Annotated in this window: 69 protein-coding genes and 1 pseudogene; 3 read left to right on the plus strand and 67 right to left on the minus strand. The window is 43.1% G+C overall.

Features of this window, described 5'->3' with window-relative positions; translation table 11 throughout:
• Positions 1 to 278 precede the first annotated feature (278 nt).
• Together ACFQ0N_RS32775 and ACFQ0N_RS32780 are read right to left on the minus strand one after the other, a co-directional pair.
• Complete coding sequence (locus ACFQ0N_RS32775) at positions 279 to 500, minus strand: hypothetical protein (RefSeq protein ID WP_379334331.1); 222 nt, start codon at positions 498 to 500, stop codon at positions 279 to 281.
• A 173-nt stretch (positions 501 to 673) separates the two neighbouring features.
• Positions 674 to 1297 carry a stage II sporulation protein M gene (locus tag ACFQ0N_RS32780; protein WP_379334430.1) on the minus strand — a complete coding sequence of 208 codons (624 nt, stop codon included), beginning with the start codon at positions 1295 to 1297 and terminating at the stop codon, positions 674 to 676.
• Positions 1298 to 1403: 106 nt separating this feature from the next.
• Between ACFQ0N_RS32780 and pdaB the strand changes: the two genes are divergently transcribed.
• On the plus strand, positions 1404 to 2213 hold the full coding sequence (pdaB, locus tag ACFQ0N_RS32785) for a polysaccharide deacetylase family sporulation protein PdaB (RefSeq protein WP_379334332.1): 810 nt from the start codon (positions 1404 to 1406) through the stop codon (positions 2211 to 2213).
• Between the two features lie 5 nt (positions 2214 to 2218).
• Here pdaB and ACFQ0N_RS32790 read toward each other — a convergent pair whose 3' ends face one another.
• Positions 2219 to 2851 (minus strand): KinB-signaling pathway activation protein, encoded by a 633-nt coding sequence (locus ACFQ0N_RS32790; protein ID WP_379334333.1) that lies wholly within the window; start codon positions 2849 to 2851, stop codon positions 2219 to 2221.
• A 152-nt stretch (positions 2852 to 3003) separates the two neighbouring features.
• Between ACFQ0N_RS32790 and gerD the strand changes: the two genes are divergently transcribed.
• Positions 3004 to 3684: a spore germination lipoprotein GerD gene (gene gerD, locus ACFQ0N_RS32795; RefSeq protein WP_379334334.1), complete on the plus strand. Its 681-nt coding sequence runs from the start codon at positions 3004 to 3006 to the stop codon at positions 3682 to 3684.
• Positions 3685 to 3771: 87 nt separating this feature from the next.
• Here gerD and ACFQ0N_RS32800 read toward each other — a convergent pair whose 3' ends face one another.
• From ACFQ0N_RS32800 to ACFQ0N_RS33115, 64 genes and pseudogenes are all read right to left on the minus strand, one after another.
• Positions 3772 to 4884, minus strand: coding sequence for an Mrp/NBP35 family ATP-binding protein (locus tag ACFQ0N_RS32800; protein ID WP_379334431.1), 1113 nt, complete (start codon positions 4882 to 4884; stop codon positions 3772 to 3774).
• A gap of 105 nt (positions 4885 to 4989) precedes the next feature.
• On the minus strand, positions 4990 to 5769 hold the full coding sequence (gene cwlD / locus ACFQ0N_RS32805) for an N-acetylmuramoyl-L-alanine amidase CwlD (protein WP_379334335.1): 780 nt from the start codon (positions 5767 to 5769) through the stop codon (positions 4990 to 4992).
• A 117-nt stretch (positions 5770 to 5886) separates the two neighbouring features.
• The gene (gene sat / locus ACFQ0N_RS32810; RefSeq protein ID WP_379334336.1) at positions 5887 to 7059 is read right to left on the minus strand and encodes a sulfate adenylyltransferase; all 1173 of its coding nucleotides are present in this window, start codon (positions 7057 to 7059) and stop codon (positions 5887 to 5889) included.
• An 11-nt stretch (positions 7060 to 7070) separates the two neighbouring features.
• Entirely contained in the window at positions 7071 to 7763 is a 693-nt protein-coding gene (locus ACFQ0N_RS32815) for a phosphoadenylyl-sulfate reductase (protein WP_379334337.1), read from the minus strand.
• A 145-nt stretch (positions 7764 to 7908) separates the two neighbouring features.
• A complete protein-coding gene (gene rpsI, locus ACFQ0N_RS32820; RefSeq protein ID WP_379334338.1) occupies positions 7909 to 8301 on the minus strand; it encodes a 30S ribosomal protein S9 in 393 nt (130 codons plus the stop codon).
• Between the two features lie 20 nt (positions 8302 to 8321).
• Positions 8322 to 8759: a 50S ribosomal protein L13 gene (rplM, locus tag ACFQ0N_RS32825; RefSeq protein WP_379334339.1), complete on the minus strand. Its 438-nt coding sequence runs from the start codon at positions 8757 to 8759 to the stop codon at positions 8322 to 8324.
• A gap of 246 nt (positions 8760 to 9005) precedes the next feature.
• Positions 9006 to 9752 (minus strand): tRNA pseudouridine(38-40) synthase TruA, encoded by a 747-nt coding sequence (truA, locus tag ACFQ0N_RS32830; RefSeq protein ID WP_379334340.1) that lies wholly within the window; start codon positions 9750 to 9752, stop codon positions 9006 to 9008.
• Positions 9753 to 9827: 75 nt separating this feature from the next.
• Positions 9828 to 10202, minus strand: coding sequence for a 50S ribosomal protein L17 (gene rplQ, locus ACFQ0N_RS32835; RefSeq protein WP_379334341.1), 375 nt, complete (start codon positions 10200 to 10202; stop codon positions 9828 to 9830).
• A gap of 41 nt (positions 10203 to 10243) precedes the next feature.
• On the minus strand, positions 10244 to 11188 hold the full coding sequence (locus ACFQ0N_RS32840) for a DNA-directed RNA polymerase subunit alpha (protein ID WP_379334342.1): 945 nt from the start codon (positions 11186 to 11188) through the stop codon (positions 10244 to 10246).
• A gap of 126 nt (positions 11189 to 11314) precedes the next feature.
• A complete protein-coding gene (gene rpsK / locus ACFQ0N_RS32845) occupies positions 11315 to 11710 on the minus strand; it encodes a 30S ribosomal protein S11 (RefSeq protein ID WP_148933645.1) in 396 nt (131 codons plus the stop codon).
• 18 nt (positions 11711 to 11728) lie between these two features.
• Positions 11729 to 12097 carry a 30S ribosomal protein S13 gene (rpsM, locus tag ACFQ0N_RS32850; RefSeq protein ID WP_379334343.1) on the minus strand — a complete coding sequence of 123 codons (369 nt, stop codon included), beginning with the start codon at positions 12095 to 12097 and terminating at the stop codon, positions 11729 to 11731.
• A 16-nt stretch (positions 12098 to 12113) separates the two neighbouring features.
• Complete coding sequence (gene rpmJ, locus ACFQ0N_RS32855; protein ID WP_003333770.1) at positions 12114 to 12227, minus strand: 50S ribosomal protein L36; 114 nt, start codon at positions 12225 to 12227, stop codon at positions 12114 to 12116.
• Positions 12228 to 12276: 49 nt separating this feature from the next.
• Positions 12277 to 12492, minus strand: a complete 216-nt coding sequence (infA, locus tag ACFQ0N_RS32860; protein WP_379334344.1) for a translation initiation factor IF-1 — start codon at positions 12490 to 12492, stop codon at positions 12277 to 12279.
• Positions 12493 to 12494: 2 nt separating this feature from the next.
• Positions 12495 to 12767 carry a hypothetical protein gene (locus ACFQ0N_RS32865; protein WP_379334432.1) on the minus strand — a complete coding sequence of 91 codons (273 nt, stop codon included), beginning with the start codon at positions 12765 to 12767 and terminating at the stop codon, positions 12495 to 12497.
• Between the two features lie 23 nt (positions 12768 to 12790).
• Positions 12791 to 13543: a type I methionyl aminopeptidase gene (gene map / locus ACFQ0N_RS32870; RefSeq protein WP_379334345.1), complete on the minus strand. Its 753-nt coding sequence runs from the start codon at positions 13541 to 13543 to the stop codon at positions 12791 to 12793.
• Entirely contained in the window at positions 13540 to 14193 is a 654-nt protein-coding gene (locus ACFQ0N_RS32875) for an adenylate kinase (RefSeq protein ID WP_379334346.1), read from the minus strand. The genes map and ACFQ0N_RS32875 overlap by 4 nt, the downstream gene beginning before the upstream one ends.
• 87 nt (positions 14194 to 14280) lie before the next feature.
• Positions 14281 to 15576 carry a preprotein translocase subunit SecY gene (gene secY / locus ACFQ0N_RS32880; RefSeq protein ID WP_379334347.1) on the minus strand — a complete coding sequence of 432 codons (1296 nt, stop codon included), beginning with the start codon at positions 15574 to 15576 and terminating at the stop codon, positions 14281 to 14283.
• The gene (gene rplO / locus ACFQ0N_RS32885; protein WP_379334348.1) at positions 15577 to 16017 is read right to left on the minus strand and encodes a 50S ribosomal protein L15; all 441 of its coding nucleotides are present in this window, start codon (positions 16015 to 16017) and stop codon (positions 15577 to 15579) included.
• A gap of 193 nt (positions 16018 to 16210) precedes the next feature.
• Positions 16211 to 16396, minus strand: coding sequence for a 50S ribosomal protein L30 (gene rpmD / locus ACFQ0N_RS32890; protein ID WP_379334349.1), 186 nt, complete (start codon positions 16394 to 16396; stop codon positions 16211 to 16213).
• Positions 16397 to 16409: 13 nt separating this feature from the next.
• Positions 16410 to 16907 carry a 30S ribosomal protein S5 gene (gene rpsE, locus ACFQ0N_RS32895; RefSeq protein WP_379334350.1) on the minus strand — a complete coding sequence of 166 codons (498 nt, stop codon included), beginning with the start codon at positions 16905 to 16907 and terminating at the stop codon, positions 16410 to 16412.
• Between the two features lie 31 nt (positions 16908 to 16938).
• On the minus strand, positions 16939 to 17304 hold the full coding sequence (gene rplR / locus ACFQ0N_RS32900) for a 50S ribosomal protein L18 (RefSeq protein ID WP_379334351.1): 366 nt from the start codon (positions 17302 to 17304) through the stop codon (positions 16939 to 16941).
• A 66-nt stretch (positions 17305 to 17370) separates the two neighbouring features.
• Complete coding sequence (gene rplF / locus ACFQ0N_RS32905) at positions 17371 to 17913, minus strand: 50S ribosomal protein L6 (protein ID WP_379334352.1); 543 nt, start codon at positions 17911 to 17913, stop codon at positions 17371 to 17373.
• 30 nt (positions 17914 to 17943) lie between these two features.
• A complete protein-coding gene (gene rpsH / locus ACFQ0N_RS32910) occupies positions 17944 to 18342 on the minus strand; it encodes a 30S ribosomal protein S8 (protein ID WP_379334353.1) in 399 nt (132 codons plus the stop codon).
• Positions 18343 to 18372: 30 nt separating this feature from the next.
• Positions 18373 to 18558, minus strand: a complete 186-nt coding sequence (locus ACFQ0N_RS32915) for a type Z 30S ribosomal protein S14 (protein ID WP_036580069.1) — start codon at positions 18556 to 18558, stop codon at positions 18373 to 18375.
• 23 nt (positions 18559 to 18581) lie between these two features.
• Positions 18582 to 19124 (minus strand): 50S ribosomal protein L5, encoded by a 543-nt coding sequence (gene rplE / locus ACFQ0N_RS32920; RefSeq protein ID WP_379334354.1) that lies wholly within the window; start codon positions 19122 to 19124, stop codon positions 18582 to 18584.
• A 32-nt stretch (positions 19125 to 19156) separates the two neighbouring features.
• Positions 19157 to 19510, minus strand: coding sequence for a 50S ribosomal protein L24 (rplX, locus tag ACFQ0N_RS32925; protein ID WP_379334355.1), 354 nt, complete (start codon positions 19508 to 19510; stop codon positions 19157 to 19159).
• Between the two features lie 38 nt (positions 19511 to 19548).
• Positions 19549 to 19917, minus strand: a complete 369-nt coding sequence (gene rplN / locus ACFQ0N_RS32930; RefSeq protein ID WP_379334356.1) for a 50S ribosomal protein L14 — start codon at positions 19915 to 19917, stop codon at positions 19549 to 19551.
• Positions 19918 to 19957: 40 nt separating this feature from the next.
• Positions 19958 to 20221 (minus strand): 30S ribosomal protein S17, encoded by a 264-nt coding sequence (gene rpsQ, locus ACFQ0N_RS32935; protein ID WP_379334357.1) that lies wholly within the window; start codon positions 20219 to 20221, stop codon positions 19958 to 19960.
• A gap of 54 nt (positions 20222 to 20275) precedes the next feature.
• Positions 20276 to 20482 carry a 50S ribosomal protein L29 gene (gene rpmC, locus ACFQ0N_RS32940; protein ID WP_379334358.1) on the minus strand — a complete coding sequence of 69 codons (207 nt, stop codon included), beginning with the start codon at positions 20480 to 20482 and terminating at the stop codon, positions 20276 to 20278.
• Positions 20472 to 20906 (minus strand): 50S ribosomal protein L16, encoded by a 435-nt coding sequence (gene rplP, locus ACFQ0N_RS32945; protein WP_379334359.1) that lies wholly within the window; start codon positions 20904 to 20906, stop codon positions 20472 to 20474. The genes rpmC and rplP overlap by 11 nt, the downstream gene beginning before the upstream one ends.
• 2 nt (positions 20907 to 20908) lie before the next feature.
• Positions 20909 to 21577 (minus strand): 30S ribosomal protein S3, encoded by a 669-nt coding sequence (rpsC, locus tag ACFQ0N_RS32950; RefSeq protein ID WP_379334360.1) that lies wholly within the window; start codon positions 21575 to 21577, stop codon positions 20909 to 20911.
• A 13-nt stretch (positions 21578 to 21590) separates the two neighbouring features.
• Positions 21591 to 21926 (minus strand): 50S ribosomal protein L22, encoded by a 336-nt coding sequence (gene rplV / locus ACFQ0N_RS32955; protein ID WP_379334361.1) that lies wholly within the window; start codon positions 21924 to 21926, stop codon positions 21591 to 21593.
• Positions 21927 to 21972: 46 nt separating this feature from the next.
• Positions 21973 to 22254 (minus strand): 30S ribosomal protein S19, encoded by a 282-nt coding sequence (rpsS, locus tag ACFQ0N_RS32960; RefSeq protein WP_379334362.1) that lies wholly within the window; start codon positions 22252 to 22254, stop codon positions 21973 to 21975.
• A 63-nt stretch (positions 22255 to 22317) separates the two neighbouring features.
• Positions 22318 to 23148, minus strand: coding sequence for a 50S ribosomal protein L2 (rplB, locus tag ACFQ0N_RS32965; RefSeq protein WP_379334363.1), 831 nt, complete (start codon positions 23146 to 23148; stop codon positions 22318 to 22320).
• Between the two features lie 73 nt (positions 23149 to 23221).
• Complete coding sequence (gene rplW / locus ACFQ0N_RS32970; RefSeq protein WP_379334364.1) at positions 23222 to 23512, minus strand: 50S ribosomal protein L23; 291 nt, start codon at positions 23510 to 23512, stop codon at positions 23222 to 23224.
• Complete coding sequence (gene rplD, locus ACFQ0N_RS32975) at positions 23512 to 24135, minus strand: 50S ribosomal protein L4 (protein WP_379334365.1); 624 nt, start codon at positions 24133 to 24135, stop codon at positions 23512 to 23514. The genes rplW and rplD overlap by 1 nt, the downstream gene beginning before the upstream one ends.
• Positions 24136 to 24162: 27 nt before the next feature.
• Entirely contained in the window at positions 24163 to 24786 is a 624-nt protein-coding gene (gene rplC / locus ACFQ0N_RS32980) for a 50S ribosomal protein L3 (RefSeq protein WP_379334366.1), read from the minus strand.
• Between the two features lie 41 nt (positions 24787 to 24827).
• Positions 24828 to 25136, minus strand: coding sequence for a 30S ribosomal protein S10 (rpsJ, locus tag ACFQ0N_RS32985; RefSeq protein WP_005544556.1), 309 nt, complete (start codon positions 25134 to 25136; stop codon positions 24828 to 24830).
• Positions 25137 to 25403: 267 nt separating this feature from the next.
• On the minus strand, positions 25404 to 26360 hold the full coding sequence (locus tag ACFQ0N_RS32990) for a glycosyltransferase family 2 protein (protein ID WP_379334367.1): 957 nt from the start codon (positions 26358 to 26360) through the stop codon (positions 25404 to 25406).
• Positions 26361 to 26379: 19 nt separating this feature from the next.
• Entirely contained in the window at positions 26380 to 27789 is a 1410-nt protein-coding gene (locus tag ACFQ0N_RS32995) for an undecaprenyl-phosphate glucose phosphotransferase (protein WP_379334368.1), read from the minus strand.
• Between the two features lie 99 nt (positions 27790 to 27888).
• A complete protein-coding gene (locus ACFQ0N_RS33000) occupies positions 27889 to 28845 on the minus strand; it encodes a glycosyltransferase family 2 protein (RefSeq protein ID WP_379334369.1) in 957 nt (318 codons plus the stop codon).
• A 10-nt stretch (positions 28846 to 28855) separates the two neighbouring features.
• Positions 28856 to 29710, minus strand: a complete 855-nt coding sequence (gene rfbD / locus ACFQ0N_RS33005) for a dTDP-4-dehydrorhamnose reductase (protein ID WP_379334370.1) — start codon at positions 29708 to 29710, stop codon at positions 28856 to 28858.
• Entirely contained in the window at positions 29707 to 30729 is a 1023-nt protein-coding gene (gene rfbB, locus ACFQ0N_RS33010; protein ID WP_379334371.1) for a dTDP-glucose 4,6-dehydratase, read from the minus strand. The genes rfbD (ACFQ0N_RS33005) and rfbB (ACFQ0N_RS33010) overlap by 4 nt, the downstream gene beginning before the upstream one ends.
• Before the next feature lie 9 nt (positions 30730 to 30738).
• Positions 30739 to 31296, minus strand: coding sequence for a dTDP-4-dehydrorhamnose 3,5-epimerase (gene rfbC, locus ACFQ0N_RS33015; protein WP_379334372.1), 558 nt, complete (start codon positions 31294 to 31296; stop codon positions 30739 to 30741).
• An 18-nt stretch (positions 31297 to 31314) separates the two neighbouring features.
• Positions 31315 to 31503, minus strand: a pseudogene (locus ACFQ0N_RS33020) (sugar phosphate nucleotidyltransferase); the annotation flags it as partial.
• A 20-nt stretch (positions 31504 to 31523) separates the two neighbouring features.
• Entirely contained in the window at positions 31524 to 32381 is an 858-nt protein-coding gene (rfbD, locus tag ACFQ0N_RS33025; protein WP_379334373.1) for a dTDP-4-dehydrorhamnose reductase, read from the minus strand.
• The gene (gene rfbB / locus ACFQ0N_RS33030) at positions 32378 to 33400 is read right to left on the minus strand and encodes a dTDP-glucose 4,6-dehydratase (RefSeq protein WP_379334374.1); all 1023 of its coding nucleotides are present in this window, start codon (positions 33398 to 33400) and stop codon (positions 32378 to 32380) included. Before rfbB (ACFQ0N_RS33030) ends, rfbD (ACFQ0N_RS33025) begins: the two co-directional genes overlap by 4 nt.
• Before the next feature lie 9 nt (positions 33401 to 33409).
• A complete protein-coding gene (rfbC, locus tag ACFQ0N_RS33035; RefSeq protein ID WP_379334375.1) occupies positions 33410 to 33967 on the minus strand; it encodes a dTDP-4-dehydrorhamnose 3,5-epimerase in 558 nt (185 codons plus the stop codon).
• 14 nt (positions 33968 to 33981) lie between these two features.
• Entirely contained in the window at positions 33982 to 34725 is a 744-nt protein-coding gene (locus tag ACFQ0N_RS33040; protein WP_379334376.1) for a sugar phosphate nucleotidyltransferase, read from the minus strand.
• 22 nt (positions 34726 to 34747) lie between these two features.
• A complete protein-coding gene (locus ACFQ0N_RS33045; protein ID WP_379334377.1) occupies positions 34748 to 35713 on the minus strand; it encodes a glycosyltransferase family 2 protein in 966 nt (321 codons plus the stop codon).
• A complete protein-coding gene (locus ACFQ0N_RS33050) occupies positions 35697 to 36095 on the minus strand; it encodes a GtrA family protein (protein ID WP_379334378.1) in 399 nt (132 codons plus the stop codon). Before ACFQ0N_RS33050 ends, ACFQ0N_RS33045 begins: the two co-directional genes overlap by 17 nt.
• Before the next feature lie 55 nt (positions 36096 to 36150).
• Entirely contained in the window at positions 36151 to 37665 is a 1515-nt protein-coding gene (rfbH, locus tag ACFQ0N_RS33055) for a lipopolysaccharide biosynthesis protein RfbH (protein ID WP_379334379.1), read from the minus strand.
• A complete protein-coding gene (locus ACFQ0N_RS33060; protein WP_379334380.1) occupies positions 37662 to 38753 on the minus strand; it encodes an AroB-related putative sugar phosphate phospholyase (cyclizing) in 1092 nt (363 codons plus the stop codon). Before ACFQ0N_RS33060 ends, rfbH begins: the two co-directional genes overlap by 4 nt.
• Positions 38744 to 39409: an SDR family NAD(P)-dependent oxidoreductase gene (locus tag ACFQ0N_RS33065; protein ID WP_379334381.1), complete on the minus strand. Its 666-nt coding sequence runs from the start codon at positions 39407 to 39409 to the stop codon at positions 38744 to 38746. The genes ACFQ0N_RS33060 and ACFQ0N_RS33065 overlap by 10 nt, the downstream gene beginning before the upstream one ends.
• Positions 39402 to 40217 (minus strand): aldolase/citrate lyase family protein, encoded by an 816-nt coding sequence (locus ACFQ0N_RS33070; protein ID WP_379334382.1) that lies wholly within the window; start codon positions 40215 to 40217, stop codon positions 39402 to 39404. Before ACFQ0N_RS33070 ends, ACFQ0N_RS33065 begins: the two co-directional genes overlap by 8 nt.
• A gap of 50 nt (positions 40218 to 40267) precedes the next feature.
• Positions 40268 to 42076, minus strand: coding sequence for a thiamine pyrophosphate-binding protein (locus ACFQ0N_RS33075; RefSeq protein ID WP_379334383.1), 1809 nt, complete (start codon positions 42074 to 42076; stop codon positions 40268 to 40270).
• A 17-nt stretch (positions 42077 to 42093) separates the two neighbouring features.
• Positions 42094 to 42978, minus strand: coding sequence for an NAD-dependent epimerase/dehydratase family protein (locus ACFQ0N_RS33080; protein ID WP_379334384.1), 885 nt, complete (start codon positions 42976 to 42978; stop codon positions 42094 to 42096).
• Positions 42978 to 44075, minus strand: coding sequence for a CDP-glucose 4,6-dehydratase (rfbG, locus tag ACFQ0N_RS33085; RefSeq protein ID WP_379334433.1), 1098 nt, complete (start codon positions 44073 to 44075; stop codon positions 42978 to 42980). The genes ACFQ0N_RS33080 and rfbG overlap by 1 nt, the downstream gene beginning before the upstream one ends.
• A gap of 22 nt (positions 44076 to 44097) precedes the next feature.
• Positions 44098 to 44877 carry a glucose-1-phosphate cytidylyltransferase gene (gene rfbF, locus ACFQ0N_RS33090; protein WP_379334385.1) on the minus strand — a complete coding sequence of 260 codons (780 nt, stop codon included), beginning with the start codon at positions 44875 to 44877 and terminating at the stop codon, positions 44098 to 44100.
• Between the two features lie 13 nt (positions 44878 to 44890).
• The gene (locus ACFQ0N_RS33095) at positions 44891 to 46648 is read right to left on the minus strand and encodes a hypothetical protein (RefSeq protein ID WP_379334386.1); all 1758 of its coding nucleotides are present in this window, start codon (positions 46646 to 46648) and stop codon (positions 44891 to 44893) included.
• Positions 46649 to 46895: 247 nt separating this feature from the next.
• Positions 46896 to 50729, minus strand: coding sequence for a glycosyltransferase family 2 protein (locus tag ACFQ0N_RS33100; protein WP_379334387.1), 3834 nt, complete (start codon positions 50727 to 50729; stop codon positions 46896 to 46898).
• A 9-nt stretch (positions 50730 to 50738) separates the two neighbouring features.
• A complete protein-coding gene (locus ACFQ0N_RS33105) occupies positions 50739 to 51770 on the minus strand; it encodes a class I SAM-dependent methyltransferase (protein ID WP_379334388.1) in 1032 nt (343 codons plus the stop codon).
• 28 nt (positions 51771 to 51798) lie between these two features.
• A complete protein-coding gene (locus ACFQ0N_RS33110; RefSeq protein ID WP_379334389.1) occupies positions 51799 to 53073 on the minus strand; it encodes an ABC transporter ATP-binding protein in 1275 nt (424 codons plus the stop codon).
• Positions 53074 to 53093: 20 nt separating this feature from the next.
• Positions 53094 to 53894 (minus strand): ABC transporter permease, encoded by an 801-nt coding sequence (locus ACFQ0N_RS33115; RefSeq protein ID WP_379334390.1) that lies wholly within the window; start codon positions 53892 to 53894, stop codon positions 53094 to 53096.
• 448 nt (positions 53895 to 54342) lie between these two features.
• Between ACFQ0N_RS33115 and ACFQ0N_RS33120 the strand changes: the two genes are divergently transcribed.
• On the plus strand, positions 54343 to 56811 hold the full coding sequence (locus tag ACFQ0N_RS33120) for an O-antigen ligase family protein (RefSeq protein ID WP_379334391.1): 2469 nt from the start codon (positions 54343 to 54345) through the stop codon (positions 56809 to 56811).
• The last annotated feature ends 73 nt before the right edge of the window (positions 56812 to 56884 follow it).

Genomic DNA, 56884 nt, shown 5'->3' on the forward strand with positions numbered 1-56884 from the left:
ATTAGGCACGCCGCCAGCGTTCGTCCTGAGCCAGGATCAAACTCTCCATAAAAGTTGAAGTCCGAAAACTTCTATTCATGAATAAGCTTGTTAGCTCATTACTTGTTTTCTTGCGAATTGACAGTTTTGCTCATTGTTCAGTTTTCAAGGAACAAATCTTCTTTTCTTTCGTGTTGCCGTTGTTCTCAGCGGCGACTTTTATAAGATACCACAGGACATAGGCAGAATGCAATACCTTTTTTAAAAAAACTTTTTCAAAGATTGTGTTTCCCTTGATTTTAGCGGTATTTCCGCCGGTTTAAAGCATAGCGGGACAGATCTTTTGGCGAGGCAAGCCTGGCATACATCCGAAAAATAACGCGATAACGGCTAACAATCGCATTTTTTATTTCTCCATCCAAGCGGCTGTCATTCAAATCAAGCTGCATCTCATCCAATTCTTTACGAAGTATATAGTCAAGCTCCCTGCATTCTTTATCGTTAAATAAGATCCCTAGCATCGTCTGAGAATGCCTCCTTAAATTTCATCGCTTTTGTTCCCCATTAGCTGTATTGGATGCAAAAAAGCGACGCATGCGTTATTCACATTGAACGTCGCTTTAATGTTATGTTCAAATAATGGAAAATTTATTACTGAGAAATTTAATTTTAAATAAGGCTATTCAACAGCCGCTTATGACATCAGCCATGCCGTAAATGTACTCTCAATAACCGCTGCAAGGAGCAATACAACGACGAGCACTACCATCACTGGTATGGTCCGCATAACAAACTGCTCCAATCGTTTGCCCCAGCCTGCTTGACGACCGGCCAAAGCGCCTACCCCTTGAAACATCAGCTTCCCGAAATAAAGTCCATAAGCACAGGCGACCAAGATTGCCGGAATTTCCAATATGCCATGGGGAAGCAGGCCTTTAAAGATGGCAGTAAAGAGGTATTCCCCTCCCTGCTCCGCCGCGGCGCGAATTACAAATCCGACAAGCATGCCGTTAATCGCCAAAAACAAGATGGGAATGACGCCAAATAACGCGCCCAAATACATAACCAGAATAGCTTTGATCGCATTATTGAAAAAAATAAACAGCATTAACGTAATCGTTGGGTTGCTGCTCGAATCAATTGTTTCCGCCATTTGCTTCAAACCTTCGATTTGTCCCATTAAAAATGATCGAAAAGCAGGGCTTCCGCCGCCAATTATAATTCCGGCCAAAAACAATATCGTGCTAAAGATCAGGTAAGACTTCATCGATTTCAAATGACCGTATATTTCTCGCCAAGAAAACAAAGCCAACATCATTTTCACCCCGCCAAATCCTTTTATTTCATAGTTTGATGAATAAGTCGATTGTACGAGCATAGATTGTACTAATACAAGCCCTTATGAGAGAGGAGAGCTAGGCCCAATGAACAACATGTTCTATGTCATCAATGGCCGCAAGGTGAAGCGCTATTTCCTTCTATGCGTCGGCATTCTATTTGCTGCTGGGGTAATCTATGCTGAGAAAGACAATATTACCGTATTTGCCCCTCAACAGCCTGCAGCGATTTACAGCATCCCAACAGACAAAAAAGTCATCGCCTTAACCTTTGACATTAGTTGGGGAGAAAAACGAGCTATTCCTATTATGGAAGTGCTCAAAGAGAAAAATGTAAACAAATCAACCTTTTTCTTATCGGCCGTTTGGAGCCAAGCCCATCCTGAAATCGCCAAAAAAATAGTCGAAAACGGCTTTGAAATCGGCAGCCACGGCTATAAACACGATAACTACAGTACGCTCAGCGATGAGGAAATTCGCAAGCAGATTAAGACCGCTCATTCTATTTTATCGCAAACAACCGGGAAATCGCCAAACTTGATCCGGCTCCCCAATGGCGATTTTGACAAGCGCGTGCTGCGAATCGCCGAAGAGCTCAATTACAAAGTCATTCAATGGGATACGGATTCGCTTGACTGGATGAATGGCGGAACCGAGAAAATTGTTAACCGCGTTGTCGAAAAGGCGCATCCGGGCGATATTGTTCTTATGCATGCCAGCGATACACCCAAGCACACGATCGAAGCTCTTCCCGCCATTATTGATCAGCTTCGCGCCAAAGGTTATGAATTTGTTTCTGTATCGGAGCTCATTGCCCAAACGGAAGTACAAGGAAAGACTGTACAAGACAAAACCGCCTCGTTCCAACAATTAGAAGCAGCGGCGGCTGGATTTTAATATCATTATTCAACGGCCGGTTTCGCGTCAACTGCGGAATCGGTCGTTTCTTTGCGCACCAAGCGGTGGAGCCACATAATTTGATAAGCATTGCAAATAAAAATGGGAATCATCATAAATACAATCGCAGTCGGATTATTTTCACCGTTCAGGCTCGGCCAGCATTCCAGCATCGTGACCACGTACATTAAAAACAAAGTGGGAATAAACGCCGTATTATTCGTCTGCTTCACTTTCACGTAAGCGACGAGCCAAGAAGCGAGCGTCAGCACAAGCGGCAGCACCCAAAACAGCCAATTGTTCCCAAGCGCTTCGCGGTTTTGATACAGCATATATCCTAAAGCGCCGATTGCAAATACAGTGGAGTACGCCTGGAGCGCATTCCATAAATATTTTTTACGGAACACACTTAGCGCAATATAATTTAAAACCAGGTAGGCGAAAAATCCCATCTGGCTAAATACTCCGAACATTAACCCGACGATCGCCATCATAAGCGCATTAAAGCCGGCAGCCTCCAGCCCCATAAAACCAAAAGACGGATCGCTCCACTGCATGACGGAACCTACAATTACGGTTACAACAGCCCCTACGGCCATTGTACTCCAAAATAAGAAAACTATTTTGCGTATATTCACCAAGGTCACTCCCAAATTTTTTTGCCTCAGGCATAATCCCCTTTATTTTACCACGTTCCCTACAAAAATCTACTTGCCGTCCATGATAATCCGATGAACATTGAAGCATAATACAGATACTTTATTTGCCGCGAAAGGAGAAGCAACTGCTCATGCTCAAACGTCTGATATTCCCTTTGACTCTTGCCATGCTTATGCTGCTGCTTTCGAGCTGCGGATCAGAATCTTCTGGAAGCTCAACTGCTACACTTAGCTATAAAGACATGAAATCGATGGTTATCGACATTTTAAAAACGGAAGACGCCCAAAAAGCATTACAGGAATCTCAACAGTCAGGCGGCGGCGGCTTAAGTTCACGCATGATGTCTGTTCAAGACAAGGAACAGGTTCGTATGGCCGTAAAAGAAACATTGATCTCGCCCGACTACCACAAAGTCATTGAGAAGCTCATGACCGATCCCCGCTTCGCCGGAGAATTTGCCAAGGCTGTGACTAAAGAAAACAAACAGCTTCATAAGGATCTAATGAAGGACCCTACTTATCAGCAAGATCTCATTAAAGTCATGAAAAATCCGGAAATGGACAAAATGATTCTCGATGTTTTAGGCAGTACGCAGTATCGTAAACAAATCTCCACCGTCATGCAGGAAGCTATGCAAAGCCCGATATACCGGCTTGAAATTTTGGACCTGCTCAAAAAAGCGGTAAAAGAGGAGCTGCAGCCTAAGCCGGACGAAAAAGTAAGTAAAAAGAAAGAAGGCGGCGGTGAGGGAGGACAGCAAGGCGAAAAAAAATCAGGTGAGGGTGAAGGTGAAGGTGAGAGCAGTTCTTAGACTGCCTTGTTCATAAATTATAAAACAACCCGCTATTTAGCCTTATTCCCGCAACGGGGCAGCGCTAATAAGCGGGTTTATTTTTCATTATGAGTTTACCTTCGCATTTTCACATTTGGACAAAATTTGCTCTGCTACATCCAAATAGATTTGGCCGATTTCCGTGTCCGCTTTATAAACAGATGGCGAAAAATCCGGCTCTGCCGGGTGGTTGTCCGGCGCTCCCAGCGGAATCTGGGCTAATAACGGGGCGTTAAGCGTTTCCGCCAGGCGTGCGCCGCCGCCACGTCCAAAGATATATTCCGGCTCACCGCATTTTCCGCATTGATAATACGCCATATTTTCAATGACACCGAGAATTTCATGCTCGGTTTTGATCGCCATCGCACCTGCTCGCGCCGCCACAAACGCAGCCGTCGCATGAGGTGTTGTTACGATGATCTCTTTACTTTGCGGTATTAATTGATGGACATCGAGAGCGACATCGCCTGTACCCGGAGGCAAATCCAACAAGACATAGTCGAGCTCGCCCCATTCAATTTCGGCGAAAAAATTGCGCAGCATTTTGCCGAGCATCGGGCCGCGCCATACGATTGGCGCATTGTCCTCAACAAAAAAGCCCATCGACATTACTTTAACGCCAAACCGCTCAATCGGAATGACGCGCTGGTTTTCTACATTCGGCCGTTCTTCAATACCCATCATATCCGGCACACTAAAGCCGTAAATGTCGGCATCGATAATTGCTACCCGTTTGCCCTTGCGCGCCAATGCAACGGCCAAATTGACGGTAACGGTCGATTTGCCTACTCCGCCTTTGCCGCTGGCAACTGCAATATACTGTACACCGCTGTCGGCTTGCAGCATCGGATTATTCTCCATACCGGCTCCATGACCGCGGATCGCCCCCGCGGCAGCAGAAGCGCCTTGCTTCTTCTGGCCCTTGTCGGCCTGTCCACTGGCCGCTGCCGGCTCAGCCGGACGAAAGCGGCAATGGACATCTTCTACGCCATGCTGAGCCAAGGAAGAACGCAGAGCGCTCTCCAGCACGGCCTGCTCGCTTTCCTGCACGCCTGTTACTGTCATGGAAACTTGACGATCTCGAACTACAACATCACGGAATGCAATAGCAGCATCCGGTTTTCTATACTTGGCCACTACGGCTTCTATAGCTGCAATAGCCTCCTCGCGGGTTAACATCGGCGTTCGTCTCCCTTTATAAACATAATAGCTGAGTACGGTCAGCTTTCGTTTGTTCACCCTCTAGTATACCAATAGTTGTCCCCGTATCCAAGAAAACAGCGATTATTTCACACTTTGTTTCGCTCCTGATCCAAGCTTTTCTCCCGAGCAGTACCGCAAAATGCCCTGATAAATCGAGGCGGCTACTTTTTTCTGATAATCGGCATCGATTAACCGTCTTGCTTCTTCGGGGTGCGATAAAAAGCCGACTTCAACCAAAGTGGTCGGTATATCTTCAATCGCTTTCAATACATAAACGCCTTCTTTTTTCGCCGCAACCCGCTCGGTATTTTGCAAGTTCCGTCTAATTTCATCCTGAATCAATGAGGCTAGCAAAGGATTGTCCGGGTGATTCGGATAGTAAAAGGTCTGGGCGCCATACCAGCGCGGTGACGGAATGCTGTTCATATGGATACTGATAAACAGATTTGCCTGCCGCTCCTTCACGAATTTAACGCGCTGCAGCAGATCCTCCGTTTTCCGCTTTCCTATCTTTTTCGTCCCCTCCTGCGCCAGATCATAGTCTCCCTCGCGCGTCATGACAACTACCGCTCCCGCTTGCTGCAAATAATCCCGGAGCTGCAAAGCGATGGCCAAATTCAGATCTTTCTCTACCGCCCCCTTCTTACTTACCGCCCCGCCGTCTGCGCCGCCGTGACCGGCGTCGATGGCAATCGTTTTGCCTGACAATGGCAGCGTCCAGTATGTCCAGGTTTTCGTCGATGGGACTTCCAGTGTCAACAATACAACCGCTAACAAGATTCCTGTTGCAATTAGTCCTATGCGCAGTACCCCGCGGTAGGTTAACCATAAAACGATCCGTTTTCTCCGTCCTTGCCTCATCCAAAAAACCACCCCAATCCTATAGCATGATAGCTGCAAACAGGATCAGCAGTCCTGCGCTTATTATCATCATATGGGACGAGGTGGTCAGTTATGCAAAAGCGTTACAGCCAAAAGCTAATTTACTGGCTGCTCCTGTTTGGTCATGCCTTCAATCAATATTTGGGCAACCTCAGGCCGGGAAAACTCCGGCGGCGGACATATGCCATCGCGCAGCAAGGCACGCACTTTCGTTCCGGAAAGCGTTAGATGCGCCTCTTTATCATGCGGACATGTCTTGCTTGAAGCCATGTTTCCGCATTTTGTGCAGTAGAAGCTATGTTCGAAATAGAGCGGCGTAATGCCCAGATCTGCCGGCGGTATCGATTTGAGCAGATCCTGCGCTTCGTAAGTTCCGTAATAATCGCCTACGCCTGCATGGTCGCGCCCAACGATAAAATGGGTACAACCGTAGTTTTTGCGCACGATCGCATGAAAAATCGCTTCACGCGGGCCCGCATAGCGCATTGCCGCCGGGAAAACCCCTAAAAACACGCGATCCTGCGGGTAATAATTTTCGAGCAAGGCAATATAACTTTTCATCCGGACACTAGCAGGGACATCATCTGATTTTGTCTCCCCGACTAATGGATTCAAAAATAACGCATCTACAATTTCCATTGCGCATTTCTGTATATATTCATGAGCGCGGTGAACCGGATTGCGCGTCTGGAAGCCGACTATAGTCCTCCAGCCCTTCTCAGCGAACAGCCTGCGCGTCTCGGCCGGGTCATAATAAAACTCGTTAAACTTCTCAGGCACGGGGCGATTCAGCACCGTTACAGGGCCGCCAACATAAGTAGAAGGACGGTCCAGCAGCTTGGCAACACCCGGATGCTCACGATCGTTCGTTTTAAACACCTGCACAGCCTCATACTCTTGATCAACTTCATAAATGCTTGCTACATCAATAATGCCGTAAATAACGCCATCCTCGCCGCGCAATGACGCGCGCTCTCCGATGGACAAACCGGTAGCCGTAACAGGTTCTACTGCCAGCGTAATGGGAATGCTCCACACGGTGCCGTCGGCCAGGCGCATGCGGTCGACTACCGAAACATAATCAGCCTCCGTCATGAAGCCTTCCAGCGGTGAAAATGCCCCGACAGCAATCAAATCCAGATCGGATATCGTCCATGTATTTATTGTAATAGCAGGCAATGCAGCTGCCTCTTCAAGCAGCGCGGCACGCACGTCGCCCCCTGCCAATCTGTTTACTAAACTGCCGCCATGTGGCTCTATTGCGCTCATTATAGCTCCTCCTATTTATGCAGCCCGCATTCTGTCTTCTCTTGGCCCGACCAGCGTCCGGCTCTTGGATCTTCCCCTGGCATAACCTGACGCGTACAATATTCACAGCCGATACTTGGATAATTGCGGTCATGCAAGGGATTATAAATGACATCATTAGTACGAATATAAGCCCACACGTCTTCATTTGTCCAGCTCGCAAGCGGATTAAACTTCATTAAGCCGAACTTCGCATCATACTCCACTTTTTTCGCATTTGCTCTTGTCGGTGCTTGGTCGCGACGAATACCAGTAATCCAAGCATCATACTTGGTTAAAATCGTAGTAAGAGGTCCTACTTTACGGATATTGCAGCATTCATTGGCATTGCTCTTCCACAGTTCCGGGCCGAACTTCTCTGCCTGCTCTTCTGGTGTAAGCTCGGGCGCCGCCCGAACAAATTTCAAGCCGTAACGGTCAGCTAAGCGATCACGCGTCTCATACGTTTCTTTGAAATGGAAATCAGTATCAAGATAAAAGATATCCGTTTTCGGGCTAATTTTTTGCAGCATATCGACCAAGACGACATCTTCTGCTCCGAAACTGCAAGCTAACGTTATTTTAGGAAACGTCTCTACTGCATATTGCAGCACTTCCTCAGCTGAGGCTTGCTCCAACTGTTCTGCCTTTAATTTAGCCAAGGCTTCCTTCTCAAATAAATTCATCGTTACCCTCCATCTTTTTAATTCCAAGTAAGTCGATCTACTTTGAATTATACGTCTTCTCGGGCTTTTGTTCAATCATCTAATTTAGAATATGCAAAAAAGACCTTCTCTGACAAACAGAGAAGGTCTTGTATCCAAAAAGATATTAACGTTTCGAGAACTGAGGAGCACGACGAGCTGCTTTCAAGCCGTACTTTTTACGTTCTTTCATACGCGGGTCACGAGTCAAGAAGCCTGCACGCTTCAGAGCTGGACGGAACTCAGGGTCAGCTTTCAACAGTGCACGAGAGATACCGTGACGGATTGCTCCTGCTTGACCGGACATGCCGCCGCCATGAGCAAGAACGAGAACGTCATATTTGCTTCCCGTTTCAGTCAAAGCAAGCGGTTGTTTTACGATCAGCTTCAAAGTTTCGAGACCAAAATAGTCATTAAGGTCACGTTTATTAATAATGATTCGTCCTTCACCCGGCACAAGGCGTACACGTGCTACGGAGTGTTTACGACGACCGGTTCCATAGTATTGAACTTGAGCCATGAAACTGTCCTCCCTTTTAATTATCCGCGAAGTTCGTAAACTTCAGGGTTTTGAGCTTGATGTGGGTGTTCCGAACCAGCGTAAACTTTCAGCTTCAGCTTCATTTTTTCGCCAAGGCGATTCTTCGGCAGCATGCCGTGAATAGCGGATTCCAGAACTCTTTCCGGTTTGTTCTTAATCATGTCGGCAGCGGATGTCGCTTTCAGGCCGCCGGAATACAGCGAGTGACGGTAATACATTTTGTTTTGCAGTTTTTTGCCGGTCAGAACGATTTTCTCTGCATTGATGACGATAACGAAATCGCCAGTGTCAACATGCGGTGTAAATTCTGGCTTATGCTTGCCGCGAATCAAGCTAGCAGCTTCACTTGCCAGACGACCAAGCGTCTTACCTTCCGCATCGATGACGTACCATTTGCGTTCTACTTCATTTGGCTTAGCCATATAGGTGGTGCGCATGGATGATCCTCCTTATTCATGTAACAACCGTTCACATGTCTCATGTCATAAACGTTCTCATGTATAAAGAAACGTTACCCGTTTCATCGGTTTCATTCAATGTCAATAATTATACTTCTATTGGCAAACTAAGTCGGGGCTGTGGGAGAGCCACTTAGAAAGCACAAGTTATATTCTACTATATCGGGCGCCCATGTGCAAGTCATTTCATGCATCAAATCCCTTATTTTATGCCGTAAAAGACTGTTAAAATTCCGGGTATTCGACCTGCCATAACGTTAAGCCATGAGCCATTGCAGTAGGCCCCGCCAGTGTGCGGTCACGCGCCGCCAAAATAGCCGGAATATCACCTGGGCTCAGCTTTCCTTCGCCAATCCATACGGCCGTCCCGGCAATAATTCGCACCATATTGTACAAGAAGCCGCTGCCGGTAACGTACAGCTCCAACTTGTTTGGGGATTCAAGAAGTGCAATATTGTAGATTGTTCTCACATGGCTGGGCTGTGTGGATTGCGGAGAGGCAAATGAAGTGAAATCATGTTCGCCCACAAGCTCCTGCAACCCTTCACGCATAGCCTGCACGTCTAAAGGCGCATAATGATGAAGTGCATATCGCCGTTGAAAAACATCCGGAAACTGACTTGTATCAATGACATAACGATACGTTTTACTTAATGCCGAATGCCGGGCATGAAACTCCGGCGGCATCAGGTCAGCCTGCAGTACAACGATATCGTCAGGCAATCGGGCATTAATCGCCAATGTCCAGCGTTCGACAGGGATTCGCGATTCTGTATGAAAATTAAATACCTGTCCCTGAGCATGGACGCCTGCATCCGTACGTCCAGAGCCGATGATCCTAAGCCCGTCTTCCTTCGTCAAGCTTCTGATCGCCGCTTCGAGCACATCCTGAATCGTATTTCCGCTTGGCTGCGATTGAAAGCCGCTATAGTCCGTTCCATCATAGCTGACAATCATCCGAATATTATTCATCATGCACCCTCCTTCGTGCAGCCGCTACACACCCAACAAAAAAAGGTGGCCGTTAGGTCCACCCTTTCTGCTTGTTTACGCCTGCTCTGCACGATCCACCAGTTCCAAATATACCATAGGCGCTGCGTCACCGCGGCGTGGTCCCAGCTTCAGAATCCGTGTGTAACCGCCTGGACGCTCCGAGTAGCGGGTAGCCAGATCAGAGAACAGCTTTTGGATTGCATCCTGACCGCCTTCGATCGACTCGCGGCGGACAAAAGCTGCAGCCTGACGACGAGCATGAAGGTCGCCACGCTTTGCCAGGGTGATGAGTTTTTCAGCGATCGGGCGAAGCTCTTTCGCTTTCGCTTCCGTCGTTTGAATACGCTCATACAAGAACAAGTCAGTAACGAGATCGCGGAACAATGCTTTACGCGAGCTTGCGTCACGGCCTAGTTTAGAGTATCCCATTGTTTTTCCCCTCCCTTACGAAGTCTCTAAGTCTCTTGCTGCTATTCATCCATGCGGAGACCAAGACCCAATTCTTCGAGCTTCTCTTGTACTTCTTCCAAAGATTTGCGACCAAGGTTACGCACCTTCATCATATCTTCTTCTGTTTTCGTGATCAGCTCTTGAACCGTATTGATCCCTGCACGTTTTAGGCAGTTGTACGAACGTACGGAAAGATCCAGTTCCTCGATTGTCATCTCGAGCACTTTTTCTTTCTTGTCTTCTTCCTTCTCGACCATGATTTCGGCATCTTTAGCTTCATCGGTCAAACCGACGAACAGATCCAGATGTTCGGTCAAAATTTTGGCCCCGAGACTGACTGCCTCTTCCGGCCGAATGCTGCCATCGGTCCAAACTTCAAGTGTAAGTTTGTCGTAGTTGGTCACTTGACCGACACGGGTATTTTCAACGCTATAATTCACACGTGTTATCGGCGTATAGATCGAATCGACCGGAATGACACCGATCGGCTGATCTTCCCGCTTATTGCGATCCGCTTGTACATATCCGCGTCCGCGATTTGCAAATACCCGCATATGGAGCCGCGCACCGGAAGCCAGGGTCGCGATATGAAGATCAGGGCTCAATATTTCGACATCGCTGTCCGCGCGAATATCGCCCGCCGTAACGTTGCCTTCGCCTTCCGCGTCAATTTCCAACACTTTTTCCTCATCGGAATGGATTTTGAGAGAAAGACTCTTCAGGTTGAGAATGATCTCGGTTACGTCCTCCATCACTCCCGGAACCGTGGAAAACTCATGCAGCACACCGTCGATTTGAACCGAGGTTACCGCTGCACCTGGCAACGACGACAACAAAATTCGGCGAAGCGAATTTCCGAGCGTCGTGCCGTAGCCGCGTTCCAGCGGCTCGACTACGAAGCGTCCGTATGTGCCATCCTCGTTCAACTCAACGGTTTCGATTTTCGGCTTTTCGATCTCAATCACTATTAGTACCCTCCTTCAAAAACGTCGCTCCGTTCCATGATCGCTCTTGTAGTCAAATCATGTAGTATGGCAAACCTTCACAACCATTATTCACAAGTTGTTGACATTTGATACCACATGCACAGACTATACGCGACGACGTTTCGGCGGACGGCATCCGTTATGCGGAACTGGTGTTACGTCCTTAATGAGGTTAACTTCAAGACCAGCTGCTTGCAGTGAGCGGATTGCCGCTTCACGGCCAGCGCCAGGGCCTTTAACCATTACCTCAACGGCTTTCATGCCATGTTCCATAGCCGCTTTTGCTGCGGATTCAGCAGCCATTTGCGCTGCGAACGGCGTGCTTTTGCGGGAACCTTTGAAACCAAGGTTACCTGAGCTTGCCCAGGAGATTGCATTGCCGTGCGGATCGGTGATCGTTACGATCGTGTTGTTGAATGTCGAGCGAATGTGTGCTACGCCCGACTCAATATTTTTGCGGTCACGACGTTTTGTACGAACCACTTTTTTCGGTTTAGCCATTTCAGTTATCCCTCCTTATTACTTCTTCTTATTCGCTACAGTCCGGCGAGGACCTTTACGAGTACGAGCATTTGTTTTGGTCCGTTGACCGCGAACCGGCAAGCCGCGGCGGTGACGAACGCCCCGATAGCAGCCGATCTCAATCAGACGCTTAATGTTAAGCGAAATCTCGCGACGAAGGTCGCCTTCAACTTTAACCGTTTTGTCGATCGACTCGCGCAATTGGCTAACTTCGTCCTCCGTCAAATCGCGAACGCGGGTATTTTCATTAATCCCTGTAGCGCTCAAGATTTTCTCGGACGTTGTTTTACCGATTCCGAAAATGTACGTCAAAGCGATCACTACGCGCTTGTCGCGCGGCAAGTCTACACCAGCTATACGTGCCATCTAACGCTGTCCCTCCTTATCCTTGTTTTTGTTTGTGTTTCGGATTTTCACAAATCACCATAACGTTGCCTTTGCGGCGAATGACTTTGCATTTTTCGCAAATTGGCTTAACAGAAGGTCTGACCTTCATTGTGATTACCTCCCGAGTTCTTCGTCAGAAGACCAGCTTTTAGGAAGGTCTACTTCCGATAGGTAATGCGTCCTTTAGTTAAATCATAAGGCGACAACTGTACGACCACTTTATCCCCAGTCAGAATACGAATAAAGTGCATTCTGAGCTTGCCGGATACGTGAGCCATAATTTGATGTCCGTTCTCCAGTTCCACCTTGAACACTGCATTGGGCAACGGCTCTATTACCGTACCTTCGACCTCGATAACGTCTTCTTTGGCCACAGTCATTCTCCTTTCCCTGGCGCATACTTCTGAATTGAAAAACGAAGTTTAGCATTGGTGACCCGGCCGGTCTCCTTTATACTGTCAGCCACTTCGCGGCTGACCGCCGACTCCATCAGAAGATGCATCACGTTCTTCTTCTTCGGCTCATCGAAGCGCCGCTTGTCGCCGTCAGCGATCAGGACAAATCGCTCATCAACAATGCCGATAATAACGGCATAGCTTTCACGATCCTTGCCACGCAGCACTTTGACGATACGTCCGATTTCAGGCATGTGCTTCAATGCGATCAACCTGCCTACTCCCCACTGCGGGTCAAAATCTCACAGCCGTCTGCAGTCACCGCTACAGTATGCTCAAAGTGAGCGCACCATGAACCGTCCTGCGTTACAACCGTCCAATCATCCCCAAGTGTACGAACATAACGTTCACCGATGTTCACCATTGGCTCGATCGCCAGCACCATGCCTGGCTTCAGGCGCGGTCCGCGATCAGGTATACCGTAATTCGGAATTTGTGGTTCCTCATGAAGATTGGCACCAATCCCATGACCGACATATTCCCGAACGACGGAGAAGCCTGCTGCTTCGATCACTTTTTGAATTGCATGCGAAATCGTAAACAACCGAACATCCGGTTTCACTAATGCAAGTCCTGCATAGAGCGACTCTTCCGTCACATCCAGCAAACGCTGTGCTTCATCGCTTATCGTACCGACACCGTAGGTCCAGGCGGAGTCGCCATGGTAGCCTTCGTATTGTGCTCCGATATCGATGCTGATGATATCACCGTCATTCAACTTGCGTGCACCCGGAATACCGTGTACCAGCTCTTCGTTTACAGAGACGCATATGCTGCCGGGGAAACCATTGTAGCCTTTGAAAGAAGGAACGGCATTCTGGCTGCGAATGTACTTTTCTGCAATAGAGTCGAGCTCCAGTGTTGTAATGCCTGGGCGAATCGCTTGCTTCAGCACGCGATGCGTGTCGGCGACAATTCGGCCTGCTTCTCTCATATATCGCAATTCCGCTTCGGACTTGCAAATAATCATTCTACAGAACCTCGCAAACAGGATACGATCTCGGATGTTACTTCGTCGATGTCCTTCTCGCCGTCTACTTCCCGCAGCAGTCCTTTGCCTGTATAGTAATCAAGCAATGGAGCCGTTTTGGAAATATACTCGTCAAGACGTGTACCGACTTTTGCTTCCGTATCGTCTGACCGTTGATACAGCTCGCCGCCGCATTTATCGCATACGCCTTCCTGCTTGGGCGGATTGAACATAACATGATATGTCGCTCCGCAAGCTTTACAAATGCGACGACCGGTCAGCCGCGCAAGCAGCAAACCGCGATCCACCTTCAAATTGACGACATGATCGATGCTGCGTCCCATCTCAGCCAGCATTCCATCAAGCGCTTCGGCTTGCTGGAGCGTCCGTGGGAAACCATCGAGCAGAAAGCCTTTGTTGCAATCTTCCAGCAACAGACGGTCACGAACGATGCCATTCGTAATTTCATCTGGAACAAGAAGACCTTGGTCAACGTATTCCTTCGCTTTTTGGCCCAGCGGCGTGCCTTGCTTCATAGCCAATCGGAAAGCATCGCCTGTCGAAATGTGCGGAATGCCGAAAGTATCGACGATCCGCTCGGCTTGCGTGCCTTTTCCCGCGCCTGGAGGACCCATGAATAAGATGTTCATTAACGTGTTCCTCGCTTTAAGCACAATAGGCTCTAAACGGGTTCCGCAAAAATACACCAACGCGGAAGCCCGATTTTGAACCTATCGTTATTTATTGATAAACCCTTTGTAATGGCGCTTGATAAGCTGCGTTTCGATTTGCTTCATCGTATCCAGTCCTACACCGACGATGATAAGCATCGACGTTCCTCCGAGCTGAATCGAGCGATCAAGTCCCGCTATCGAGCCAAATGCGACCGGCAAGATGGAGATTACCGCCAAGAACAGCGCTCCGCTCAATGTAATCCGCGACATAACGCGAGTAATGTAGGAAGATGTCGGCTTGCCAGGGCGAATGCCCGGGATATACCCGCCATTTTTCTTCATTTGATCGGCCATTTGCACCGGATTGATTTGAACGAAGGTATAGAAGAACGTGAAACCGATAATCAACACAACATACAGCACCATACCGAGCGGCTTGTCATAGTACATATTATTCTGAACCCATTGCGCCCAGCCATATTGGGAAAAGAACTGTGCAATCGTAACCGGGAACATGAGCAGCGATACCGCGAAGATAACCGGAATAACGCCTGCACCGTTTACTTTCAATGGAATATGCGTCGATTGTCCGCCATACATTTTCCGGCCAACCACACGCTTGGCATATTGCACCGGAATTTTGCGGATCCCTTGCTGAACGAAGATGACGCCGACAATTATCGCAATTACTGCAATAACTAGCACAATCATCTTAATAATGTTCAAGAACAATTTATCCCCTGCATCTACAATTTGAGTTGCATACAGCGTGCGAATATGGCCAGGAATCCCCGCCACGATACCGGAAAAGATCAGGATCGAAATCCCGTTGCCGATGCCTTTCTCCGTAATCTGCTCACCGAGCCACATGAGGAAGGCCGTACCCGCCGTCAGGATTATTGCAATCATCAAGTAAGTTGTGAAGGTTGCATTCGGGATCATTTCCATCGTATATTGACGGTTAAAGCCGATTGCTGTACTGAAGCCTTGGATAAGGCCGAGTACGATCGTGCCGTAACGCGTAATTTGCGCAAGCTTGCGCTTCCCGTTCTCCCCCTCTTTCGCCCATTCCGCAAACTTTGGAATAACATCCATCGAAAGCAGCTGGACGATAATCGAGGCTGTAATATAAGGGAAAATCCCAATTGCAAAAATGGAGAATTGGAACAATGCGCCACCGGAGAACGTGTTGAGCAAACCGAATATGTTTTCCCCGCCCGTTTGCTTGAATACCTCTTTGTTTACCCCGGGAACCGGAATAAACGAACCGATACGGTAAATCAACAAGATGAACAGAGTGAACAAAATCCGCCTGCGCAGGTCTTCTATTTTCCAAATGTTGGACACGGTCTTGAACAATTAGATCACCTCGGTTTTACCGCCGGCAGCCGTGATTTTCTCTACCGCAGATTGAGAGAACTTGTTTGCTTTCACCGTCAATTGAACACTGATTTCGCCATTGCCCAGAACTTTAATGCCGCTCTGAGGGTTTTTAACGATCCCTTGCTCCATGAGCAGTTCAGGTGTTACTTCCGTACCTGCCGCGAAGCTGTTCAGTTCTTCGATGTTCACAATCGCGTACTCTTTACGGAAAGGGTTATTAAAGCCGCGTTTTGGCAAACGACGGTACAACGGGTTTTGTCCGCCCTCGAAACCTGGGCGTACACCGCCGCCGGAACGAGCATTTTGGCCTTTGTGACCGCGGCCAGCCGTCTTACCATTGCCGCTACCGATACCGCGGCCTTTGCGGTAACCCGCTGGGCGCGAACCCGCTGCTGGAGTGAGCTCATGCAATTTCATCGTAGTTTGCACCTCCTTAAAGTTTTTGCGTTGCTCCTAGGCATAGCTTCTTTGCAAGCAAAAACTTGCTTCGAAAGCATACACTTAGTTTTTGCGTTGCTTCCAGGCATAGCATCTTTGTAAGCAAAAACTCACTTCGGAAGCATATGCTTAGTTTTTGCGTTGCTTCTATCCGTTCAGGCATTTAAATGCCTTATCCTTGTACTTCTTCAACCTTAACCAAATGGCTAACATGGTTCACCATGCCGCGAATGGCTGGGCTGTCGTTATGAACAACCGATTGATGAAGCTTGCGCAAACCAAGCGTATTGACTGTTGCGCGCTGCTTCTCGTTGCGGCCGATCAGGCTGCGTACGAGGGTGATTTGCAATTTTGCCATCTTATTTCCCTCCTTAACCCAAAAGCTCTTGTACGGTTTTTCCGCGCAGTTTTGCCACGTCTTCCGCACGCTTCAGTCGGGACAATCCTTCCAATGTAGCGTTGACCATGTTCATCGAGTTGGAAGAACCAAGCGATTTTGTCAGGATGTCGCCAACACCTGCAAGCTCCAGAACGGCACGAACAGGACCGCCCGCAATCACACCGGTACCTTCAGATGCCGGTTTGAGCAGTACGCGTCCTGCGCCGAAATGTCCAAGCACTTGGTGCGGGATTGTAGTCTTAACAAGCGGCACATGGATCAGGTTCTTCTTCGCATCTTCGATACCTTTACGGATCGCATCAGGAACTTCTCCTGCTTTGCCGATGCCTGCGCCAACATAACCATTGCCGTCGCCGACTACTACAAGCGCGCTAAAGCTGAAACGGCGTCCGCCTTTAACAACTTTCGCGACGCGGTTGATTTGAACTACTTTCTCTGTCAGTTCTAACGCATTCGGATCTATACGCAAGTCGTCTTACCTCCTTAATGAGTATTGTAAATCAGAATTGAAGTCCTGCTTCGCGAGCTGCATCAGCCAGCGCTTTGATGCGGCCATGATACAAGTAGCCGCCGCGGTCAAATACGATTTGCTCTACGCCTTTTTCTTTGGCGCGGTTTGCAATCAATTCACCGATTTTGCGGGCTGCTTCCACGTTACCGCCGTTACCGATCTCGCCTACTTCTTTATCAAGCGTTGAAGCTGCTGCAATCGTTACGCCTTGCACATCATCGATCAATTGAGCATAGATGTGTTTGGCTGAACGGAATACGGACAGACGAGGGCGCTGAGTAGTACCGCTGATTTTCTTACGAACACGCAGGTGACGCTTCAGACGCGCTTTGTTCTTATCGCCTTTTGTAATCATTCGAACGACACTCCTTTCTTTCGTTCCTTATGAAGCTATCCGATTAAGCGGCCAGCGAAGGCGCGCTTACTTCTTCTTACCAGCTTTACCTTCTTTGCGAATAATACGCTCGCCTTCGTACTTGATCCCTTTGCCTTTGTACGGCTCAGGCTCACGAACGGAACGGATTTTCGCTGCGATAGCACCAACACGCTCTTTGTCGATCCCTTTTACGATAATTTTCGTGTTAGAAGGAACTTCAAATTCGATGCCAGATTCCGGCTCAATTTCAACCGGGTGCGAGTAGCCTACGTTAAGTACGACTTTCTCGCCGCTTTTATTTGCACGGTAACCAACGCCTACGAGCTCAAGGGTTTTGGAGAAACCTTCAGTTACACCATTCACCATATTCGCGATCACGCTGCGGGTAGTACCATGCAAAGAGCGATGTAATTTATTATCAGAAGGACGCTCGACAGTAAGCGAAGTTTCATCAAGAACGATATTCATGTCCTTGTGAAGCTCACGGCTCAAAGTACCTTTTGGTCCTTTAATTGTAATAACGCTATTTTCCAAGCTGATGTTTACGCCACCAGGTACTTGGATTGGTTTGCGGCCAATACGAGACATTGTTGCACCTCCAATCGTTGTAACAGTATATTACCAAACGTAGCAGACGACTTCGCCGCCAGATTTAACTTGACGAGCTTCTTTATCAGTCATAACCCCTTGGGATGTCGAAATGATCGCAACTCCCAGTCCGCCCAGTACGCGAGGGATTTCTGTGCTTTTCGTGTAAACGCGCAGGCCAGGCTTGCTAATGCGCTTCAGACCTGTGATAACGCGCTCTTGGTTCGGGCCGTATTTCAGGAAAATACGGATAATCCCTTGTTTGTTATCCTCGATATACTCAGCATCACGGATGAAGCCCTCGCGCTTCAAAATCTCAGCGATTTGCTTCTTCACTTTCGAAGCCGGCATTTCCACAGTTTCGTGACGCACTACGTTAGCGTTACGAATCCGTGTCAGCATATCTGCAATAGGATCAGACATAACCATTGTGTGAACCTCCTTCCCGAACTCAGTTAATTACCAGCTTGCTTTTTTAACGCCAGGGATCTGGCCTTTATATGCTAATTCACGGAAACAAATCCGGCAAATTTTAAACTTTTGCAAAACGGAATGCGGACGGCCGCAGCGCTCGCAGCGCGTGTAAGCACGCACTTTGAACTTCGGAGCGCGTTGCTGCTTAATCTTCATCGAAGTTTTTGCCACTTGGTATCTACACCTCCTGTGGATTACTTCGCAAACGGCATGCCCATTTGGGTCAGCAGTTCACGAGCTTCTTCGTCCGTTTTTGCCGTCGTGACGATGACGACGTCCATACCACGCACTTTGTCGACTTTATCATAATCGATCTCCGGGAAGATCAATTGCTCTTTCAAGCCAAGCGTATAGTTGCCGCGGCCATCGAACGCTTTCGTGGACACGCCACGGAAGTCACGTACACGCGGAAGCGTAACGTTGAACAATTTATCAAGGAAATAGTACATACGCTCACCGCGCAGTGTAACTTTAACCCCGATCGGCATGTTTTCGCGAAGTTTGAAACCTGCGATCGATTTCTTTGCGCGAGTTACAACCGGTTTTTGACCAGCAATGAGACGAAGATCTTCAACAGCGCTATCCAGTACTTTGGAGTTAGCAACTGCTTCGCCAACACCCATGTTGATAACAACTTTTTCAATCTTCGGCACTTGCATGACCGTTGTATAGTTGAACTTCTGCATCAGAGCAGGAGTAATATCATTCAAAAAACGATCTTTCATTCTTGCTGCCATGTTACATGGTCCTCCTTTCTCTAAACGATGAATTAATCGATCACTTCGCCGGATTTTGTAGCGATCCGAACTTTTTTACCGTTGTCAAGCACTTTGTAGCCGATGCGCGTTACTTTGCCGCTCTTCGGATCAACGTGCATCACGTTTGAAACGTGAATCGGCGCTTCTTGCTCAATGATTCCGCCTTGCGGATTCGCTTGAGAAGGACGGCTATGTTTCTTCACCATATTTACGCCTTCAACGAGTACGCGATTTTCACGGGGATACGCAGCAATGACGCGGCCTTTTTTGCCTTTGTCCTTACCGGTGATCACGATCACGTTGTCGTCTTTTTTCACGTGCATTTTATTGTTGTGAGACTCCAATACTTTTTTCAACCGTGGCATGAGTTACACCTCCTGCATGCTTGAATGATCAAGCTAAATTAAATCACTTCCGGTGCAAGCGATACGATTTTCATGAAATCGCGGTCGCGCAATTCGCGGGCAACTGGTCCAAAGATTCGTGTGCCGCGTGGGCTTTTGTCATCCTTAACGATTACTGCTGCATTTTCATCAAATGCAATGTAGGAACCGTCTTTACGACGAACCGAACGTTTAGTACGCACGATTACAGCACGGACTACATCGCCTTTTTTGACAACGCCACCGGGTGTTGCTTGTTTGACGGAGCAAACGATCAAGTCACCGATGTGAGCAGCGCGGCGGCCAGTACCACCCAGTACACGGATACACATCAGTTCTTTCGCACCAGAGTTGTCGGCAACAGCCAAGCGTGTAAATGGTTGAATCATTCTGGCGTCCTCCTTTCATAGCAAAGGTTGTGCAACTAGCTTACAATACTACTGCAACTTCAACGACTTCGACTAAGCGGAACCGTTTGTCTTTAGAAAGCGGACGAGTCTCCATGATTTTGACAGTATCGCCAATTTTCGCCTGGTTGTTCTCGTCGTGCGCTTTGAATTTTTTTGTATACTTGATACGTTTATGGTACAAATTGTGCTTTTTGTACGTTTCTACAGCAACAACGATCGTTTTATCCATCTTGTCGCTAACGACTTTCCCGATTTGAACCTTGCGCGCATTACGTTCGCTCATGTTCTTCCTCCTTCCCTACGATAGCACTTCCTTATCGTCACGGACATATACTCATCAATTAGCTGCTGATATTCCGAGTTCTCTTTCACGCAGAACGGTTTTAGCACGAGCTATTTCCTTCCGCACGTCACGGATCCGGGTAGGGTTATCCAATTGACCAGTAGCCAATTGAAAACGAAGGTTGAACAGCTCTTCTTTAAACCCGGAGATCTTTTGTTCGATCTCAGCAGAGGTAAGGTTGCGAATTTCACTAGCTTTCATTTGCTTCACCACCCGCTTCTTCGCGTTTCACGAACTTCGTTTTGATCGGGAGCTTGTGGGCAGCCAGACGCATAGCTTCGCGTGCGATTTCTTCCGATACACCAGCAAGTTCAAACATGATCTTGCCCGGTTTTACAACGGAAACCCATTTCTCCACGTTACCTTTACCACTACCCATCCGTACTTCAAGCGGCTTTTGGGTAATTGGCTTGTGAGGGAAAATTTTGATCCAAACTTTACCGCCACGGCGGATGTAACGAGTCATTGCAATACGGGCAGATTCGATCTGACGGTTCGTGATCCAACCTGGCTCCAGAGCTTGCAAACCGTATTCGCCGAAAGCTACTTCTGTACCGCCTTTAGCGCGACCTCTCATGCTGCCACGTTGTTGTTTACGGTGCTTGACGCGTTTTGGTACCAACATGATTAGTTGCCTCCTTCCTGCGGAGCCGCTGCTTTCTTCTTAGCTGGAAGGATTTCGCCACGGTAGATCCACACTTTTACGCCAATACGGCCATAAGTCGTGTGTGCTTCAGCTGTGCCGTAGTCGATGTCAGCACGCAGTGTATGAAGCGGAACTGTGCCTTCGCTATATCCTTCAGTACGAGCAATCTCTGCACCGCCCAGACGTCCGCTGACCGATGTTTTGATTCCTTTTGCACCTGCACGAATTGTACGGCCGATCGATTGTTTCATTGCACGACGGAATGAAATGCGGCGCTCCAATTGTTGTGCGATGCTTTCAGCTACCAAGACTGCATCCAGTTCCGGGTTTTTAATCTCGGAAATGTTGATGTGGATTTTTTTGCCGTTCGTAATTTTAGCAAGCTCGGTGCGCAGGTTTTCAACCTCGGAACCGCCTTTGCCAATAACCATACCAGGCTTTGCCGTATAAATCGTAACGTTCACGCGATTAGCGGCACGCTCGATTTCAAAACGGGAAACAGCCGCGTCTTTCAACTTGTTTTTCAAGTACTCACGGATTTTAACGTCTTCCATGAGCAGGTCGCCAAAGTCTTTGCCTGCGTACCATTTGGATTCCCAATCACGGATAATACCAACACGCAAACCGACTGGATTTACCTTTTGACCCACACGTTTTCCCTCCTTATTTTTCGGATACCACCAATGTAATGTGGCTTGTTCTTTTGTTAATCCGGCTGGCACGACCCATCGCACGGGGACGGAAACGTTTCATCGTCGGACCTTGATTCACATAAACCTGAGATACAACCAGTTTACTTACGTCCAACTGGAAGTTATGCTCAGCGTTAGCAATTGCCGAATTCAGCAGCTTCTCAACTACAGGGGAAGCAGATTTCGGTGTATGCCGCAAAATTGCGATCGCTTCGCCAACTTGCTTGCCGCGGATCAAATCCACTACGAGTTGAGCTTTGCGAGGTGCAATGCGCACGTGATTAACGCTCGCTTTTGCTTGTTGCATGAATGTACCTCCTCTCGTTCTCATCAGAAACTATCTCTAAGACCGATTAACGACGGCCTGTTTTCTTGTCGTCCGCACCATGGCCTCTGTAAGAGCGCGTTGGAGCAAATTCGCCAAGCTTGTGTCCTACCATATCTTCCGTTACGTACACCGGCACGTGCTTGCGGCCGTCATAAACCGCGAAAGTGTGACCGATGAATTGCGGGAAAATTGTCGAACGGCGTGACCAAGTTTTAACGACAACTTTTTTGTTCGACTCATTCAGATCCTCGACTTTTTTCAGCAGGTAACCGTCAATAAACGGACCTTTCTTCAAACTGCGACCCATAGATGATCCTCCCTTCACAAGACATCACGCGACATTCATCACGCGGCGGCGCTTATGCGCCTATTACTTCGTGCGACCACGAACAATATATTGGCTTGAAGCTTTTTTCTTCTTGCGCGTTTTGTATCCAAGAGTCGGTTTGCCCCAAGGAGACATTGGCGATTTGCGGCCGATTGGCGCACGACCTTCACCACCACCATGCGGGTGATCGTTCGGGTTCATTACAACACCGCGAACTTCAGGACGCTTGCCCATCCAACGGGAACGACCGGCTTTACCGATTTTCACGAGCTCGTGATCACCGTTGCCTACCGAACCGATTGTTGCACGGCATTTTTTCAGAATACGGCGAACTTCGCCGGAGGACAGACGGATTACCGCGTAGTCATCCTCTTTACCAAGCAATTGAGCTTCAGTACCGGCTGCACGAACCAATTGTCCGCCTTTGCCAGGTTTCATCTCAATGTTGTGGATAACTGTACCAACTGGAATGTTTTCCAGAGGAAGCGCGTTGCCGATTTTGATATCCGCATCAGATCCGGATACGATTTTGTCGCCCACTTTCAGACCTTTTGGAGCGATAATATAACGCTTTTCGCCGTCCGCATAGTGGATCAGCGCAATGTTCGACGTACGGTTCGGATCGTACTCAATCGTTGCTACGTTACCAACGATGCCATCCTTCGTCCGTTTGAAGTCGATGATGCGATATTTACGTTTATGGCCGCCACCATGATGGCGAACCGTGATTTTGCCTTGATTGTTACGCCCTGCTTTTTTGGAAAGCGGCGCAAGAAGCGATTTCTCCGGCGTGCTTGTCGTAATCTCTTCGAATGTAGAGACGGACATCGCACGGCGAGCCGGGGAAGTCGGTTTATACTTCTTGATAGGCACTTCGATTCCCTCCTTAACCGTTTATCTAACGGCGGTTTGCGGTCAGAGCGTCAAACGCTCCACGACCGTTTCCTTATACCGTTTCGAAAAATTCTAGCTCATTGCTGTCTTGGCTCAATTGCACGATCGCTTTTTTCCACTCGGATGTATATCCGTTGTAACGACCGTAGCGTTTTGGCTTCGCCGGCATACGCATAGTATTAACGCTCGATACTTTTACTTTGAAAATTTCCTGAATAGCGTTTTTGATTTCCGTTTTGTTAGCACGGATATCTACTTCGAACACATAACGCTTGTTCATCATGAAATCGCTAGTTTGTTCTGTGATGATCGGGCGCTTGATAATATCGCGTGGATTTTTCATTACGCAAGCACCTCCTGTACTTTCTCGACCGCTTCCTTGGTGATGATCAGCTTGTCGTGAAGCATAACATCCAGAACATTGATGCCGTCAGCTGCGACAAATTTCACGCCTGGGATATTGCGCGCAGACAATGCAACATTGTCTTCATACGACGCTGTAACTACAAGCGCCTTGCGAGCAACCTTCAGGCTGTTCAGAATTGCTGCGAATTCTTTTGTCTTTGGTGCAGCCATCGCAAGTTGATCAAGTACGATAATGTCGTTGTCGATCACTTTGGAAGACAGTGCGGATTTAATCGCCAGACGGCGAACTTTCTTCGGCAGCTTAAAGCCGTAGCTGCGCGGAACCGGACCAAATACTGTACCGCCGCCAACCCATTGCGGGGAGCGAATGCTACCTTGACGCGCACGGCCTGTACCTTTTTGTTTCCAAGGCTTACGTCCGCCGCCGCGTACTTCGGAGCGTCCTTTGGTCTTGTGCGTACCTTGGCGTTCTGCAGCTTGCTGCAGCAGAACTGCGCTATGCAAAACATGAACGTTAGGCTGGATGCCGAATACTGTTTCGGACAACTCAACTTCGCCTACTTGCGAACCGTTCACGCTATAAATTGCTACTTTTGGCATTTCTTGTTCCTCCTTTCTTCAAAGCCATTATTTCTTTATAGTGGACTTCACTTTTACAAAAGAATTTTTTGCACCTGGAATCGAGCCTTTAACGAGCAATACGTTGCGCTCAGCATCCACGCGGATGACTTCAAGGTTTTGAATCGTGATCGTGTCATTGCCCATATGTCCTGGCAGGTGTTTGCCTTTAGGAACGCGGTTCGCTTGAATCGAACCCATGGAACCTGGACCACGGTGGTAACGGGAACCGTGAGTCATCGGACCGCGGCTTTGTCCCCAGCGTTTGATGGTACCTTGGAATCCTTTACCTTTCGAAATACCCGTTACGTCAACAAATTCGCCTTCTGCGAACAAGTCAGCTTTGATCACTTGGCCAACTTCATATTCGCCGATGTTAATACCGCGAATTTCACGAACGTAGCGCTTAGGAGCCGTTTCGGCTTTTTTCGCATGGCCGATTTCCGGCTTGGTAGCGCGCTTTTCTTTCTTATCAGAGAAACCAATCTGAATCGCTTCGTAGCCATCGTTCTCTTGGTCTTTCTTTTGGAGGACGACGTTCGGGCCAGCTTCGATTACCGTTACAGGAATTACGTTGCCTTCAGCCGTAAACACTTGCGTCATTCCAAGTTTTTTCCCTAAGATACCTTTCATGTTGACACCTCGTTTCCTTTACAATTTCCGTTCTGCTTGAATTACAGTTTAATTTCGATATCTACACCGGATGGCAGATCGAGTCGCATCAAAGCATCGACCGTTTGCGGCGTTGGGTTAACAATGTCGATCAGACGCTTATGAGTGCGCATTTCGAATTGCTCCCGGGAATCCTTGTACTTGTGTACCGCACGCAGAATGGTGATGATTTGCTTTTCCGTCGGAAGCGGAATCGGCCCCGACACGCCTGCACCGGAACGTTTCGCAGTTTCAACGATTTTCTCTGCGGATTGGTCAAGAATCCTATGATCGTACGCTTTCAAGCGGATACGAATCTTTTGCTTTGCCATATAAGTCCCTCCTTCTATCGCCCAATTTAGTATCGGACATACTCCACGAGAAAACCTGACACAGCCCCCATGGCAAAGGAGCCGGGTGTGTCAACAACCTCTCGCATCATCGCAACGTCACAGACCAACGTTCACTATTATAGCGAAAAGGATGGACGAATGCAACAAAAATGTTGGGCGAATATATAAGTATTTTCTAGGCTCATTTCTTTCCTCTATTATATAGAAGAAAAAACCGGCCTCGCAGATTGCGAACCGGTTTTCCTCCTAGCTATGTCCGGCAACATTAGTCGATTGCGCCTTCATATCGAGCTTGTCCCATATTTTACGGTGCATGCTGAACCTCACACAAAGCGCTCTTGGCAGCTTATTATACCGTTTGCCCAATTGATAGCCTAGAAACTTCGCAGCCGATTCTGCTATAAGCTTGGGAACCAGCAGCCACTGCCCTTTCCGCGCCAGCTCTTTCAGCATCATGCGCACCATCTTCAAGCCTTCGCCGCCAACTGCCGCGTACTGGTAAATCCAATCATGTCTGCGCATGGAGACGCCATTATCGAAAAAGCGCTTGAACTGCTGCTTCAAAGTGTAATCGTGAGAATGAATGACCCGCGCATCCGCTGCGTAAACTATTTTGTAGCCGCGCAGCACGCAGGCCGCCGCAAAAAACAAATCTTCATTAAAGATAACCGGTTCTGGAAACCTTCCGCTATCCACAAACATTTCCTTCCGCACAGCTGAACATACATTAGAGCAGAAAAAAGTTTTAAGCCCAAGCTGCGGAATGTCTGCCTGCTCCTTTACCTGCGATTCCGGAGGATAATTGTACAAGCGGGCCAACTGTTCAAGAACAGTCGCTTCATCTCTGGCCAGCTGCCTCGCATAGACGCAAGCTGTTTCTTCTATATATAAGGGTGCTGTAAGCTCTTTGAGCAGCTCGTCATTGTCCGGAATGGCATCCTGGGTCATAAAGACGAGCACATCGCCCCGGGCCATGCCAGCGGCAAAATTGCGCGTCCCGCCATGATCAAATTCACTTTGCGGAATCGAAAGCACCCTTGCTCCCTCTCGCTCCGCCAGCTGGGCTGACCCATCTTTTGATGACGAGTCAACTATGACAATTTCATAGGGGGGAACCGATTGCCACCATAGCTTGCGTATTAATTGCTGCAACTCAGATCCTGCATTATAAGTAGGGATAATTACCGAAATTCGAAATGGCATCTCAGCTGCTCCAACAGATTCAGTAAGCATTTTTATTGATAAGCCCTTTCGTGATGGTCTTGACGATAATCTTCAGATCAAAGAAAAAAGTCCAGTTTTCAATATAAAACAGATCATGCCGAATCCGCTCTTGAATCGATGTATCCCCGCGCAGCCCGTTCGTCTGCGCCCATCCGGTAATGCCAGGCCGGATATGATGCTTCACCATATACTTGGGAATTTCCTCTTTAAACTGGTCTACGAAAAACGGCCGTTCGGGCCGCGGCCCGACTACGCTCATATGGCCGGCAAGCACATTGAAAAACTGCGGCAGCTCATCAATGCTGGTCTTGCGGAGAAAAGCGCCAAACTGCGTCCGCCGCGGATCATTCTCCACCGTCCACTGCGTGTCCCCGACCGACGGATCGCTTACATGCATCGAGCGAAACTTATACATATAAAAGGTTCTTCGATTAAGCCCCATCCGCTCCTGCTTGTAAATGACCGGCCCAGGCGATGTCAATTTGATGCCTATGTACGCAAACAGCATAACAGGCGACACCAAAATAATCGCGATAATCGAAAATACAATGTCAAAAGTGCGCTTTAACAGCCGGTTGCTTAACTCGTCTAACGGGATGTCCCTTACATTAATTAATGGAATACCGGCAAAATTGTCGAAAAACGGCCGCGAGGGCAAAATGTCGAAATAATCCGGAATAATCAGCGTCTTCGCCCCTGCATTATCGCAAATATTGATAATTTCCGCATATTTATCATGCGCATCCAGCGGCAGCGCCATAATGACCTCATCGATATTGCGGTGGCGATTCAAAATCGCCTCCAAATCTTCCACTTTGCCGACAATCGGCTTCAGATGCCCGTAGGGTTCAGGATGCTCCTGCAGGAAATCATCCAAAAAACCAAATACGTCATAACCAAGCTCCGGATGCTGGCCCAATCTGTGATAAAAGCTGCGTCCTACAGATCCTGCTCCAAGAATAAGGACGTACTTCTTATTGTATCCTTTGCGTCTCAGCCGGAAGAGCCACATCTTGACGGTGTACCTGTACCCCGCCAACGCGATAATATTTGCGGCAAAAAACATTGCCAGCAGCTCACGCGAAATATGCACTTGCTTGGCGACATAAAGCATACTGAGCAAGCCGAGGAAACTCAACGTCTGCACCTGAATGATCTTCCATAAGTCAGCAGCGAAGCTTTTTCGCCGCCGCGGCGCATAGAAGCCTACATAGAAGCCCAGCAGAACCGCTGCAAAGGCATAAACCGTTCCCCACAGCAAATAGCTGCTGAAGGGAAGCGTACCGCCGGATGAAACCCAGCCGCTGCTGAATTTAACCCAGTAAGCCGCCAGAAAAACCAGCAGCATGCAGAGCGCGTCGGTTAAAACATAGATTTGCGTCAAAAAGCGCTGATTTTGCCGAATCATGTCGCTAACCCTCCCTATGCTCTAATTGAGAACGAAACTAGTCGCATAGTTTCTCAATTACATTCTAGTTTACCAAAATAAATGGGGCCGACCAAGACTTTAATGGCCGGGAGATGTAGATTTCCGCCCTGCCAACATATGCTTCCGTTTTTGCCACATATCCGGCAGCTGTTTGATAATGAACGGCCAGCAGGCCAACAAGCCAGGCTCGCGCAAAACAATATATCCCAGCTTCGCTCCTTCCTTGACCAATAAAAGCGGCAGCAGCTTCCACCAATGCTTTCCGCGGCGCTCATTTTTAATCAGCACAAAAAAACGATTTTGATAAGAATGTCTTCTGACGAATAAAGCGATCGACTTGCGGCCGCCTGTCTTCCACCCGCGATGATGCACCGCCCTTGCCGCCGGAACATACCAAGCCTTCCAGCCGTAATGTCTGGCCCGCCATGCGACATCCACATCCTCCTTGTAGGCAAAAAACACTTCATCAAAAAACTGGCCCTCATAGGCGATCTGCTCCATCATCGTTGAGCGGTACATGGCAGCGGCGCCGGATACCCCGAACACTTCCTGCGCCTGATCCCATCTCGCTGCCGGCTCGCCCGCGGCAAGATCGTAAGCGTTATGGTCGCTTCTCAGCGCAATGCCGGCACTGTCCATACGCTCAGGATCGCTGGCCAGCCGCAGCTGTCCGGTCGCACTGCCGACCTCAGGATGTTTGTCCAGAAATTTCACCAGCGCCAGCACATAATCCCGTTCCAGCCGCACATCCGGATTTAGCACCAAAACATATGTCGAATCTGTGTATGATCTGGCCAGGTTGTGGCCGCCGGCAAAGCCGTTATTATTCTCATTGCGAATAAATTTGACCCCGCGCGACACAAAACGCTCCACCAATTCACAAGTAGCGTCCTGCGAATTGTTATCAACTACAACAATAGAAGCAATAGGAAAGGACTGCTTCAGCACAGCATGCAAGCAGTCCTCTATGTCTTCTGCGCTGTTGTAGGTCACTATACAGACACTTACAGTAGAATGGCGATACTGTTCTGACATGCTCCATCACTCACTGCCCTCGTAAATAGTGTCGCAGCGCCTCTTTCCAGTGACGCAACGATTCGAACCCTCTGCTGCGCAGCACGCTATGATCCAATACGGAATAAGCTGGACGAGGTGCCGGGCGCGGATATTCCTCAGTCGTGCATGAATCGAGTCTAATTATTAGACGACGTTCAGCGAAAATAGTTGCGGCAAATTCATACCATGAGCAAGATCCTGTATTCGACACATGATAAACCCCGTAAAAATCGGTACGAACCAGCTGCATCAAAAAGCAGGCCAAATCAAGCGCATAGGTCGGCGATCCAAACTGGTCGTTTACGACTTGCAACTGTTCGCGCTCGCCTGCAAGCTTCAGCATCGTCTTCACAAAATTGTTGCCGTACTGCCCAAACACCCATGAAGTACGGACAATAAAATGCCGTCTGACCAGCGTCTGCGTCAGCTGTTCCCCCGCCAATTTCGACTTGCCGTATACCGTTTGCGGATTAGGCTGGTCATACTCTTGGTATGGTCGTACCGCTTGACCATCAAAGACATAGTCCGTACTGATATAAATGAACTTCGCTCCAATCTCCTCAGCTATGATTGCCAGATTGCGAGTACCTGCTGCATTAATAGAAAAAGCCAGATCCGGCTCTTCCTCCGCCCGGTCTACTGCTGTGTAGGCCGCACAATGAATGATCGCTTGCGGCCGGATCTCAAGCAGCGCCTGGCGGCATGCGGCCGGATCCGTTACATCCAGTTCCTTGCGTCCATACCCTACAATGTCCATGTCGTCTTGCTGCGGCAGATTGAGGAGCTCCCTCCCTATCTGACCATTTGCACCAGTGACCAGGACTTTATAACGCCCCCCCGTCACCCTTCCGCCTCCAAACTCCCGCCATACTGTTTCTCATAGTAGCTCTGATAAGCACCTGTCGTGACCCGCTCCATCCAGAGCGGGTTGGCCAAATACCAGCGAATCGTCTCCCTGATGCCCTGCTCGTAATCGTACTGTGGCTGCCAGCCCAGCTCATGGCGAATTTTTTCGGCAGCTATCGCATAACGCCGATCGTGACCAGGCCGATCCTGGACGTAAGCAATGAGCGATTCCGGCTTACCCAGCTCAGCCAAAATAGTACGGACCACCTGCAGATTGTTGCGTTCATTGTTGCCGCCTACATTGTACACCTCACCTGCACGTCCATTATGCAAAACCAGATCGATTGCACTGCAATGATCCTCGACATAAAGCCAGTCGCGGACGTTCATTCCGTCACCGTAAACAGGCAATGAACGATCTGCCAATGCATTATGAATCATCAGAGGAATTAACTTCTCCGGGAATTGATACGGACCATAGTTATTGGAGCAGCGCGTAATGTTAACATTCATTCCGAACGTTTCATAATAAGCACGCACAAGCAAATCCGCTCCCGCTTTACTCGCGGAATACGGACTGTTCGGAGCAAGCGGCGTCTCTTCTGTAAAAAGCCCCGTATCGCCCAGCGTGCCATACACCTCATCGGTGGAAACCTGCACGAACTTGGCGACATTGTAGCGCTTGGACAGCTCAAGCAGCGTCTGCGTCCCCAGCACATTCGTCCGCACAAAAATATCCGGCTGCACAATGCTGCGGTCGACATGCGACTCCGCGGCAAAATTAATGATCGCATCCACACCCCCGGCAAACAGCGGCTCAAGCGCCGCGCGGTCCGTAATGTCGATTTTTGCAAAACTGTAACAGGAATGCTGCTCCACAGCGCGCAAATTTTCCAAATTGCCGGCATAAGTAAGCGCATCAACATTTACAATTTCATAGGCAGGATAGCGTTTTGCCATATATAAGATGAAATTGCTGCCGATGAACCCGGCGCCTCCAGTAACGAGCAGTTTCATAGCAGAACATCACCCTTCATACGTAAAATTAATTTCCGCCGCGGCCAGTGTCGGATGTTTAGCATCTTTCTCCGACAAAATCGGTCGGTCTGTCGGCCACACAATACCAAGCGCCGGATCGTTCCAGGCGATGCCCCGATCATGTTCTGGAGAATACAGTGCATCGACCTTATACAACACTTCACAATTAGGAGAAAGAGTACAAAAACCATGCGCAAACCCTCGCGGAACCAGCAGCTGCAGCTTATTGGCAGCACTGAGCTCGAAGCCTTGCCACTGGCCGTACGTTGGAGAGTCCTGCCGAATGTCAACGACAACATCGTAAATGGCGCCTGCAACCACCCGCACAAGCTTTGACTGCGCCTTGGGATTAAGCTGATAATGAAGCCCGCGCAAAACGCCCTGCTCTACAGAAAGAGAATGGTTATCCTGCACAAACTGCAGGTGAAGACCATTCTCGGCAAATTTCGACTCATTGTAGCTCTCCATAAAAAAACCGCGATGATCGCCGCGCACGGCGGGTTCGATTAATTTCACTCCCGGAAGCTGCGTATCCTTGATCAACATCCAATCGTCCTCCCGAAGTTAAAGTTTCAGCCTGCCAAACTCTTCGCCCAGATGAATATCCTTAGCAAGTTCATTCGCTCGAGCCAAGGACTCGTGTGTCCCCGCGTCAGTCCACCAGCCGTTGAGAATATCATATTCAAGCTCATTGCTTAAGATGTAGGCGTTATTAACTTCAGTTATCTCCAGCTCACCGCGGCGGGACGATTGTTCTGATTAGACACAACACTTCACTCAATGCTTTGTAAATAATGCCGGAGTCCCTCTTTCCAATGTCGTAACGATTGAAAGCCTATACTGCGAAGCATGCAGTGATCCATCACCGAATATGCCGGACGAGGTGCGGGGCGTGGAAATTCATCAGTTGTGCACGGTTCAAGCTTAATCGTTAAGTCACTTTCAGCGAAAATAGTTGCGGCAAATTCGTACCACGAGCAATATCCGCTATTAGAGGCGTGATAAACTCCGTAATAATCTGTTTGAACAAGCTCAATCAAAAAGTGAGCCAAATCAAGAGTATAGGTCGGCGATCCAACCTGATCATGCACAACTTTTAACTGATCCTTCTCTCTCGCTAATTTCAACATTGTGTTCACAAAATTATTACCATACCGTCCATAAACCCACGAAGTCCGGACAATAAAATATCGACTATTTAACGTTTGAGTTAGCTGTTCACCTGCTAATTTAGACTTTCCATATGTCGTTTGGGGATCAAGCCGATCATACTCATTGTATGGTTGATTCCCGCTTCCACCAAATACATAATCTGTACTGATATATGCAAACTTGGCGCCGAGCTCTTCTGAAGCTAGCGCCACATTACGAGTCCCAGCAGCATTCACACTGAAAGCTACGTCTGGCTCCTCTTCAGCTTTATCTACCGCTGTATAGGCGGCACAGTGAATCACAGCATCTGGTCGATATTCCATCAATACATTGCGGCAAGCGGCCAAGTCGGTAATATCCAAGATATCCCGACCAAAACCAATGATTTTAAGATCGGCTTGCTGCGGCAGTTGAACCAGCTCTTTACCTAGTTGGCCATTTGCGCCAGTTACAAGTATTCTAAATCGCCGATCTTTCACTCCCTTGCCCCCAAACGCTCTTTATACTGTATCTCATAATACTGCTGGTAAGCTCCAGATGTCACTTGTTCCATCCAAGATGTATTCGCCAAGTACCAACGAATCGTCTCTTTTATGCCCGATTCATAAACATACTTCGGTTGCCATCCCAACTCCCGGCGAATCTTCTCCGCATCGATAGCATACCGCCGGTCATGACCGAGGCGATCCTTTACATAGCTAATTAAAGATTCCGGTTTGCCCAGCTCTTCTAAGATAGTACGGACCACTTGAATATTATTTCTCTCATTGTTTCCACCGACATTGTATACTTCACCTGCTCGTCCATTATGCAGGACAAGATCAATGGCATTACAATGATCCTCAACATAAAGCCAATCGCGTACATTCATGCCGTCGCCATAGATAGGCAGCGGTTTATCTGCAAGGGCGTTCTGGATCATAAGCGGGATAAGTTTCTCAGGAAACTGATATGGCCCATAGTTATTGGAACAGCGCGTAATATTTACATTCATTCCGAAAGTTTCATGGTAAGCGCGAACGAGGAGGTCCGCTCCCGCTTTACTCGCAGAATAAGGACTATTCGGAGATAGCGGGGTATCTTCTGTAAAGAGGCCTGTCTCACCTAACGTACCATAAACCTCATCAGTCGACACTTGGACAAACTTACTTATACTATATTGCTTCGCAAGATCGAGCAACACTTGTGTACCTAAAATATTGGTACGCACAAAAACATCCGGCTGTAAAATACTACGGTCTACATGGGACTCCGCGGCGAAATTGATTACCGCTTCGACCCCTTCTGCGAATAACGGCTCAAGCGCCGCGCGATCGGTAATATCAGCTTTCACAAATCGATGGTTTGGATGGCTTTCAATTGAACTCAAGTTTTCCAAATTTCCCGCATACGTTAATGCATCAATATTGATCAACTGATAGTCAGGGTATTTATTAGCCATATATAAAACAAAGTTGCTGCCAATAAAGCCAGCTCCACCTGTAATTAATAGTTTCATTACATTCACTTACCCTTCATAAATAAAGTTAAGCTCTGCATCTGCTAATAAGGGATGCTTTGTATCTTTCTCAGACAATACTGGCGTAGAGGTCGGCCAATCTATTCCCAGCGCTGGATCATTCCATGCAATACCCCGATCATGATCAGGGGAGTACAAAGCATCAACTTTATACTGCACCTCACAATTAGAAACGAGTGTGCAAAAGCCATGAGCAAAACCTTGAGGCACCAAGAGTTGCCGTTTATTTGCTTCACTTAAAATGAAACCTTGCCATTGTCCGAAAGTTGGAGAACCTTTACGGATATCCACGACAACATCATAAATTGCTCCATTTGTACAGCGAACTAGCTTGGTCTGTGCTTTGGGAGGAAGCTGATAATGCAGCCCTCGCAATACGCCCGCTTCGACTGATAAAGAATGATTATCTTGAACAAACGCATGACAAATTCCATGTGTCTTGAACGTTTCGTCATTATAGCTTTCCATAAAAAAACCCCGATGGTCACCGAATACAGCGGGTTCGATCAACTTTACACCGGGTAATTTAGTTTGTAAAACTTGCATGACTACACCTCAGTTTATAGTTTGAGTTGTCCGAATTCTTCGCCAAACATAATGTCCTTAGCTAATTCATTGGCTTTGGTCAGCGAAGCATGTGTTCCAGCATCAGTCCACCAGCCTTGTAAAATATCATAAGAAAGCTGGTTCTTTTCGATATACGCATTATTCACATCAGTAATTTCTAATTCGCCGCGGCCAGAAGGTTTCAAAGTTTTTACAATATCAAACACTTGGCTATCGTACATATATATACCAGTAACAGCATAACTACTTTTAGGGTTTTTAGGTTTTTCCTCAATTGAAACAATTTTATCTCCGTCCAATTCCGCTACGCCGTATCGTTGAGGATCATGAACTTTCTGGATTAGAATTTTTGCTCCCTTCTCTTGCTGTCGGAAATTAGAGACAAATGACGAAATACCGTCTTCAAATACATTATCGCCTAGGATCACAACCATTTGATCACCATTCACAAATTGTTCGGCCAGCCCAAGCGCTTGTGCAATGCCACCCGCTTCATCTTGTACTTTGTAAGTGAGGGTTACTCCAAACTCACCGCCACTTCCTAGTAAGTTTACTACATCACCCATGTGGTCTTTACCTGTAATGATGAGGATATCCGAAATATCAGACTCTTTTAATTTGGCAATTGAGTGAAAAATCATCGGATACTTGCCAACAGGCAGTAGATGTTTATTAGTAACCTTTGTTAATGGGAAAAGACGGGACCCTGTCCCTCCTGCGAGTATTATTCCTTTCATACTACTCCCTCCAATTTTCATACTAAACTGATAACATTGTTTTCGATTCCTCTTTTACAAAATTTACTCTTTCTTTCTCAATTACTAATGGTCTCTTTAAAACTTGTGTATGAACTGCTCCAACGTATTCGCCTAACATCCCAATAAAAAACAACTGAACAGAGGCAAAGAAAAACATACCTATTACTAACGGCGCAATACCAAAAGGAATGTATTTCCACAACAATAATTTAAGTATAAAATATACAACAGCCACTAATAAGCTAACAAAAGATAAAGCGAACCCAAATATGGTAGCCAACCTTAATGGAATTTTGGAATGATTGGTGATTCCAAGCATAGCCATATCATACAATGTATAAAAATTATTTTTTGTGATTCCTCTTTTTCGTGAAGGCTGCTTATATGGTATTTTAAAACTCTCGAATCCAATATCAGATATTAATCCACGGAAATACGGGTAGGGGTCGTTTATGTCTTTAAGAATCGAAATGACTTCTTTATCATAAAGACCAAATCCAGTATTGTTGCGTGTTAATTCAATATCAGAGATGCGGTTAATAAAATTATAGTATAGTTTGCGAATAGCAAACATTGCTGCCGTTTCCTCACTTTCTACCTTCACCCCCAGAACTACCTTGAACCCTTCCTCCCACTTTTCTATGAAATCCTTGATCATTGTTGGTGGGTCTTGAAGATCTGAAACCATTAGAATAACAGCATCACCATTAGCTTGAAGTAACCCGTGAAAAGGTGAGCGAATATGACCAAAATTCCTTACATTTACAATCAACTTTACATTAGGATCAACTCTGCAAATCTCTTTTACTATCCTTACAGTTTCATCCTTAGACGAGTTATCAATATATATGTGTTCATAATCATATTGAGGTAACTGGTCAAATACTTCTTTAATTTGCTTATACAACTCCAAAGCATTCTCTTCTTCGTTGTAGCAAGGGGTAACAACACTAATTCTTTTCCTCATGAATCCTCCTAAAAACTATTGATTTGTTTAAAAGAAAAGAGAGAATCGCCATAGGGATAATAAGCACTGCAGCTAAATAATATAGATTTGAAAAAACTGATGAAAGCAGCTTCAGTAAAAGGATATTTAATAAGTACATTATAAGATAAACCGCCATAAAGCGGTAGAATAGTCGATTATTTTTATTTTCAAAAACCAGCCTACCAATTGTTTTAAAATTAAATAAAATTCCAAGTAAAGTCGATAATAAGGAAGCAATAGTATAATGAAAATTAAAGTATAGAAACAAGGAGAACACTGCATAACCAAATATCGTATTTAGTCCTCCTACAAATAAAAAACGAATGAATTGACGGTCAAACTTCCTTAAGAATTCTGTCATACGTAAACATACACAGCCCTTCTAAAGGAGCCCCCCTAAGGGGGCTGACTTCTAGTTAATTGTTTTTAGATTCTTCGACTGCCTGTGAAATTTTCTCACTCATGTAATCAATCATTTCTTCTGTTAAACCTGGATAGACTCCCACCAGAAATGTATCGTTCATAATCTTATCTGTGTTAGCCAAATCACTAGCCAGACGATATTCTACACCATCAAATGCAGGATGCTTAATCAAATTTCCTGCAAATAACATTCGTGTTTGGATCTTATGAGATTCTAAGTATTGTGTAATTTTATTTCTAGAGTATTTGTTCCCATCTTTAACAGTCAATATAAAGCCAAACCAACTAGGCGAACTATTAGCAGTGGCATGAGGCAATATTAGTATATCAGACAGATGCTCGAGTTTACCCCTCAATAAGTTAAAATTGTTAATTCTTTTATCAACAAAGTTTGGAAGCTTTTTGAGCTGTTCGAGTCCAATTGCAGCCTGCATATCTGTTACTTTAAGGTTATAGCCCAAGTGGGAATACGTATATTTGTGGTCATACCCATAAGGGAGTTGACCTAGTTGCCAGCCAAATCTTTTTTTACAGGTATCATCACATCCAGAAGCACACCAGCAATCTCTTCCCCAATCTCTAAACGATTCAATCGCTAATTTAATAATTGGATCATTGGTATAGACTGCACCACCTTCACCCATTGTGATATGATGGGGAGGGTAGAAACTAGAAGTCCCGATGTGACCAAAAGTTCCAGTGAGTTTACCTTCATACCTAGATCCCAGGGCATCGCAATTATCCTCGATGACCCAGAGATTGTGTTTCTGTGCAATTTCCATAATTGGATTTAAATCAAAAGGGTTCCCCATTGTATGAGCAATCATAATTGCTCTGGTTTTTTTGGAAATTGCTTGCTCTACTTGGGCAACAGATATATTATACGTACTTAAATCCACATCCACAAATACTGGAACTAGCCTATTTTGAACAATAGGAGCAACTGTGGTAGGAAAACCCGCTGCTACCGTAATGACCTCATCTCCTGGTTTTAGTCTACGCTCACCTAATTTAGGAGATGTTAGAGCAGAAACAGCAAGAAGATTCGCTGAAGATCCGGAATTAGTTAATAATGCATATCTAACTCCTAAAAATTTAGCAAATTCTTTCTCGAATTGTTTTGAAAACCGACCATAAGTTAACCAAAAATCGAGAGAAGCATCTGCCAGAGCCACCATCTCTTTTTGATCATATATTTTCCCCGCGTAACTCAAACTTGACTCGCCTGCAACAAATTCTTTTTTTTGATGAAAAAGATTGTAAAACTCTTCAACTCTATCAAATATAAGTTTTCTTTTTAATATTTCGAACTGCTGATCATCCAGCTTTACTTCTTCCATCGTGGTATCATAGATATCCTCTAAAGGTAATTCATACTTTAGTGATGAATCCACTATGAATCCGTGTTCACCTCTTGTACAATTAAAAGCAACACAAGTTTTTGAGTGAACTTCCGCTATAGCATAATAAGTATCATCAAAAAGTATTATATCTTTGGATTGTATCAAGAAAAAGGCCTCCTCATAATATTTCCTTCATAAAACTCTTGCAAAACATTGGTTGCTTCCTCTGTTGTTAAATCATTTACTTTTATCGCCTCATAATTATCTATAAGCATCACTAAAGCAAGTTCTTTGCCCGTTCTCTTTTTATCTTGTCTCATAGCATCAACTATTTCATTTATTTTAAAGCTTACATCTTCTAGGTTCACCTTTATAATTGGAAAAAGTACCTGATTGAAATAATGATACTTTGTTTCTGACAATAGCCCTCTCTTTACAGCTACGATATTGGCAAGTATCATTCCCAATACGACTGCTTGTCCATGGGGGATCGCAAATTGGGTTGCTGATTCTATAGCATGGCCAAAGCAGTGTCCAAAATTCAGCATATTTCTTCGACCCGTATCAAATTCATCAGATTCGATATAACTTTGTTTAATTAATAAGGAGTCTTGGATGGCAGCTAGAAGTGCATCATCTTTTTTTTCTATGAGTGATGGCAACAACTGTATCAACTTAGAAACTGACCTTTCACCACCCAGTAGATGAAGCTTTACCACCTCTCCTAGCCCACTGAAATAATCAACATCATTTAATGTACTAACAAAAGCAGTGTTGATGTAGATCTCTTGTGGCGGGAAGAATGTACCAATTAAATTTTTATACTTCTTATAATTAATAGATGTTTTGCTGCCTACACAGCTATCCGCCTGGGCAAGCAAAGTTGTTGGAACAAACACCCACTTAATTCCTCTATATAATGTTGATGCAGTAAAACCAGTTATATCTTGGGTAATCCCACCACCGATTGAGATCATCGTCATATTTCGCTTTGGAGCTCTTTCCATTATTTTATCATATAAATTTTGTACTGATTCTAAAGTCTTCATTTCTTCATGAGTTTGTATTAAAATAATCTCAGACTTTGGTAAGTTCTTTAGGAGACCTTCAGAATGAGTTTCCCATACTTTTTCATCTACTATAAATACAGTATTAGGATCTATCATATATTTTTCAAGAAAATCTGAAGTACGACTAAAAATTACTTTGTAGTCGGCAATACGCGATGTCAACGTTATTTCTTCTAGATACATGTAAATCCCCCATCAACGAATATGGTTTGGCCTGTAATATAACTATTATTCTCAGAACCTAGAAACCCAGCGACCTCTGCAATTTCAATTGGTTCCGCCAATCTTCTAATAGGGATAGAGTCAGATAATTGTTTCAATTCTTCTTCTGTATTATTCTTTTTCGTAAGTTCTGTATTAACAAAACCAGGTGCCAATGAATTTACTAATATATTATATTGAGCTACCTCAACAGCGATCGCTCTTGTCATGCCATTCAAAGCGGACTTGCTGATGGAATATGAAACCCTTCTTTCTTTTGAAACCCCTCCCCAAATAGAACTAATATTCACGATTCTTCCATATCTCTTTTTAATCATATAAGGGATGATACCTTGTATTAACCGAAGAGGCCCGAACAAGTTCGTTTCCATGGTATTATTAAGATCTATATCTTGAAGTTCTAGGATACCTGACAAAAGGTTAATTCCAGCATTGTTAACAATAACATCAACATTTGTTACTGATTTAACAAATGCATCAATAGAAGAGTTGGACATTAAATCCAACTCTTCTCTACTTGGAGCTAAGACTCGGTAACCTAGACTACTAAATTTATTGGCAATAGCCAGTCCAATTCCCCGAGATGCCCCAGTTACTAAGACTACTCGATTACTCATACACCCCACCCGCTTCGGCAATCAGTTTATCGTAGCGAGTTTGAAGCATCTCTATACGTATACGGTCTTCTTCAAAAATCATTCCATAAAAATCACGTTTATTCTTTAGCCACATAAGTTCAAATCCAACGGCTTTCAAAATTCCTTTATCTGCCTCACTATTCAAGGCAGCTGGACATTGGAAAATAACTTTTCGGGTTTCGTAACGATCTACTTGTCCAGGCCCCAAATCTCTTAAAAAAGGTAATGTTGCAGCAGATACTCCACCGCCAATGACGCATTCCATGTTATTTGACTTTGCTTTTCCAAAAAGTGTTTTTGTGATATCAAATAATTGTGGAGAGTTTACATCCTCCCGAGTTAGTCCAAGTGAACCAGTCATATCAACTCGGCCTAATACAACACCGGTTAGCTCATTAATCTCTTTTAATTTCAACATGTCATCGAAATTATTGTAACCAGTAATTGTCTCAATATTTATGAGAAACTTGACTTCTTTTCTTTCTTCTTCCGGGAACGCTAACTTAATAGAGGATAGGAATTTTTTCAATGCATATTGGGATTCGACCATTGGTGCGATTATTGTATTTACACCTATCACACGAGCTTCATACATGTCTCGTATTGCCTCACAGCCGCCAATTTTAATTGTCATTTCCAAGCCAGCTTTGGTTACAACTTCTTTCAATCTAAGGGACTCTTCAAGTCGAGTTCCTTCTGCTTCAAACTCTGCTTTTACACCTACAACGTGGTGATTCTCTTTCAAGTCTTTTAAAACATCAACCATTTTTTTTTCTAATAAATTCATTTACTCTACACATCCTTTTATAAGTATTTTAACTAATAATTATTATAGATTTACTCCTCCATTGGGGAGATAATCATATTGGAATAAAACTCCTCCCTGCTGAGGAAAGGGTACATATCTTCTAGCGGTTTAGAAACCATCTTCCCGTCCGGTTTTCGTTCCGAAGACAATTTGGGGCTAAAAGTATAGTCCAAGGTTAGTTGAACATCACATACAACCGGGCCAGATAACGCCAATGTTTGCTCAATTTTTTTACTCATACCTTCGTGAGACTCTATACGATTATACTGAAGGCCATATGCAGGTGCCAAACGACTTAAATCTGGGAAACTTAAGCCTGTCAATTCATCACAAGCAACATACTTCCCATTAAAGTAATTAGTTTGAGTTTGACGTATTGAACAGTATCCTTTGTTATTAATAACAAATAGCTTTAGCGGGAGTTTATGATATACAACTGTCTGCAGTTCCTGCAAATTCATTTGTAGACTACCCTCACCAGTAATGCATATCACCTCCTTCCCTGGATTTGCCATACACGCTCCTATTGCTGCTGGCAAATCATAACCCATTGATGCACATCCAGAATTCCAGAAAATCCTTTGACCTTTCTTAACTATTCCTGCCTGAAACAAAACTACGCAGGCCGTACCATTTCCAGCAACGACAATGGCATCATTATTTAATGAGTCAGTTAACTGATTAATAAAGAAATAAGGGTGGACAGCATCTTTTATTTTTTTATATTCTTCCAATAGTGTAGGATATTTATTTTTTCTAATTATGGCCCAGCGCAACCATTCATGCCAGTCAGGTAATTTCATATCCCTTACACTGTCCAATAATCCAACAATAAAATCTTTTGCATCTGCAAGAATAGCTAAATCGGGTTTAATCGTTGGTTTTAAAAGTTCTGCTCTATCAATATCAACAATTATTTTTTTAGCCGCTCTTGCATATGAATCCCAATTATAACTAACTTGTCGAATATTATTTCTGGAACCAACTATAATAACTAGATCACTATTTTGCAAAGCAAAGTTACCAGCACGGTCTCCGATTGTACCAATTCTCCCAATGTACAATGGATGGTCGCTATGAATTAAGTCAAATCCATTAAAAGTTGTCACTATTGGAATACCTAGCTTCTCAACAAGGTTATAAAATTCTTCTTGGGCTTTCGCAATTCTAATTCCATGCCCGGCAACAATCAAGGGTCTTTGGGCAGTTTCAAGCAGTTTCACTACGTTTTGTATCTGATTACTTAATGAGCTATCGTCTTCAAGTTGCCCACCAGTCTCCGGGTCTTCAATAAAATCCGACTCATCTAGTAAGGCACCTTGAATATCCATAGGAATATCCAACCACACTGGACCAGGGCGACCAGTGGTGGCGATTTTTATCGCTTTTTCAAGTTTATATTTTACTTCTTTTACGCTCTTTACAATATCAGCGTATTTAGTCACACTACGCATAATATGTACGATACTTACTTCTTGATCACCTAACTGACGTAGACCCAGCTCTCTACATGATTCAATTGTTGTCTCTTGTTTAACTTGCCCCGATATGTACAAAACTGGTACAGAATCCGTCCATTGTCCCATAACTCCTGTGAGAGTATTCGTCCCTCCAGGACCAGTTGTTACATTAACAACTGCTAATCTTCCAGATGATCGGGCATATCCCTCAGCTGCAATCGCTAATGCTTGCTCATGGTGGCAACAAATATAATTTAAATTCTCATTATTCCCTAATGAATCGTTTAGATGCATAGCTCCGCCACCGGATAACATAAAAATATCCGCAACACCGGACTCAACTAACTTTCTTGCTATATAGTCTGAAGCTTTCACCATACTTAAGGCTCCTTTATTTATTTATCAAATAAAAGCAATTGCCTATCTATCTCATGAACATTTTGTTTATACCATTCAACTAACTTCCTGATACTTTCATTTAATGATGAGAAACAAATCCCTTTGTCTTTTAATTCTTTTTGAAGTCTATCGTTTGCTCCACTGTACTCTTTACCTAAGCCAGGCGAAGCTACATTTATAGGGAGATTTTCACCAATAATATTCAACACCATTTTAGCTATCTCGTACAATTCTATCGACTGATCAGGTGTGACGTTATATACTTTATACTGATAACGTTCCGAAATAAAAGAATCCAATATAGTAATAAAATCATCAATATATACATAATCAAACTTTCGATTTTGTTTTATAGATATAGGTATATTATAGAGCGCCTTACATATCACATTTGAAATGAACCTTATGGAATAATCCTCGTATTTTCCGAATATACCGAACAAACGAAGCTCTGTAATCTTTTCTGATTTTTCCACATATTTGGCACTTATATATTTTGAAAACCCATGTTCATCCCCGGGAACATTCGTATCGAAGTCTTCTTCTCTTACTTTAAGCAGATCTTTGGATACATCGTAAGCTGCTCCGGAGCTTAAAAAAATCATTTTATCAAAGAAATCTTCATTACGTGCCAAGTTATAAAACATTCGTAAATTATTATAACAGAGTTGACTGTTATCTGCAGAGTTGCGATGGCCAGGTTTTACAGCTGAATGAATAACAACATCAATTGAATGTGATTGAAAAAAGCTTCTTACATCATCTTCATTTAATAAATCAAGCTCTTTATGACGTGGAGCTAGAATATGATATTTAGAGCCTAATTGTTCAATAATATTTCTTCCTATAAACCCACTTCCACCAGTGAGTAAAATTTTCATTATGAAGAACCTCCGCAAAGTGCCATATACTCATCAATCTGCCGCGCACAAAGTTCATACACATCGGATTTTTTCATATATTCTTGATTCCAGAAAACTATTTTCTCAATTGCCGTTTCAAGATTCCATTTTGGTTGCCATCCCAAACGTTTTTTTGCTTTGGAACAGTCCAATTTCAAATAATTCGCCTCATGAAGTTGGGGTGCGGTATCTATCACATACGAGGCTTCCCTCCCCCATAAGTTACACATTCTGTTTACTATCCATTCTACGGTCTGGGCATCTTGTTCATTTGGCCCGAAGTTCCACGCCTCTGCAAATCCAATACCATATCTATATAAGTTTTCAGAAAGCATTAAATATCCACTTAACGGTTCAAGTACGTGTTGCCATGGCCGTATAGATAAGGGATTACGAATAATGATCGGATCACCTTTCACCAAAGACCTTACACAGTCAGGTATTAATCTATCTTCAGCCCAATCTCCTCCACCAATAACATTCCCGGCACGTGCAGAAGCTATAGCAACTCCATGCTCGTTATATAAAGTTGGATTAAAGTAAGAGTTTCTGTATGAAGATGTAACTAATTCTGAACAAGCTTTACTGCTGGAATACGGATCATACCCACCGAGAGGCTCATTTTCCCTATATCCCCACTCCCATTCCTTATTATCATAGCATTTATCTGTTGTAACATTTAAAACAGATTTAATTTGTTGTCCATTTGAAACCGCCGTTCTTATAGACTCCATTAAATAAAGAGTACCCAAAACATTTGTTTCATAGGTTTCTACTGGTTCTTTATATGAATATCTCACTAGAGGTTGCGCGGCCATATGAATAACAATTTCCGCTTCACTTGCATGCAGTGCGTTTAGTAATGCATTCTTATCTCTAATGTCACCTATTACCGAATTTATAGATGAATTCAAGTCACAAATGTCATACAATGATGGATCTGTTGGAGGCTTTAATGAGAAGCCAGTTACCTTAGCCCCCATACGATGAAGCCATATCGAAAGCCAAGAACCTTTGAATCCTGTGTGCCCTGTTAAAAAAACTCTTTTATTCTTCCAAAACTCCTGAGATATCATAGTACCTCCCATAAACATAACATTATTTATCCCAAATCTTCCATGGCGCTTTTCCAGATCCCCATAGATCTTCCAATTGGTTTTTGTCACGAAGTGTATCCATTGGTTGCCAAAAACCATAGTGCTTGTATGCGATCAGTTCGCCATCCCTTGATATACTTTCCAACGGAGTTTTTTCGAAAATTGTTGCATCATTATCAAGATATTGAAATATTTCGGGATTTAATACAAAAAAACCTGCATTAATCCAACCTCCATCACCTTTAGGCTTTTCTTGAAAACCATAGACTTGATCTTGTTCTCCAAGTTTTAAAGCTCCAAATCTCCCACTAGGTTGGGTAGATGTTACGGTCGCTATTTTTCCGTGTGACTGATGAAAATCAACTAGTTCACGGATGTTAATATTTGCAACCCCATCTCCATATGTTAACATAAAAGGTTCATTATTAATATACGGCTGGATTCGTTTCACCCGACCACCAGTCATTGTATTCAGACCAGTATTAACCAGTGTTACTTTCCATGGTTCCGCTGTATGATTGTGAGTAATTGTTTGATTATCACTTCGAAAGTCAAACGTTACATCTGACTCATGTAGGAAATAATGCGCGAAATACTCTTTAATGTAGTATCCTTTGTAACCTAAACAAATAACAAAATCATTAAATCCAAATGATGAATATGTCTTCATAATGTGCCATAAAATTGGCCTTTCACCAATTTCAATCATTGGTTTTGGTTTTAAATGGGACTCTTCGCTTATCCTCGTGCCAAAGCCCCCTGCAAGAATTACTACTTTCATATTTGCCCCTCCATTACTGATCAATTGGATTTCCTGTTACAAGTGTTTCTATAACAGCATCATCAAACGTTTGTACATCGGACCAGCTAAACCCATGCTTTTCAAAAACTTCAGGGCTTGAAACATGTCTCTTTTCTCCATTTTCCACATAGAAGACTCTACCTAAACTGTCTCTAATCAGCATACCATCTTTAATTCCGTCAAGCCCTTGATTATTTACACTTTCAATACTTCTATAGTAACTATTCTCTATATATACATTTTTCTCTACAGGATGGTTTGGATTAATAGCAGTGTAGTTTGCTTTTATAAATTCAAATATTTGCTTGGCAAAATCAGAGAACTTATATCCCCATACATCACTATCTGGTTCGAAAATAATTAACTTAGGCTTACTTGTGTTTAAATCGGAAACTATTTCATCTGAATATACTTCAGCAAACCAAGGGACAATTGAATATGCTTTACTGGCTGGTTCTCTATGATTTCGAATATATGACTGAGGATACAAAATACCAACCCATATTTTATCCTCTTGCGTCGTATACTTTTGAATATAGCTATCGTAAGGATAGGCTAGCATTTCACTGACAGGTTTAGTGAAGTTTGCCCCAACATTAGGTAGGTAAACATTTAAAGATAATAGAAATAACATGAAGGTCAACATACCAATTACTGTCTTTTTGAATCTAAATGAAATATTTTCTAAGTTTAACGTACCATTGAAATAACTATTAATTACGGAACCTGTACAAAAAAAGGTCACAACATAGTAGGGTATAGCATGAAACCACGTAAACCCTCGAATACTAGTGAATCCAATGAAAATAAATATAATGACAGCTAGTAGTTTATTCTTTTTAAATGTCTGAAAAACATAAAAAAGTGTAAAAATTAGTAATATTAACCCAACTAAATCTTTTTCTGCTGAAAAGGTAGTTAAAGTATTTGAAATGTAGCTAATCCAACTTGTAGATATGTCCTTAAATACGGCGATTGTACTTTCCCCAAATCCATTCGTGTATTTACTGTAAACTTCACGATTTAGAACATAAGCCTGTTCATAAAAATTTTTCAAATTGCCAGTAAAGAAATAGATAATAATAAAAAATAAAAAAGGCAATAGAAGAGTTACTGATAATTTGACATACATTCTAATCTTGTTTACATAGTCTTTGAATTCCTTATTGGATTGTACTTCGCACAGTACAAAGCCTAATCCAAGTATAAACACCGTATATACACTTACGAATGCCGACATAATAGAAATAAATATAGATAAGGAAATAATAATCATACTTTTCGTTGTTAATTGTTTAGTATGCCAATACTGTATAAATTCCAAGAAAACAAATAATATACAGTATGCCTGAAATACATCACTTAAAATCATGTGACCCCAATGAAATGTAATTGTTAACGGATATAAAAGTATAATGACATATACTGTTATCACACCAAAGTAACCACTATATCGCTTGTAAATAAAAATCCAAGTAGCTAGAATCACAATACTCATGCATATTCTAAATGTTTCGTACTCATAAGCCCCAAACAATGCAAAGAATGACATGAAGTAATACACAAATGGTGTATGTTGAGAAAAGAAACCACTATATATGTCCCTTCCACTTATAACAGATAATGCACCAAGCATATTATCAGTTTCATCAACAAAATTCATATAACGATGATACAAAAAAAGCAATAGATATGCTAGCGTAAAAACCACAATTGGTGTTTTATGTTTTTTTAAATTACGAATATTCAAAGCCACTCCCCCAAATATCCTACGTTAGTTTTTTAATCATGATTGACTGCTATACGTTATAAATCTGTGAGAATAGTCTTCAACATAAAGCCGGCATCCTGGGAACAAAACTACCTTAATTTCTTCTACTCAACTTATGAACCAAATAAACTACACGCGTTTCTATTCCTTTTCATAAATATTTACTCCTCATTTTCAACTTCATCTGTGTTTTCATCCATTTCTTCCAATACCAGAAAAATTATATTTACCGATATGGCTCACCAAGTGAAAAATCGTCTCGGTCACGAGAAAGGTTTGGATTATAACAAGGATCATTATTTAATAATTGAGCCCACCTTCTTGTCATCCACTCAATCTCTCTTTTAAATCGCTCCATTTTTTCAGGGGTATCTTCACTGCCGCGGCTTTTTGATTCATAGTGATAAAGTTGCACATGAGGTAGCCACACGTTGTAGTATCCTTTCTCCCAAATCTTTAAGCACAGGTCTACATCATTAAAAGCAACCTGCAACTCTTCTTCTAGTCCCCCAACCTCTTCAAACACTGCTTTCCGAACCATTAAACAAGCCGCTGTTACTGCCGTATAATTTGAAACTACTTTCAAGCGGCCAAAGTATCCTGGGTGATTAGCAGTCATATTTTTATGGCTGTGACCTGCAATTCCTCCAACACCAAGTATAACCCCTCCATGTTGCAAAGTATTATCAGGATAGTATAAACATGCTCCAACCGCCCCTACTTCACTACGCATAGCTTGTCCAGCCATTTCAGCAAGCCAATCTGGAGTAATAACCGTTACATCATTGTTTAAGAGTAAGATTAACTCCCCCGTCGCTTGAGCAACTCCAAAATTATTTAATTTTGAATAATTAAAAGGTATATCATAATAATGTACACTAAACCTTTCCGGCTGAGCCTCTAGCCAATGTTTATACAAATCAAAGATAGCACTATCATCACTGCCATTATCAATAATTATGACTTCAAAATTATTATAACTTGTCTTTCCAAAGATTGAGTCCAGACAATCGCTTAATATTCGCGTCATATTTCTTGTCGGGATGATAATAGAGATTTTAGGATTACTAACAGGTTGATATCTCACTAAGTAAACATTTGCTAACCCTTCAATTGATTCGACTGTTGCATCTAAACCTCGTCTTATAATTGTATCCTCTAAAGCACGCAACCCAGCAACATGTGTATAATTTTTGGAAGAACTATTTAAGGCTGTGGAACTCGGTATACTTCTCCAATGATAAAGTATTTTAGGAATATGGAAAATATTTCGCGTATGCTCTGAGACCCTTAGCATCAAATCATAGTCTTGGCTTCCTTCGTACCCCACTCTAAACCCACCCACTTTTTCAACCAAATTCCTTCTATAGAGCGTGAGATGGCATGTGTACATTTGCGACATAAGCATATCAGGTGACCAATCAGGTTTGAAGAACGGAGAATGTCTTTCACCTTTTGTTGATATTTTATCTTCATCACTGTATATTATATCAGCATCCATATGCTTGTTTATAAGAAGAATATTTTCATACAAAGCATCTACAGCCAGCTCATCATCATGATCCAGCAATGCAATAAATTCACCTTCAGCCATCGCTAATGCATCATTCGATGTCCTAGAAATATGTCCATTTTCCTCCCTATACTTTACCTTAATTCGCTTATCAGTTCTACTAACTTCGTCAAGAACTTTTTTAATATGTAGTTTGGTAGAACAGTCATCCACAATACACAGTTCCCAATTGTTATAAATTTGTTTTTGGACTGATTCTATACATAACCTTAACCAATTTTCCTCAACATTATATACTGGAATAAGAACAGAGACTAATGGTTGATACTTTAATCCCGCCGCTTCCTTCTTCAACTTTTCATATTCATCATTTGTCTTTTGTTCCAGACGGATAAAGTCAGAATACTCTAGAATACCTGCTCCCACTGGAGTTTCTGCATGAATCCGAATTTTACGATAAGCACCCCGCAACCCATCACGCTTTGATATTAAAATAAACTTCGAGATCATCGACTTCATCGTCGCAAATGACAATCCATGAGTTCTAATAAACTGTCGTAATGGTCGGCTTAGAAGTTCTAATTTAGAAATTTTCCGTGCTCTGAAATCAAATAGAGAAAATGTTTGCGGTTTATCACCGGGGTCTAGACGCAATCTTTTAAGTTTATTGGGCAGTTTTACAAGGGCACTTTGCTCATGTTCATTATTTCTAGTTAGTAATCCTACTTTAATGAATGATTCTGCGGTCATACCTTCGCCAGAATCATAATACAATTGAAGTGTTACTGTTTCTTCTTCTGCTTTCCCTCTATAATAAAGTTGTACCCATCCACCAAGTAAAGGACCATTCCACTCAAACTGCGGGTCATTTCCTGTTGCCACCCAATCTGATGTTGAATCTCCCACTTTCGCCAAGTGATGAATTGGAACTAAATGAATCTTCTTTTCACCCAACAACTTTTTAATAAACGATTTCATTTTCATTTTCAAATTTCTGTAAGTGGCAGCCGCGCTTCGAAGAGGTTTTGTCAATTTCCAAGAGCGGCTCCCCTCCATATATTCAATACGCTCCCAATAAATTCTGTTCTCTTCTTTTTTGTTTAATAATTCTTCATTTAATTCATGTAACTTTATCTTTGCTTTATCTAATGAGTCTAAATAAACACTACGAAACCTTTTTAACTCTTTACCATGATTTTGGAAGTCTGTACTAAGAATGTCACCAATAGTCGTTGAGACTTTCATTGTAAATTCCAAAACAGCTTTACCTGACAAATTTAAATTCTCAAAAATAAGTTGGGGATCGTCCCCAATTGAAATTCCCCTAAATATTTCCTTATCCCATAAAAGTTCAATAGTTCCAGAAACCTTTAACTCCTGAGTTATATCTAACTTTTCCCCACGTTCTCCTAATATAATAATTTTGCCAATCTCGATTAAACCAGTACTGATTGTCGGATCCACTCTAATTGAATGGATTCGCTCGGTATCTAGTTCAAAAACATAAGTCTCCCAAGTATCGACAATTAAAGTTTTCCATGTAGACTTACCTTCACAATATTGTTCATCTAACTTATCAGTCCAATACACTTGAACATAATTAGTAGGTCTCTCAATAACTTCAGGAACATTCTGAATTTCGTCTTCAACAGGTGGAATTTGATAATATTCACAGCACAATTCCCATAACTGGGTTTCCAAGTGCTTGAAGATATCGTTAAAATATACAGCCTCCAACACACGAGATTGTAATTCAATTTCTTTCAACAGAAAAATGATTCTTAAAAAGCTTAAATCAATCTTAGGGAGAAGCTCTTCAAATGCATTATACTTGAAGCAAATATTAGAATCCCTCTCATAATGAACTAGACGCAACAAATCGACCCACCCAAGATAGGTTTGATGGGTTAAGTCAAAATCAACAATGTATTTATCCCCGTCCTTACAAATGATGTTTTTAAGAGACAAATCTCCAGTAGTAATAGATGGGCCTGATAATAAAAGGTGTTGATTATCTCGAAAATCCTGCTCAAGACGTGCAACAATGTGTTTATCTATCGTTAAGCTATTTATCGTCTTACAAATTGTACTTACTTCTCTTTTAAATATGCTTGTACTATTGTTACCTTCACTACTTGTGGTTTGTTGTTGAATATATTCAAATACTTGCTTCACCATACTAACAGAAGAATCAATAGATAAGTGCCTTCTTTGTATCGCTTCTCTAAGAGTGATTCCTTGAATATACTCTTCGACAATATAAAGGTAACTCCCCATCTCAAATGTTCCATAGACTTTTGGTGATTGAATAATCTCATTCTCCGACAACAGCCCTTGTAAGTAGTGAATCATTTCTATATTGTAGCCTGATCGAACAGATAGCTTTTTTACCGAACATATCAGCTTTCCTTCTAATTTAACTAAATATCGAGTAGTTGCTGCTTTAGCCGCGCGATTGCCGCTACTATTAACAACTTTAAATGAAAGCTTTTTTATTTGATTTTCTTGAGCAAGACCTGCTTTAATTATTGCATTAAATAAATCCATACTCTTCGATCATCCCTTCTTTCTTAAAACAAACCCATACGAAGGACAAAAGTGATGTGCAATCTTATTCTTCGCAAGAGTCTTATAGAGCTCTTTTAATTCGAGTGATAATACAATTTGGCCACCATCAGAACCGTCATATTCTTCTATGTCATGCAGATGATTTGTAAAATAATCGTTAACCTCTTCCAAATCAATCATCATACGAATAAGTTTATAGTCTGGAAAGCAACCATACACTTTTTCAACTTCTAAATTAGCAATCTCAAACATTTCATAATATTCTTCTAATGACCATGTTTTTGATGGTAGACTTTTCTCATTATTTAACTGAAATTTCTTGTCAGCTTCATATTCTGAAAGGTAAGTCAAGTGAGGGATACCTGTATGATCATCTTTTACTCCTTGAATATATTTTGCACCCAAACTATTCTCAATACCTATATATACAATTCCACCAGGCTTCAAAATCTTTTCTGCCTTTCTCAATGCAGTAATTTGGCAACTTTTAATGGTCTCAGTTACTTCTTTACCTGCACCTATCCATTCCAAAGAACCATTAAAAACAACTAAATCGAATACCTGATCTTGAAATGGAAATGTAGTAAAATTCCCTTGAATAAATCCAAGATCTACACTTTCCTGATGAGCGATCTCTTTTAGAATGTCCAAACGATTTCTTGTGAGATCAAAGGCAACACCCAGCCCCCGTCGCGCCAACGGAATTGTAATCTGCCCCCATCCGGAACCTACATCTAGATATACCCCATCATCCGGTATTGGTAATATATCCAGGAATTGCGCTCTTCCTGGATCAGTAATTATTTTGTAAAGCCACGGGCTATTCTGAAAGAAGTCATCCTTAACAACTTCCCTCCAGTTTTTTTTTTTCAAACGGTCTATCATACTCTTCTCGTCACTAGAAGACATGTCTGCATAATGTCCTGAATAAGCTTGTTCTACAAGAAAAAGGGTATCAAGTTGGTCTACTTCAGACCCAGCAGTTACTAACTTTTTAAATAATTCTTCACGTTTTAGCAATTTAAACCCTCAATTCACCATGTGGAATTTAGTAGTACTCGATTCCAATAACACTTTCTAAATTGGCCACCCCGAAACTTCGATCCCCAGGTAAAGGCAAAATCTTCAATTCAATAACATCGTATCGTCGGTCAAGGGGGATTATATCTCCATCTATTAACTCAACAAATCCTAGTGAAATAAAGTAATCCCCAGGCGCCAGTCTCATATGTTGATCAAATGTGATTGTTGCAGTTTCATTTTGATCCAATGTTTTGAAGTCCATATTCTGAAAGTAATTATTCGTCCCGTATACTTCTAATCCTTTTACAGTTTTTATCGTCATGGCATAAATTGGCTGTTCGATTCTCCTTAAAGCCTTCACCCTAAAACTAACCTTAATGGATTCAGCTGTTGTAATAGTCTTAACAGTCTCATTTTTGCAATTAACAACCGAAAATGATTCAATCCTGCCATCAAAACTCCCATAGCGGTACTCGTTAGAAGAGTTAACATCAAGAGAATTAGCACCTGTAAATTCTCCCTCTTTTTTGTTGTGGGACTCTACTTCCACTCCATCTTTATTGATCTCGGTGTGTGAATAGAGGATTCTCGTGTAATGATTGACCACATCATTTGGATTCCCTATCTCTACCAGCTTACCTTTATCAATTAATATAACCTTATCACAAATCTGTCGAATGGTTTGCATATCATGAGATACTACCAGAATCGTTTTACCAATGTTTTTCAACGCCTTTATTTTCTCGAAGCATTTTAATTGAAATCGCCCATCTCCAACTGCTAATGCTTCATCTACAATTAAAATATCTGGATCAACATTAATCGAAACAGCGAAAGCAAGTCGCAAATACATACCGCTCGAGTAAGTTTTAACAGGCTGGTCGATAAAATCGCCAATATCAGCAAATTGCAATATTTGTTCTAATCTCCCGTCAACCTCTTCCTTACGTATACCAAGGATCGCTGCATTTAAATATACATTCTCCCTACCAGTAAACTCAGGATTAAACCCACTGCCTAACTCTAGTAATGCAGCCACTCTACCTTGTACTTTTACTTGTCCTCCAGTCGGAGCCAGCGTCCCCGCAATCATTTGAAGAAGCGTACTTTTTCCAGAACCATTCCTCCCAATAATCCCGACTGCTTCCCCTTGATTTACCGCAAAAGAAACTGGTTGCAGCGCTGTAAACTCCTGATAAAATTTTCTATTTCGAATCAATATTTGTTTGAGTCTATCTATAGGTCTAGAAAATATTCTAAATGTTTTAGTGACTCCAACAACTTTAATTGCTTCACTCATTGTTAATAATCTTCACCCTTCTATAAAACATCGGCAAACCCGTGCTTAGTTTTCCGAAACCACATTAAGCCAACAAAACAAATAAAACCGGATATAAGCAATTGAATTAAAAATCCATCCAGCGCCGGTATCTTTCCAAATAAAAGAATTTGTCTAACATCATCAATGAAGTGTGTTGCAGGGTTTAATTGATAGAACCATAAAAGTTGCTTTGGAATGACCTCAACTGAATAAAAAATAGGACTTAAGAGCATTAATGCTTGTACTGCTACTCCAATAAATTGTCCGATATCTCTAATATAAACCCCAAGAGATGAAAGTATCCATGAAAATCCTACTGTGTAGAATATTAAAGGTAAAATTATGATTGGTAATAACAATAGCGTCCAATGTATCATCCCTAACAATAGAAAATTGGCTATAATTAATAACGTAAAGTTTATTACCGCGTTTACTAATGCAGTTCCTAGAGCAATAACCGGGAACATTTCTAATGGAAAAACAACTTTTTTCACATAGTTTGTATTACTTATAATCATAGAGGGAGAGCGTGAAATTACTTCTGTAAATACAGTCATTGTTGAAAGCCCACAAAATATAATAATTGCAAACTCTACTTTATTAGTGCTACCAGAATGCCATCTTGCTTGAAAAATTTCACTAAAAACAAATGTATACACACACAGCATAAATATCGGTGTTAGTATCGTCCATAGAAAGCCCAAATATGATCCTTTATAGCGACTTATAGTTTCTCTTTTAATAAATTGAAGAACTATATTTTTATTTCTTGCAATATAACTTAATATTCTTGATACCATCAAATTTCATCTCCACAACAACTATTTATGCTTGAGTCAATGTTACAGTTTAATTATTCTAAAGCAAACTACAAAAAACAACAGCCGTATTCTCCAATTTCCGCCAAGTCGGACTTTATGTAAAAGCTAAATTAATAAGTCTATTGTACCATGGAGGCTGATTCAAAAACAGTTCCTTTTGTTTTCAAATATAGCATTTACTAAAATAAGTATTGGCTAGTCAACCCCTTGGACACCAAATAACCCCAAGTATTAAAGATCAAGTTGTGATAAATCTTATAAATCCCCTTAAACTCTCAGTTATTTATGGGTCCGCTAACAGATTTTTTTTAAACTTAATGAAAATCAAATTTCTCATCCCTCTTCCGATGGATTTACAAAATAAATTTTGATAGAATAGTTATTGCCTAACATGTCGAATAATGTATCCCCACAAGGAGTTTATTAAATGAAAACCAAGAATAAGGCAACAACTACAAAAAAAAATGCTGAGTACAACTTTTCACTCATTCAATGGACATGCATCATTTGCGTATCATTATTCTTTATTATTTCTCCCTTTTACAGCGGTTTATTTAATGGCTATGACGTCGGGCATGAAAATAGATTATACGGTGGACTTCTTGCCACCTTTGTAATAGCCGCGCTGTTCACATTTTTTTTCTTTACCAGATTCCAAATTAATAATTATAAATCTGTATTCTCTATTCTAATGCTACTACTTTCTACAGCTTATTTCATTTCTTCTTTTAACGCAGCGTCCATACATTATGCACGCAACATGGTGATGATTTCGCTAGCAATTACTGCCTTTTTTATGTTTGGTCTTTATTTTATTACTTTAGACGCAACAAAACGGTGGTTTGTTTCGTTAATACAGTATTCAATTTATTTTGTTGTCGTATTTGGCCTCATAAATCTCTTCGGCCAAACGTATTATCCGGACGCACTTTGGTTAGCCGATACAAATTACCGTTTGACTTCAGTATTTCAGTATTCAAATACTTATGCAGGTTTTTTAATAGCGGCACTATTTTCTAGTTTATATTTAATTGTTCATTCTAAGCGTTGGTATAATGGGATAATTCACGCATTGATGCTTGTGCCCATATTTTTGTCTTTTTTACTTACCTATTCGCGCGGCGCATTAGTACTTGTACCATTTTTGCTTTTAATAATCATTCCTTTTTTCACTGTGGCAAGACAAATTATGTTTTTGTTTTACTTGTTATGTACAGCTTGCGTATCGTTTCTTATACTAGGGACCATTACATCCAACTACGATGCAATAGCCCGAATTGTTCAGCCACAAAATGATTTTGATCCAGCTGCTCCAATTTCATTTTGGAGTGAACTACCTTTACAAAGCTGGGGACTTCTTCTTGCCGCTTCTGTACTAACAGTAGGGATTGTACTTGTCAGCATTAAATGGCTGTACCCATGGATTGAATCAAAACTCGCTGCATTTAGTCAAAAAAAATGGTCATTTGCAGCAATACCAGTCCTTATTGTAGGTGTAGGTCTAATACTCTCAATTTTATTCATCAGTAGTGGCGAGATTAGGAAAGTATTACCTGAACAGATAGCTAACCGGATTGAGTCAATAAACTTCCAACAGCATAGTGTGCTTGAACGTGCAACATTTTATAAAGATGCCCTTAAGGTCCTAATGGATTATCCTTTGTTAGGTACTGGTGGTGGTGGTTGGACTGCTATTTATCAGGAATATCAAAGTAATCCTTATTCAAGTAACCAGGCACATAGTTACTTTGTGCAAACTCTCGTTGAAGTCGGTGTAGTTGGTTTCATAGTGTTGGTAGCTACTTTATTCTTGATCTACTTCGCATTTATTAAATTATACATCCGACATAAAGAATTACGTGGAAATCATTTTATCTTTTTTATCCTTTCAATTTCAATTCTAGTTCATAGTAGTATTGACTTTGATATGAGTTATCTTTACTTGAGTGTCTTTGTGTTCTTTTGTCTTGGTGCAATGCTCGCCCCCTATAACGATCAATTAGTCATTTCTAAGTGGGACAATTATAATACTCCAAAACTTAAGTATATAGTTCCTTCACTTTTTGGAGTCATCATGATCATTGCTTTATCCTGGACAATACGTCAGAATTATGCCAATCAATACTATGGACAAGCAATGCACAAAGCGGCAGTAGAAAAACTAACACTTGATAAACTTTTGCCAGACCTGGATAAAGCTATCAATATTTCACCCGAGAATCCAGCATTTACATTAACAAAGTTAGATTGGCTATATCAAGCTTACCAACAGTCTAATAATAAGAGTTTTGTCGAGCAAAGTCGCCCATTAATTCAGCAGCTAAAACAGTATGAGCCTTTTAACGGGCAATTAATTTTTGCAGAGTACCGCAACTTTAAAAACTCTGGTGCGTATAAAGAAGCAGTAACAACTTTAAATGACGGTATAGCTAGATTTCCATGGGACATTAATTTTTATGAAGCTGCTATAATGGAGCATTATTTGCTCGGCCTTTCAACAAATGGTACTGATCAGACCAATACAACTGAGAACTGGAATAAGTCATTAAGCATATATTCTGAAGTATTATCTAAAATGAAACAATTAGAATCACTGCCTGAAGGTCAACTACAGGGAAGAATATTTGAACCAACTCCTTTGATTAGACGGGCTATTGGAGCTATTTACTTTTATCAAAAGGAATTTGAATTATCTGTGGAGATTTTGCAACCCATAACCTTGCAACCTCTACAATCTGATAATCCCAACAAAGATCAAGTTGTCCGCGAAGGCGTTCGGTATTACTTGGCATCTCTTCAAAAAACAGGGAAACAAGATGCTGATTTGGAAAACTCTTTATTTTCAATTGATCCTCAACAAAAAATATTGCTAAACCAATTAGAGAATAATGGATAAAAATTAATTATTTTTCACTTCCCTTTTTTCAAGAATTAGTATATAATCTGTTCTTGTTGCAAACGAAATTATA

Source organism: Paenibacillus sp. GCM10027626 (genome assembly GCF_042676285.1).
GTDB lineage: Bacteria > Bacillota > Bacilli > Paenibacillales > Paenibacillaceae > Paenibacillus_Z.

Coding starts and splice junctions, on each gene's coding strand:
- rfbB (WP_379334371.1), bottom strand. CDS start 30,729: ATGAAACTGCTCGTTACTGGAGGCGCCGGGTTCATCGGCAGCAATTTC.
- rplX (WP_379334355.1), bottom strand. CDS start 19,510: ATGCCACGGTTGAAAAAAGTATTGGAGTCTCACAACAATAAAATGCAC.
- ACFQ0N_RS33080 (WP_379334384.1), bottom strand. CDS start 42,978: ATGAAAATTTTACTCACTGGTGGAAGTGGGTTTATAGGAAGAAATATT.
- ACFQ0N_RS33075 (WP_379334383.1), bottom strand. CDS start 42,076: ATGGTGAAAGCTTCAGACTATATAGCAAGAAAGTTAGTTGAGTCCGGT.
- rplE (WP_379334354.1), bottom strand. CDS start 19,124: ATGGCAGCAAGAATGAAAGATCGTTTTTTGAATGATATTACTCCTGCT.
- rplQ (WP_379334341.1), bottom strand. CDS start 10,202: ATGGGATACTCTAAACTAGGCCGTGACGCAAGCTCGCGTAAAGCATTG.
- rplC (WP_379334366.1), bottom strand. CDS start 24,786: ATGAAAGGTATCTTAGGGAAAAAACTTGGAATGACGCAAGTGTTTACG.
- ACFQ0N_RS32875 (WP_379334346.1), bottom strand. CDS start 14,193: ATGAACATCTTATTCATGGGTCCTCCAGGCGCGGGAAAAGGCACGCAA.
- rplM (WP_379334339.1), bottom strand. CDS start 8,759: ATGCGCACCACCTATATGGCTAAGCCAAATGAAGTAGAACGCAAATGG.
- rpsJ (WP_005544556.1), bottom strand. CDS start 25,136: ATGGCAAAGCAAAAGATTCGTATCCGCTTGAAAGCGTACGATCATAGG.
- ACFQ0N_RS33040 (WP_379334376.1), bottom strand. CDS start 34,725: ATGAAAGGAATAATACTCGCAGGAGGGACAGGGTCCCGTCTTTTCCCA.
- ACFQ0N_RS32780 (WP_379334430.1), bottom strand. CDS start 1,297: ATGATGTTGGCTTTGTTTTCTTGGCGAGAAATATACGGTCATTTGAAA.
- ACFQ0N_RS32775 (WP_379334331.1), bottom strand. CDS start 500: ATGCTAGGGATCTTATTTAACGATAAAGAATGCAGGGAGCTTGACTAT.
- rplV (WP_379334361.1), bottom strand. CDS start 21,926: ATGCAACAAGCAAAAGCGAGCGTTAATCACGTGCGCATTGCACCTCGC.
- map (WP_379334345.1), bottom strand. CDS start 13,543: ATGATTATTTGCAAGTCCGAAGCGGAATTGCGATATATGAGAGAAGCA.
- rpsQ (WP_379334357.1), bottom strand. CDS start 20,221: ATGAGCGAACGTAATGCGCGCAAGGTTCAAATCGGGAAAGTCGTTAGC.
- rplN (WP_379334356.1), bottom strand. CDS start 19,917: ATGATTCAACCATTTACACGCTTGGCTGTTGCCGACAACTCTGGTGCG.
- ACFQ0N_RS33100 (WP_379334387.1), bottom strand. CDS start 50,729: ATGGATTTATTTAATGCAATAATTAAAGCAGGTCTTGCTCAAGAAAAT.
- rfbC (WP_379334375.1), bottom strand. CDS start 33,967: ATGCAAGTTTTACAAACTAAATTACCCGGTGTAAAGTTGATCGAACCC.
- rfbG (WP_379334433.1), bottom strand. CDS start 44,075: ATGATATCTCAGGAGTTTTGGAAGAATAAAAGAGTTTTTTTAACAGGG.
- rplF (WP_379334352.1), bottom strand. CDS start 17,913: ATGTCTCGTATTGGCCGCAAACCAATCCAAGTACCTGGTGGCGTAAAC.
- rplO (WP_379334348.1), bottom strand. CDS start 16,017: ATGAAATTGCATGAGCTCACTCCAGCAGCGGGTTCGCGCCCAGCGGGT.
- rpsI (WP_379334338.1), bottom strand. CDS start 8,301: ATGGCTCAAGTTCAATACTATGGAACCGGTCGTCGTAAACACTCCGTA.
- rplW (WP_379334364.1), bottom strand. CDS start 23,512: ATGAAAAATCCACGCGATATTATCAAGCGCCCGATCATCACAGAACAA.
- ACFQ0N_RS33050 (WP_379334378.1), bottom strand. CDS start 36,095: ATGACAGAATTCTTAAGGAAGTTTGACCGTCAATTCATTCGTTTTTTA.
- rpsK (WP_148933645.1), bottom strand. CDS start 11,710: ATGGCTAAACCGAAAAAAGTGGTTCGTACAAAACGTCGTGACCGCAAA.
- ACFQ0N_RS32990 (WP_379334367.1), bottom strand. CDS start 26,360: ATGCCATTTCGAATTTCGGTAATTATCCCTACTTATAATGCAGGATCT.
- rplD (WP_379334365.1), bottom strand. CDS start 24,135: ATGCCAAAAGTAGCAATTTATAGCGTGAACGGTTCGCAAGTAGGCGAA.
- cwlD (WP_379334335.1), bottom strand. CDS start 5,769: ATGAGGCAAGGACGGAGAAAACGGATCGTTTTATGGTTAACCTACCGC.
- ACFQ0N_RS33115 (WP_379334390.1), bottom strand. CDS start 53,894: ATGGTATCAAGAATATTAAGTTATATTGCAAGAAATAAAAATATAGTT.
- ACFQ0N_RS32815 (WP_379334337.1), bottom strand. CDS start 7,763: ATGAATTTATTTGAGAAGGAAGCCTTGGCTAAATTAAAGGCAGAACAG.
- ACFQ0N_RS33000 (WP_379334369.1), bottom strand. CDS start 28,845: ATGTCAGAACAGTATCGCCATTCTACTGTAAGTGTCTGTATAGTGACC.
- ACFQ0N_RS33110 (WP_379334389.1), bottom strand. CDS start 53,073: ATGAGTGAAGCAATTAAAGTTGTTGGAGTCACTAAAACATTTAGAATA.
- ACFQ0N_RS33045 (WP_379334377.1), bottom strand. CDS start 35,713: ATGAGGAAAAGAATTAGTGTTGTTACCCCTTGCTACAACGAAGAAGAG.
- rpmD (WP_379334349.1), bottom strand. CDS start 16,396: ATGGCAAAATTGCAAATCACCCTCGTACGCAGCCTGATCGGCCGCAAC.
- rfbB (WP_379334374.1), bottom strand. CDS start 33,400: ATGAAACTATTAATTACAGGTGGAGCTGGCTTTATTGGCAGCAACTTT.
- ACFQ0N_RS33065 (WP_379334381.1), bottom strand. CDS start 39,409: ATGAGTAATCGAGTAGTCTTAGTAACTGGGGCATCTCGGGGAATTGGA.
- gerD (WP_379334334.1), top strand. CDS start 3,004: ATGCTCAAACGTCTGATATTCCCTTTGACTCTTGCCATGCTTATGCTG.
- truA (WP_379334340.1), bottom strand. CDS start 9,752: ATGAATAATATTCGGATGATTGTCAGCTATGATGGAACGGACTATAGC.
- rpmJ (WP_003333770.1), bottom strand. CDS start 12,227: ATGAAGGTCAGACCTTCTGTTAAGCCAATTTGCGAAAAATGCAAAGTC.
- pdaB (WP_379334332.1), top strand. CDS start 1,404: ATGAACAACATGTTCTATGTCATCAATGGCCGCAAGGTGAAGCGCTAT.
- rfbF (WP_379334385.1), bottom strand. CDS start 44,877: ATGAAAGTAGTAATTCTTGCAGGGGGCTTTGGCACGAGGATAAGCGAA.
- rpmC (WP_379334358.1), bottom strand. CDS start 20,482: ATGAAAGCTAGTGAAATTCGCAACCTTACCTCTGCTGAGATCGAACAA.
- rplR (WP_379334351.1), bottom strand. CDS start 17,304: ATGATTACAAAAGGCGATAAGAACAAAGCGCGTCTGAAGCGTCACCTG.
- rpsH (WP_379334353.1), bottom strand. CDS start 18,342: ATGGTTATGTCTGATCCTATTGCAGATATGCTGACACGGATTCGTAAC.
- rplP (WP_379334359.1), bottom strand. CDS start 20,906: ATGTTGGTACCAAAACGCGTCAAGCACCGTAAACAACAACGTGGCAGC.
- ACFQ0N_RS32800 (WP_379334431.1), bottom strand. CDS start 4,884: ATGTTAACCCGCGAGGAGGCTATTGCAGCTATAGAAGCCGTAGTGGCC.
- ACFQ0N_RS33120 (WP_379334391.1), top strand. CDS start 54,343: ATGAAAACCAAGAATAAGGCAACAACTACAAAAAAAAATGCTGAGTAC.
- sat (WP_379334336.1), bottom strand. CDS start 7,059: ATGAGCGCAATAGAGCCACATGGCGGCAGTTTAGTAAACAGATTGGCA.
- rpsM (WP_379334343.1), bottom strand. CDS start 12,097: ATGGCACGTATAGCTGGTGTAGACTTGCCGCGCGACAAGCGCGTAGTG.
- rfbC (WP_379334372.1), bottom strand. CDS start 31,296: ATGTTGATCAAGGATACGCAGCTTCCGGGAGTGAAATTAATCGAACCC.
- rpsS (WP_379334362.1), bottom strand. CDS start 22,254: ATGGGTCGCAGTTTGAAGAAAGGTCCGTTTATTGACGGTTACCTGCTG.
- ACFQ0N_RS33060 (WP_379334380.1), bottom strand. CDS start 38,753: ATGTATCTAGAAGAAATAACGTTGACATCGCGTATTGCCGACTACAAA.
- ACFQ0N_RS33070 (WP_379334382.1), bottom strand. CDS start 40,217: ATGAATTTATTAGAAAAAAAAATGGTTGATGTTTTAAAAGACTTGAAA.
- ACFQ0N_RS32865 (WP_379334432.1), bottom strand. CDS start 12,767: ATGCCTGAAATCGGACGTATCGTCAAAGTGCTGCGTGGCAAGGATCGT.
- ACFQ0N_RS32995 (WP_379334368.1), bottom strand. CDS start 27,789: ATGATTCGGCAAAATCAGCGCTTTTTGACGCAAATCTATGTTTTAACC.